This is a genomic window from Winogradskyella sp. (assembly GCF_025210595.1).
Taxonomy (GTDB): Bacteria; Bacteroidota; Bacteroidia; order Flavobacteriales; family Flavobacteriaceae; genus Winogradskyella.
On sequence record NZ_JAOARH010000035.1, the window covers coordinates 1 to 41,716 of the forward strand.

Below are 41,716 nucleotides of genomic sequence, written 5' to 3' on the forward strand. Positions count from 1 at the left end.
TCTTCAGCTTCTTTTCTAATAGCTTCAGAACTATTTGGTCTAAACGACTTTCTTATCATAAATATTTCTACTGCCTTCATAAATTATTCTTAAAGATCGTATTGCTTAATTTTTCTGTACAATGTGCGCTCACTTATACCTAGTTCGGCTGCCGCTAGCTTTCGTTTACCATTATGACGTTCTAGGGATTTTTTAATAAGCTCTAGCTCTTTATCATGTAAAGATAGGGTTTCTTCTTCTTCAATTTCTTCTGCAAAATGATATTTATCTTCAATTTCTAGAGTTACAGTTTCGTTAGTTTCTGTATGTTGAGGAATGGATAATACTTCTAGATTTTCTACCTCAGATGTGGTTTCAAAATTATCATTATCGTCATCACCATAAATCTTTTGTATAAGGTGCTCGTTCTCTTTTTTAACATCAGAGGTGCTACCAGATTTCATTAACTCCATGGTAAGCTTTTTAAGGTCATTGAGATCGCTCTTCATATCGAATAAAACCTTATAGAGAATTTCTCTTTCGCTACTAAAATCACTTTCAGATTTAGATGTATTGACTACAGCTGGTAAGTTGCTGCCAGTGTTTGGTAAATAATTTTGAAGGGTAATAGCACTAATTGTACGATTATGCTCTAAAACAGAAACCTGTTCTGCTACATTTCTTAATTGACGAATATTACCGTTCCAGCGATATTTTAAAAGTAGCGCTACAGCATCTTCTGTAAGTTTTACCGTAGGCATCTTATATTTTAGAGCAAAATCACTGGCAAATTTTCTAAACAATAAATGAATGTCATCTTTGCGTTCTCGTAAAGCCGGTAGATTAATTTCTATGGTGCTTAAGCGGTAGTAAAGATCTTCTCTAAATTTTTCTTTTTTAATAGCTTCAAACATATTAACGTTTGTTGCTGCAACTATTCTAACATTTGTTTTTTGAACTTTACTAGAACCTACTTTTATAAACTCGCCGTTTTCTAAAACACGAAGTAAACGTACTTGAGTAGTTAGAGGCAGTTCTCCAACTTCGTCTAAAAATATGGTTCCTCCGTCTGCAACTTCAAAATAACCAGATCGTGTTGAGGTAGCACCTGTAAAGGCACCTTTTTCGTGTCCAAATAATTCACTATCTATTGTGCCTTCTGGTATAGCTCCACAGTTAACAGCGATATATTTACCGTGTTTTCTATGCGATAATTGGTGTATGATTTTTGGAATACTCTCTTTACCAACACCACTTTCTCCTGTAACTAAAACAGAAATGTCTGTTGCCGCAACCTGAATGGCTTTCTCTATGGCACGATTGAGTTTAGGATCATTTCCTATAATACCAAAACGTTGTTTTATGGCTTGTATGGATTCCATAAGTTTTTAGTTAACGTAGTTGAAAACTTCAGATATGGCAACACTTACTGACCCTGAAACACCATTTTGAGAATCTGAAGCAGAAAAAGAGATTTCTCTTGTGTTAATTCTACCAGAAGAATTGTATTCTAAATCAAAATCAAATGATTCTCCATTTATAATATAAGAATTCCAGTTGTTGGTAGAATGAAATTGAGCAATATTAGGACCTATTTCATCTGAATATTCATCGTTTAAGAAGCTTAATAAATATTCACTATTATATACAATCTGTAGAGGGTTTGTGTTACTGTCAAAACCAAAAGACGAATTTCTTTCAAGTTCACCAGTAGCAATACTATTGTTAATGTTGCCTAAGCCATTGTAGGTTACGGTTTCAATTTGTATTGAGACACCATCATCGAAAGATTCTTTTTTTATAACTCGATCAAAACCATCTAAGGTAAATTCAGTTGTAATACTAGAGCCTACTTGAGTTCTTGTTATAACATTGTTCTCGTAGGTGAAATTGTAAATATAGTCATCTGCATCTCCTTCATAATAGTCATAAGAGATTTGTGAAATGTTACCGTTTGTGTAAGTGACTATTGTTTCGTTAGTGGTAATATTTCCTGATCCCGTAGAAATAATACTTACAACTTGGTCAGAATCATTATGGGTAATAGCTAATTCCTCAGGAACAAAAGGCGAACCGCTTACTGAAATTGCGTTTGTGCCAGAAGTAATAAGGTTGTTTGTAATATTAAAAGTACTATTTGTACTAGTTTGAATTGGTAAACCAAAAAGACTTAAATTAACATCTGTGTCTAGTTGATAGGTAGCAAGAGTTAAATCTCCACTTTCACTACCGTTACCACCTCCATTGTTGTTACCACCAGTAAAATCTGGATCTAATGGTTCGTTTTCGCAAGCAGTTACTAGGGTAAAAGCGCAAAAGATTAATAGAATTTTTTTCATAGATAAAATTATTTTATTCATTGTTTTTAGAATAGCCAATAGCTTCTCCAATAAGTGTCGCACTAGTGCAGTCTAAGATTTTAACATTCACAAAATCACCAGGTTTGTAGTGTTCTTTAGGGAAAACGGCAACCATATTGTGGCTGTTTCTTCCTGCCCAATGTTGGTCAGATTTTTTTGAAGGTTTTTCAATTAAAATTTCTTCAATTTTACCAACATGCTGTTGTGTTCTATATAAACTATGCCTGCGTTGCAAGGCTTGTATTTCGTTTAATCGTCTTTGTTTTACGTCTGCCGGAACATCATCTTCCATTTTTTTACCTGCAAGTGTTCCTGGGCGTTCAGAATAAGCAAACATAAATCCGTAATCATATTTTACGTAATCCATAAGACTCAATGTGTCTTGATGGTCTTCTTCTGTCTCTGTTGGAAACCCTGAAATCATATCTTGACTAATAGCTACATCTGGAATAATACGACGAATGTTGTCAATAAGTTCAAAATATTCTTGACGAGTATGTAAACGATTCATTTCTTTTAAAATACGATCACTTCCGCTTTGTACAGGTAAGTGAATGTAATTACAAATGTTTTCGTAAGCAGCCATAGTTTCAATAACATCTAAGGTCATGTCTTGTGGATTAGATGTAGAGAAGCGAAAACGCATTTTTGGTTGTGCTTTAGCGCAGAGTTCTAAAAGTTTTGCAAAATTTACTGCAGTTGCTTTTTGTAAATCAGAAGCTTTTTTAAAATCTTTTTTTAATCCACCTCCATACCATAGATAACTGTCTACATTTTGTCCTAAGAGCGTTACTTCTTTATAGCCTTTTGTCCATAAATCGTTTACCTCTTCAATAATGCTTTGTGGTTCTCTACTACGTTCTCTACCTCTTGTAAAAGGGACTACGCAAAACGTACACATATTGTCACAGCCACGAGTAATAGATACAAAAGCACTAACTCCATTACTGTTTAATCTTACTGGCGAAATGTCTCCATAAGTTTCTTCTTTAGAAAGAATAACATTAATGGCATCTCTACCATCTTCTACTTCATTTAATAGATTAGGTAAATCCTTATAGGCATCTGGGCCAACAACTAAATCAACAATTTTTTCTTCATCTAAAAATTTGGTTTTTAGACGCTCTGCCATACAGCCAAGAACACCTACTTTCATCCTAGGATTTTTATTCTTGATTTTGTCGTAATATTTTAAACGTTTTCTAACAGTTTGTTCTGCTTTATCTCTAATAGAACATGTGTTTACCAAAACTAAATCTGCATCTTCAAGGTTTTGAGTAGTGTTGTAGCCTTCGTTAGATAATATAGAGGCTACAATTTCACTGTCACTAAAATTCATTTGGCAGCCATAACTTTCAATAAAAAGCTTTTTTTTATTGCCTTCTTTCTGATTTAAAATTAAGGATTCTCCCTGTTTGTTTTCGTCTATTATCTTTTCCATTCCTTATGTTCCGTAAAAACGGAATAACTTTTTGTTACTTACTTGATGATTTAGGTTTAAAGTCTTTTAAAGCTAACTTTTATTGCTTATAAATACCGTATAAACCATTATGATTGGTAATTATTTGGGCTTCAATAAGCATGCAAAGATAGTATTATTTTATTGATTGTGACAAAGTGGCAGTTGTTATTTGGTTTGATAAATTGCTTAAAAAAGAATTACTTTTGGGTTACTAATCAATTCAATAGCTTATGAATGTTTCAGACATTAAGAATCGTATCCTAAATGCCAAAGATTTAGATTTTGGCAATGTGTTTAATAATTCTATTGAGTTGTTTAAAAAAACTTGGGTGCAAGGTTTAGTTACTGTGTTGTTAAATATGGTGTTAGCAATACCTGTTGTAATGGTGGTTTATATTCCTATGTTTTTTCTTGGTTTATTTGATGTGTTTTCGTCAGGGTTTGATTCTTACGGTTATTATGATTCTTATAATGAGCCAGAAGTAAGTCTATCGTTTTTGTTACTTGTGATACCAATGTATTTGTTTTTGTTGGTGGTTATGAGCACAATTTCTTTTGGTCTTAGAGCGGCATTTTACAGAATTTGTAAAATGAAAGACTTTAATGAAATGGGACGTGAGGATTATTTTTATTTTTTAAAAAAAGGTTATTTAGGTAAGACTGTAAAGCTTAGTCTTGTTTCTGTTGGTATTGCTGTTGTAGCCTCATTGTTGTGTGTCTTGCCTATTTTTTACGTCATGATACCTCTATATTATATGTATATTGTTTATGCGTTTAATCCTGAAAAATCAGTTTCTGAAATTGTTAACTTAAGCTTTGCTATAGGTAATAAAAAATGGTTGCTTTCTTTTGGGCTTCTTTTAATTACTGGTTTTTTAGCAACAATAGTAGGTTTTTTTATGTGTGTAGTGGGTGTTTATATTACCCAATCGTTTATTATGTTGCCTACATATCTTATTTATAAAGATGTTGTTGGGTTTGAGGATGGAGATGGAGAATTACAAATTCAAGATATTAAGTTTTGACGCAACCATTTGGTTTTTTATTTAATTATTAAAAAACAGTAACCATTAAGATTTTAAAAATTATAATGTCATTATTAAGTGTCATGTAATTTTTAGATTATTAGTGATAATAAATTATTTTTAAGTCTTGTGTTAAGCAAGACTTTTTTGTTTTTAATAAAGGTTTTGTCTGTTGTGAATTATATACAAATTAATATCAAATTAGGATTGTAAATTAAATTTCATATACATTTGTAACCTCAAAAAAATAAAGAATGCCGAAGAATCTAGTTATAGTTGAGTCACCTGCAAAGGCAAAAACCATTGAAAAATTTTTAGGAAAGGATTACAAAGTTGAATCTAGTTTTGGACATATTTCAGATTTGCCTTCAAAAGAATTAGGTGTTGATGTAGAAGGGGATTTTGATCCAAAATATAGTGTCTCTAAAGACAAGAAAGATGTTGTAAAAAAACTAAAGGATTTAGCAAAAAAAGCCGAAATGGTTTGGTTAGCAAGTGATGAGGATCGAGAAGGGGAGGCTATTGCTTGGCATTTGGCAGAAGCTTTAGGTTTAGATAAAGAAAAGACTAAGCGTATTGTTTTTCATGAAATTACTAAGAAGGCAATAAGTAAAGCTATAGAAAATCCACGCGGTATAGATTATAATTTAGTTGATGCGCAACAGGCAAGACGTGTTTTAGACCGTATTGTTGGTTATGAGTTATCACCTGTATTATGGAGAAAGGTAAAAGGTGGTTTGTCTGCAGGACGTGTACAATCTGTTTCTGTAAGATTAATTGTGGAACGAGAGCGCGATATTCAAGGTTTTTCAGCTGTAGCTTCATATAGAATAGATGCAGAGTTTACATCAGAAGATGGTAAATCATTCAAAGCTAAACTTCCAAAGAATTTTAGTTCAGAAGAAGAAGCTCTTAATTTTTTAAACAATAACATAGGTGCAACTTATCAAGTTTCAGATTTACAAAAGAAACCAGCAAAGAAGTCGCCAGCTGCGCCATTTACAACTTCTACATTACAGCAAGAAGCATCTAGGAAGTTAGGTTTTTCAGTAAGTAGAACTATGAGTAATGCTCAACGCTTGTATGAAGCAGGTCTTATAACATATATGAGAACTGATAGTGTTAATTTATCTGATGAAGCTAGGCAAGGAGCTGAGCAAGAAATTATTTCAGCATACGGTTCAGAATATAGTAACCCAAGAAATTACAAAGGAAAATCAAAAGGAGCTCAAGAAGCACATGAGGCAATTAGACCAACAAATTTCGCAAACCATACCGTAAATGTAGAACGAGACCAAGCGAGATTGTATGATTTGATTTGGAAACGTGCAATTGCTTCGCAAATGAGTGATGCTAAGTTAGAGCGAACTAATCTTAAAATTAAGGTAAACGCATCTAATAAGGTTAATGAACAATTTACAGCTAATGGGGAAATTATAACTTTTGATGGATTCTTAAAAGTTTATTTAGAAGGTACGGATGAGGAAGATACAGAGCAAGAAGGTATTTTGCCAGCTTTGGCAATAGGAGAGAAATTAGATAATAAGTACATAACGGCAACACAACGTTTTACAAGACCTCCTTCTAGATTTACTGAAGCATCTTTAGTAAAGCAATTAGAAGAATTAGGTATTGGTCGTCCATCTACTTATGCACCAACAATATCTACTATTCAGAATAGAAACTACATAGAAAAAGGAACAAATGAAGGTGAGGAGAGAAAATATAAACAATTAGTTTTAGCTGATGCTGTCATAAAAGATAATACCCTCTCAGAAAAAGTAGGATCTAATAAGGGCAAGTTGGTGCCAACAGATGTCGGTTTTATAGTTACTGATTTTCTTGTTAATCATTTTGAAAGTATCCTCGATTATAATTTTACAGCCAAAGTAGAAGAAAGCTTTGATGATATTGCCGAAGGTAAAGAAGACTGGAAAGCAATGATGAAAGATTTCTACAAAGGTTTTCATCCGCAAGTTGAAGATGTGCAAGAAAATGCCGAGCGAGAATCGGGTGAGCGTATTTTAGGAACAGACCCTAAAACAGGTAGGCAAGTTAGTGTTCGCTTAGGGAAATTTGGACCTATGGTGCAAATAGGTACTGTAGACGATGAAGAAAAACCTAAGTTTGCGAGTCTTTCTCCAGACCAGCAGTTAAACTCTATAACTTTTGAGGAGGCTATGGATCTGTTTAAGCTTCCAAAAACTTTAGGTCATTATAAAGAAGAAGAGGTAGAGGTTAATAATGGTCGTTTTGGGCCTTATGTAAGATTTGGTAAAAAGTTTGTGTCATTACCTAAGGGAGTTGATCCTCTAGGAGTAGAATTAGATGAAGCAATTATATATATTAAGGAGAAGGAAAAAGCAGATGCTCCTATATATATGTATAAAGATTTAGAAGTTACAAAAGGAAAAGGACGTTTTGGGCCATTTATAAAATGGAACAGTATGTTTATAAATGTGAATAAAAAATACGATTGGGATAATTTATCTGAAGAAGACATTGTAACTTTGATCGAAGAAAAAATCCAAAAGGAAAAAGATAAGCTTATTCATGTTTGGGAAGATGAGGGGATTAGAGTAGAGAAAGCAAGATGGGGAAGGCATAATGTGATAAAAGGTAAGCAGAAAGTTGAATTAGCAAAAACTGTTGATGTTTCTGAAATGACCTTAGAAGAAGCAAAAGCTATTTTAGAGAAAAACGCTCCAAAAAAGAAGACAAGAAAAACTACTAAGAAAAAAGCAACGACTAAAAAGAAGTAATACATTATGAATTTTAATTTTCTTACGCCTGTTTCAGATGCGGTTTTAGCACATAACGAACTAATAGCGCAACAAGGATTAGGAAAAAAAATTAGAATTCATTCCAGACAAAACGGAATTCCAGATTTAGATGATGTGCAAATTGCTATCATTGGAGTTCTGGAAAATCGAAATGATGTTAATTATATAGGAGCAACTATTGATTTCGATTCTGTTAGAAAAACACTTTATACTTTATTTCCAGGAAACTGGAATACTACAATAGCAGATCTTGGTGATATTGCACCAGGTGAATCTGTAGACGACACCTATTTTGCTATAAGAACAGCAATTACTGTTTTGGTTGAAAAAAATATTATACCAATTATATTGGGAGGAAGTCAAGATTTAACTTATGCAAATTATCGTGCTTACGATAATTTAATGCCAATGGTTAATGTTGTTAATGTAGATACTAATTTTGATTTAGGTGATGCAAACCTTCCAATAAAGAATAATAGTTATGTTGGTAAAATTATTGTAGAAGAACCTTATAACCTTTTTAATTATTCAACCATAGGATATCAAACCTATTTTAATTCGCAAGAAGAAATAGATCTTATGGAGAAATTATACTTTGAAGCTTATCGTTTAGGTGAGGTTTCAGGTGATATTAATAAGGTAGAGCCGTTTTTGCGAGATGCACATATAGTTTCTGTAGATTTAAAATCTATTAGAGCAGCAGAAGTAAGTGATAACCTAAAGTATTCTCCAAATGGATTTTCTGGAAAAGAAATTTGTGCTATAGCACGTTATGCTGGTATAAGCAATAAGGTGTCTTCTTTTGGTATCTATGAGTATAAAAGCTCTAAAAATGATAATGCTTCTTCAATGTTATTAGCACAAATGATTTGGTATTTTATAGAAGGGGTTAATTGTAGAGTTAAAGATGATGATTTTGCTAACCCAAGCCACTATCAAAAATTTAATGTGCTTGTAGAAGATGATGAGCTCATTTTTTATAAAAGTTTAAAAACTGGACGTTGGTGGATAGAAATTCCTTTTTTGCCAAATGTTAATAATAAATTAAAAAAGCATACGTTATTACCATGCATGCATGCCGATTATGTGCTTGCTACACAGGGTGAAATACCTGAAAGATGGTATAAGGCATATAGGAAGAATAGCTTTTAAAATTAACAATTGGTCGATATTTTAACATTTTCCTTATCGATGAAATGCACTTTTAAAGGATTAAGTGCGAAAAAAAATTAAAAAAAGTTGTTTTTTAAAAAATATATAAATATGTTTACGACCTTAAAATTAAGGACGACTAATTTAACCTCGAGTTACTATGAATATTAAGAGATTTATTTTACTAACCGCTGTATTGGTTTTGGTAGCCAGTTGTAATTCTGGAGACCGTGGACAACTGGTAGGTGTTAAAGGTAAAAAATGGCATCCGGAAAAGCCTTATGGCATGACTTTAGTACCTGGTGGTGCTTTTATTATGGGTAAATCAGACGATGATATCGCTGGTGTACAAGACGCTCCAACTAAAACAGCTACTGTACGTGCGTTTTATATGGATGAAACTGAGATCACAAACAGCGAGTACAGACAGTTTGTGTTTGCGGTAAGAGATTCTATCTTAAGATTAAATTTAGCTGAAATGGCAGATTTAGAAGGTAAAACTCCTGGTAATGGCGATATAGGTGAATTTGCTTACTTAGATGCTAACCCAGAAGAATTAAACGCTTACGAAAGCTATATGCAAAACACCTATGGTAATGAGCAAAGAAAAATTAATCGCGATGTTGAGCTGTATTTCGATACAGATGATTACCCAGATGAATTATACGCTGAGGTAATGGATGGTATGTATTTACCATTAGAAGAATCGTATAACGGTCAACGTACTTGGGATGTAAAGCAATTTAAGTTTCAGTATACTTACATGGATATTGAAAAAGCGGCTAAAGATAGAAGTCTTAAGCGTTCTGAAGTAATTCAACAAGAAGAGGTTGAAGTATATCCAGATACAACAGCTTGGATTAGAGATTTCGCTTATTCATATAATGAGCCAATGCACAATGATTATTTCTGGCACGATGCTTATGGAAACTATCCTGTTGTAGGTGTGTCTTGGAAACAAGCACAAGCTTTTTGCCAATGGAGAACAATTCATCATAATGGATACCAAAAGAGTAAAGGTAAGCAACCTGTAAATAAATATAGATTACCATCTGAGGCAGAATGGGAATATGCTGCTCGTGGTGGACTTCAAGGCGCTTCTTATCCTTGGGGAGGACCTTACACTAAAAACGATAGAGGATGCTTTATGGCTAACTTTAAGCCGTTGCGTGGGGATTATGCAGCAGATCAAGCTTTATACACTGTAGAGGCAGATGCATATGATCCTAACGATTTTAACTTATATAATATGGCAGGAAACGTTTCAGAGTGGGTACACGGCTCTTACGATCCTGGATCATACGAATATTCTTCAACAATCAATCCTAATGTAAACGATCCTAGCAACACACGTAAAGTTGTAAGAGGTGGTTCTTGGAAAGATGTTGCTTACTACTTACAAGTAAGTTCAAGAGACTACGAATATGCAGATTCTGCAAGAAGTTACATCGGGTTTAGAACAGTTCAAGACTATATGGGAACTGAAGTGACTAAAAACGCTGCAACCAATTAAAATTATTAAACAAACAAATTAAACCAAACTCAATTAACCTGCTTAAGTTACATCCATTAACTTAAACTAATAAACTAAAAACAAATTATGGCACAGAAAGGTAAAATCACAATCACTAACATGGTCTACGGATTAGGAGCAGCAATCGTAATCGTTGGAGCATTATTTAAAATTCAGCACTGGCCTTTTGGTTCTCTTATCTTAACCATTGGTATGGTTGTAGAAGCCTTAGTATTTACTTACTCAGCTTTTGAAAGACAACAAGCGGATTTAGATTGGTCTTTAGTGTATCCTGAATTAGCAGGTGGACAATCTTTAGGTAAAAAGGCTAAGAAAGAAGAGCCAAAAGATGCAGAAGGATTATTATCTAAGAAATTAGACAACTTATTAAAAGAGGCTAAAATAGACGGTGAGCTTATGGCAAGTCTTGGTGATAGCATCAAAAACTTTGAAGGTGCAGCTAAAGGTATTAGCCCAACAGTAGATTCTATGGCAGCTCAGAAAAAATACAGCGAAGAAATGTCTTTAGCAGCTGCACAAATGGAGTCTTTAAATAGTCTTTACAAAGTACAGATGGAAAGCGCTAACCGCCAAGCTGCAATTAATGAAGAAGCAGTAGAAAATGCTACTAAGTTAAAAGAGCAAATGCAATCATTAGCATCTAACCTTTCATCATTAAATGGTGTATATGGTGGAATGTTATCTGCAATGAACAAAAACTAATTAGTTTTTATAATCAATTTTATTTTAACATTTAAAAACTAATTACACAATGGCAGGAGGAAAATTATCTGCAAGGCAGAAAATGATTAACTTAATGTACTTGGTATTTATTGCAATGATTGCAATGACTACAAGTAAAGAGATATTGTCAGCGTTTAGTCTTTTTAACAAAAAGTTTGAAAGCGCAAACGAATTGGCAGTAGCTTCTAACACCAATCTGTTGAAAGGTTTAAAAACACAAGCTGAAGAAAAACCTTCAGAGTTTGGAGTTGCCTATAACAACGCACAACAGATTAGCACTATTGCTAACGAATTTTTTACGTATTTAGAAAGTCAGAAGAAGATGATTCTAGATAAAGGTAAATTCGCAGCAGCATATGCAGAAGAAGGTAGCTTACCAGCTGAAGAAATGGATAAAGGAGATGCTTTAGACGAGTTTTGGTTTACTGGAGATCGTTTAACTAAAAACGGACAAGCTTTTGTTGATAGAATAAACAAATTCAAATCAGACGTTAACGCTGTTTTAGGTGATGATGTAGCTTACAATCCAGCTAAAGAAACTTTAGAACGTCGTTTTAGTACTGCAGATGTACCTAACAAAGATGGAAAAAAACAAACTTGGTTAGATTATAACTTCAAAGGATTTCCAGCAGTAGCATCATATACTAAATTAACAGCGATGCAAAATGATATTAAGGCTACCGAAGCTAACCTTTACAATGTTTTCTTAGGAAATACTGTGGATGAGGCTACGTCTTTAAAAAATTATGAGGCAATAGTAATTCCAGACAAGAATGCATTCTTTGCTGGTGAGAAATTTACTGGTCGTGTAGTTTTAGGAAAATATGCTAACGTAACACCAACAAAATTAGTTGTAGGTAGTGATGAGTTAGATTTAGATAGAGAAGGTGCTATAGATTCTACTGGTGCAGCTCGTATTGAGTTTACTGTAGGAAATGTAGGTGAGCACGAAATAGATGGTCAATTTACATTTTTAGAAAAAGGTGAGCAATTACCTATTGATTTTAAGGGTAACTATGTTGTTGTACCAAGACCAAAAACTGCTACAATATCTGCTGACAAAATGAATGTAGTATATCGTGGTGTTGCTAACCCAATGACTATTTCTTTTGCAGGTGTAACTGACGATAAAGTTAAAGCATCTGGTAATGGCTTGTCGCCAAAAGGTGGTGGTCAATATGTTATGAATCCAGGATCTGGTAAAGAAGTTACTATTAACGTAACTGCAACTTTAGATGATGGATCTACAGCAAGAGACAGTAAAACATTTAGAATTAAGGATATTCCTGCACCAACAGGGACAATTTCTAAGCAATCAGGTGTTGTGAAATTACCAAAGCGTAATGTAGAAGTAGGAACAGTAGGAGCAGAGCTTAATGATTTTGTGTTTGATTTACCAATACAAACAACGTCGTTTAAAGTTAAAGTACCTGGACAGCCAACTATTAATGTTGCTGGTACAAAAATGAATGCTCAAGCTAAAGCAGCAATTAGGAGAGCAAGACGTGGAGATCAAATCACAATTTTTGAAATTAAAGCAAAAATTCAAGGTAACAACAAGTACAGACTTAAAAATGTATCACCTGTTATCGTAGAGGTAACTAACTAATCTATTGTATAAAAGATTAACAACCCAAATTATTTAATAAGATGAAATTAAAAAGTTTTATATATGTAGGATTAATAGGTTTAGCTAGCCAAACAGTGTTAGCACAATCTAATATTCTAAACGCTAAGATACCAGAAGAGATTGGTATGAAAACTGAAGCTGAGTTACTTTTAGACAACGACAAACCATTAGAATATGGTTATGTTGGAGACAGAGACATCTTATTTTCTAAAATGACTTGGGAGAAAGTTGTATTAGATGAGCGTGTTAATTTTCCTTTATATTTTCCTGTAGAAGATAATATTGGAGATGACCGTAAGTCTTTATATAGAGTGATTAAAGAAAATTTAGATAGTGGTATGATTTCTAAAGTTTATGCTGATTCTTATTTTACAGAAGAGCGTACACTAAAAGATTTAGAAGCATCTCTATCTATGACTAGAATTACTGATGCAGGTATTGATTACATGAACGAAAATGGTGTTGGTGAAGATGAATTACCAGAAGAATATGTAATTAAGAGAGATATAGGTCCTGCTGATATTAACTCGTATTTAATTAAAGGTTTATGGTATTTTGATAAGCGTCAAGGTGAGTTAAAGTATCGTATCATAGGTATTGCACCAGCAGCACCAGATGTTAACTTTATTGATGATGAAAACTCTGAAAACAGTGAGCCAATCCCTATGTTTTGGATATTTTTCCCTGAAGTAAGAGACATTTTACATGAAGCTAAAGCTTTTAATAATAAAAATAGTGCTTCACCTATTTCATTCGATCACTTATTAAATAGCCGTCGTTTTCACGGAGTTATTTATAAAGAAGAGAATGTATATGGAGACAGAGAAGTTAAAGAGTATATTGCAGAAAACGCATTAATGCAACTTTTAGAATCTGAACGTATCAAAGATAAGATTAGAGACTTTGAACAGGATATGTGGAGTTACTAATAACTCTAAATATATAATACTTAAAACGCCTGTAATTTGCAGGCGTTTTTTTATGTAATATTATTTTAAAAGTCTTGCTGAGCTTGTCTTAGCATCTCGTATTTTTACAAAATGAAAAAAGTAAATTATATCATAGTTGGTTGTGGTTTGGCTGGTATAGCTTTTTGTGAGCAATTAAGAGCCAATAGTAAGTCGTTTATAGTATTTGATGATAACTCACAAAAATCTTCTATAGTAGCTGCTGCATTATATAATCCTGTTATTCTAAAACGATTTTCTGAAGTTTGGAAAGCGCAAGAACAATTAGAAGCTGCAATACCTTTTTATAATAAGATAGAAAAAACACTTAATATTCAGATTGATTATAAACTTCAATTGTTAAGACGATTTACTTCTATTGAAGAGCAAAACCTTTGGTTTAATGCTTCCGATAAACCTAAGTTAGAACCTTTCCTTTCTACACAGTTAGTAAAAAATACCAATGAAGCTGTAGATGCACCTTTTGGTTATGGCGAAGTATTGCATGCAGGTCGTTTAGATACCAAAACTCTTATAAGCGCTTACAAAGCAGATTTGCTGAATAAGGGGTTTTTAGAGACTTCAAAATTTGAATATGATAATCTTATTGTTTCACCTAATAAAGTTCAGTATAATGCAATAGAAGCAAAGCAGATTGTATTTGCAGATGGTTTTGGGCTTAAGAAAAACCCTTTCTTTAATCATTTACCTTTAAACGGAACCAAAGGAGAGGTTTTAATTATAAAATCTTCTAACTTAAAAATAGATTTTGGAATTAAATCGTCTGTATTTATAATTCCTGTTAAAGACGATTTGTATGCAGTTGGTGCTACCTATAACTGGACAGATAAAACTAATGTGCAAACAGAAGAAGGTAAACAAGAACTTATTAATAAATTAAAAACCTTTATAAAGTGTGATTTTGAAGTTGTAAATCATCTTGCTGGAATTCGACCTACAGTAAAGGATAGAAGACCTTTAGTAGGGAGACATTCTCAGCATCAAAATTTGTATGTTCTAAATGGTTTGGGAACAAGAGGTGTAATGATAGCGCCTTATGTTGCAGATAAGTTATATCGCTTTGTTGAGAATTATGAATCTTTAGATTCTGAAATAGATATTAATCGTTTCAATTAAATAGTTCTACTGATAGAAGTGAAACTTATTTTTTAACTAGGGATTTGTCATATTTCATAAATATGTTAATCCAAATGTTTCTAGATAAACGCATTATAATTGGAAAGAAGCCAACTAAAGTTAATACAATACTTATAAAAGCCGTAGTAATTGAAGATTCAATGATTACATAGCTAATAATAAAAGCAGCTACAGCAAAGGCAATACCAACAGCATAACTTACATACATAGAACCATAAAAAAATGAAGGCTCAATTCTGTATTTAGTACCACAATGAGAACAGTTTTCGTTAATTTTTAGAGTATCAGTAAGTATATATGGGTTTTTTACACTGTACATGGATTCTTGATGACATTTAGGACATGCACCAAAAAGAATACTGTATAATTTCATTCCTTTTCTAATCATAACTAAAACCTTTATTTTTGCGTTTCTTGTAGCAGTACAAAGGTATATTATTATAATCTTTGCATTGTAACAATTGTAACTTTATTACAATCGTATTATAAATAAAAGCTATGCTCAATATCCATAATTTGTCTATTTCGTTTCAGGGAGAATACCTTTTTGAAGATATAACTTTTAAGCTCGGATTGGGTGATAGAATAGGTCTAATAGGTAAAAATGGCGCAGGTAAATCTACCATGTTAAGAATCTTGTCTAAAGAGCAAGAGGCAGATACAGGTCAGATTGCCGCAGATAAAGACTTAAAGGTTGGTTTTTTAAAACAAGACATTGATTTTGATTTTGGTAAGACGGTTTTAGAAGAATCTTACGAAGCTTTTAAAGAGATTAAGCAATGTGAGACCAAGCTAGAGGCTATTAACTCTCAGTTAGCAGAACGTACAGACTATGAAACCGAATCTTATAATCAGTTGATGGTAGATCTTAATGATATTCAGCATCAATACGAAATTTTAGGTGGTTATAATTATCAAGGTGATACAGAGAAAATACTTCAAGGTTTAGGTTTTAAACGAGAAGATTTTAACAAGCTTACAGATACCTTTTCAGGTGGTTGGAGAATGCGTATAGAATTGGCAAAGCTATTACTTCAAAATAATGATTTATTGCTGTTAGATGAGCCTACAAACCACTTAGATATAGAATCTATTATTTGGTTAGAGAATTTCTTAAAGAATTATAGCGGAGCAGTAGTTATTGTATCTCACGATAAAATGTTTTTAGATAATGTTACCAACAGAACTATAGAAATATCTCTAGGTAGAATTTATGACTATAATAAGCCATACACTAAGTTTTTAGAACTTAGAAAAGAGATGAAAATTCAGCAATTAGCAGCTCAAAAAAATCAAGAAAAGCAAATACAGCAGACAGAGAAACTAATCGAAAAATTTAGAGCAAAAGCATCAAAAGCTACCATGGCTCAATCTTTAATTAAGAAGTTAGACCGAATGGATAGAATTGAGGTAGATGAAGACGATAATAGTGTAATGTCTTTAAATTTTCCCGTTTCTATTGCACCAGGCAAAGTTGTTGTAGAAATAGAAGAAGTCTCTAAAAACTATGGCGATTTAGAAGTGCTTAAAAATGTAAATCTAAGCATAGCCAGAGATACTAAAACAGCTTTTGTAGGGCAAAATGGGCAAGGAAAATCAACTTTAGCAAAAATTATTGTTGGAGAAATAGCTCATGAAGGCAACATGAAACTAGGTCATAATGTACAGATTGGTTACTTTGCTCAAAATCAAGCAGAGTATTTAGACGGAAATAAAACTGTTTTAGACACCATGATAGATGCTGCAAATGAAAGTAATAGAAGCAAAGTACGCGATATTTTAGGCTCTTTTTTATTTAGAGGTGAAGAAGTAGAAAAGTATGTAAAAGTCTTATCTGGAGGTGAGCGCAATCGTTTAGCATTAGCCAAATTGTTACTGCAACCACTTAATGTTTTAATTATGGATGAGCCTACCAATCATCTCGATATTAAATCTAAAAACGTCTTAAAAGAAGCATTAAAAAAGTTTGAAGGCACTCTGTTACTAGTATCTCACGATAGGGATTTTCTTCAAGGCTTGGTAAATACTACTTATGAGTTTAAAGATCGAAGTATTAAGGAATATTTAGGCGGTATAGATTTTTATTTAGAACAAAGAAATCTCGAAAATTTAAGAGAGGCTGAAAAAAGAACAATCGTTAAAGAACAGCCAAAAGAGAATAATAAAAAAAGTTACGAGGAGCAGAAAAAATTAAAGTCTTTAAACAACAAGTTAAGCAACATAGAATCTAAAATCAATCAGCTTGAAAAGGACATTAAAAATGATGATGTTGCCTTAGCAACAAACTACGACGAAACTGTTGCTGATCCTAGTTTTTTTGACACCTACCAATCCAAAAAACATAATTTAGAACAATTAATGGAAGATTGGGGGCTTTTACAGGAACAAATAGATTCGCTCAGTTAAATTAGAACTACTTTTTAGTTATAAATATTAAGATTTTATAGAAGATTTCATTAGCCATAAAAACCTTAGTATTTATTAAATAACATTTCCATATTCAATTTTTCTTTAAGATAAAACACCAAAAAAAGTAATGTTTTTTTGATGAAAATACATAAAAAGACTTAGGTATTAAGTGGTTGTTTGTCAGCTTGTTGTGTTTTTTAGTCGTGCAGTTCGTCGAAAAAATTTGCTTTTTATGGTGTTAGCGTCTATCTTCGATAACTATTATGTGCCCCTCCACAAATCTAGCTATTATGAAAACTTTAAAATTAACCCTATTATTTTGTTTAATTTCTGCCTTGACGTTTGCCAACGTATCTCAAAAGGAAAAAGATGCTCTTATAGCAATTTACGAAGCAAATGGTGGAACAACTTGGAAAACATCTTGGGATTTAGAACAACCCGTTTCTAGTTGGTATGGCTTAACGATTGAAAATGATAAAGTTGTTGAAATTAACTTAAGCTTTAATAATCTTACAGGTCAATTGCCTAGTGAAATTTCAGAATTAACAGCTCTAAGAACATTGAATTTGTCATTCAATAAGTTAGAAGGTGAGTTGCCAAAGACACTTACAAAAATGACCAATTTAGAAACATTACAATTATTTTCTAATAATTTTAGTGGGTCTATTCCTTCAGACATTGGAAGTTTAACAAATCTAAAAACGTTAGAGCTTTACAACAATAATTTTTTTGGGAATATACCAAACTCAATAGGTGAGCTTAAAAATTTAGAAGTTTTAATATTAAGTAGCAACCAATTAATGGGTAAACTACCCAACAGTATTACAAATCTTAAATCTTTAAAAGTATTAAGTTTATTTGACAATAGCTTGTTAGGTAATATTCCATCTTCTATAGGTGATATGGCTTCGTTAGAAGAGTTAGTATTATCTAATAATGCGTTTTACGGAAACTTACCAGGTGAGTTAGCACAATTATCTAATCTTAAGACTTTGCTGTTAAGTAATAATGGTTTTAAAGGGAATTATGCGGCTTTAAAAGATAAACTACCAAACATAGTAGACTTTGATTTAGATGAAGCAAATTTAAAAGGTGCTTTAGCAACTTTAGATGCTGAAGACGACGATGAAGATTAATTTTTTGATTTTAATTATATATTAAACTTTAAAGTGTTCAAATAAAAAATGAGCACTTTTTTTTATTAAAAACTTGCCAAAAATAAAAAGGGTTGTATATTTGCAGTCCTAAAATGATTGTGGCGGCATTATGAACCGTAAGTTAAAAGCTAAGAACAACATTTTTAAGATTATAAATCGCGGGATAGAGCAGTAGGTAGCTCGTCGGGCTCATAACCCGAAGGTCACTGGTTCGAGTCCAGTTCCCGCTACTAAAACAAAAAGACTGAAGTTAACACTTCGGTCTTTTTGTTTTTAAAATGTTCCATTTAAAAATGAATTGCCCCAATTCACTAAAATCCTCATTATTGAGAAGTCTTTAACTCATTATTGATTATAAATAAACAACTTGTTAAATCTATATTTAGGTCATTATTGATTTGTAAACAACGTTGTAATAATCAAAATTATGGCTATAACTTTTTTTAGATGCCCAAATTGTGATTCTGCTAAAGCATATCAGGTAAATCAATGTAATGATTGTGATAGTTTTTTATGTAGCCACTGTGTTTATGGCAAAGGGATTTTTTCTAGAAAAAAATGTCCATTATGCCAATCTAAAAGTATAAAACCTGTTGGAAGAATCATTAATAAGCCAAAACAACACTGTTGTGTTTAATAAAACAGGGGTTAGAGTTATTGTAAAAGCACATAAAAAATAAAAGCTATTTTCTTTCTGTACAGGGCAGACAAATCTTCATTGTCTTTAAATTCAAAATATTTTACCATATAATTATAATGATTAAAATCATAACAATTTTCAAAATTGATTACTAAATTTAGAGCATGAATAATATACTTTTACTTACAGATTTTTCAGATAGTTCGATTAATGCAATCCATTATGCACTTAATTTATTTAAAGACAATACTTGTGATTTTTTTGTTTTAAATGTAGAATCTTCCATTACCTATTTAGGAGATGATTTAATGACAGTAGGTAATAAAAGTATATACGAATCCTTAATAAAAAAGCCTAAAGGCAAATTAGAGACCTTAGTTTTAGATTTAGAAAAAGCCTATAACAATGAAAACTTTAGTTTTGAGGCACTTATAGATCATGATGTGTTTATAGATGCCATTAACCAAGTGGTAAAAGCCAAGTCAATAGATTTAATTGTAATGGGTACTAATGGTGTAACTGGTGCTAAAGAAGTTGTTTTTGGTAGTAATACAATTAATGTTATTAGAAAAGTAAATTGTTCTACATTGGTGATTCCTGAAACTTTTAAATACAGAGCACCAAAAGAATTAGTTTTACCATTAGGTATCAATGATTCAATTAGCAGTAAAGCCTTTGCTAGCTTGTTGACCTTTGCTAAGCAGTATTCTAAAAAAGTGCATATTATACGCGTTAAGCCTAACGATGAAGTTTCGTTAGAGGAAAAACACGATAGTGCATACATAGAAAAAAACTTAAACGATATTAATTACGAATATCATGTGGTAAACCATGTGCCAATAAATTATGTAGTAAACTCTTATATACAAACTAATCCAATTGACTTAATAGCTTTGTTAGTGCATAAAGAGAGCTTTTTTGAACGCTTTTTTATTGGCTCTTCTACTGCACAGATAAGTAATAAGCTAAAATTGCCTTTAATGGTTTACCATGTTTAATAAAGGCTTAAGATTTCTTTAGTTAAACTTATAAAGCAATAAATTATTCTTTATCTAATAATTGGTTTTGTTTGCTTTCTTTCATAACCAATTTTATAAGATTGAATAGTTTTGTTTTTAAAATGCGGTAGCGTTTTTTAAACTCGCCAAATAACTCTGTAAGATTACGATGTTCATTTTTGTAAGCTTTCTCTTTTGCAATTTCATCAATACCATCTACCATAATTGAGAGTTGCTTTTCGTGAGATTTAACAGCATTAATCAAAGTTTCGGTTTGTGTCACAATTTTAGAAAGTTGGTCTATTAATCGTTTGCTTTCTTCAAAATGATCGTTGTCTAATATCTGCAATGTATAAGAACGTATTAGATCTTCAAAGAACCATTGTTCTTCTTTGCAGAATTCTAATTCTGAAAGCCATTTTTTAGACTCAAAATGCATTTCGTCTGCACTTAGCCATTCGGTATGCTTTGCATTAGTGTGAATTGTTTTCATGATGCATAATTTAAAAAGGTAGGGTTATAAATGTTGGTTACATAATGTATTGATTTTCTGTTTGTTTTAAAATGATTTTTGTCAGTCTGCTAAAAAATATGTTATCTTTTTTTATTGGTTAGGTTTTAAAAAAAAGCTACCAAAATTGATTACATTTTGGCAGCTTTACTAACTAATACAATTGCTGATATAATTTCAGCATTTATTTTTATAATGTTATAATCTATGCTGATGACGGAATTACAAAGAATGGTATTTTGGCATGAAATCCTATTTTTTCAATTACAGGTTCGTTGATGATGTTTTCTATAAAACTGTGTTGATAATTTATCATTACCAGTATATCTATATTTAAATCATCAATAAAATCCATGATTGTATGTTCTTTTTTAGAGTAATCTGGCATCCAATGAAACGCGTGTGGATAATCTTCTAAATAAGCTTCTAGCATCGCCAAATTATAGTTTTGATGGTGGCTAAGGTTTTCTTCTTTATTAATGTGTAAGACTCTTATTTTAGAATTATAAAGCTTTGAGAGCTCTTTTAATGGCACTAATTCTTCACCATAAAATCGGTTAAAATCTGTTGGAAATGCAATTTGTTCTGGTTCTTTAAAATCACAATCGTGCGGAATTAATAAAATAGGGCAGGTTTTAATGTGTTTAATAATTTCAACGGTATTACTACCCATAAAAATCTCTTTAGCACCTGTTGCACCTTTGGTACCCATTATTATAAGATCTATGTTGTGCTTTTTTGTAGCAATTTCTATAGCATCTTCCATAGCGTCAATACTCAATACAGCTTCAAATTTGTGCTTTGGGTTTGCATTAGCTTTTTCTGCCATTTCTTTAATCTCTATCAGTTCTTGCTTTGCATTTTCTGCCATAGATCGTAATAGCTTATTAGAGATGTTAGACATGGCAGAAGTTTTCATTTTGTAAGAATGTAAAAAATAAAAGATGCACTCTTCATTGGCATAAAGTTTAAGCGCATACACTGTTGCACACCAGGCGTTATCAGAAAAGTCTGTTGGTAATAGTATTTTTTTCATGGCTTAAGTCTAAAATTATATTGTAAAAGTTACTTTTAATTCTATCAATATGAAATGATATTAATCAGTCTGGTTTATAATTGAGATGGTATTATCATAAAAGGTATTTTTAGATGAAAACCAATTTGTTTTATGTTAGATTTAAAGAAAAGATTTTCAAAAAATGAGTGCTTATTATTAATCATTACCAATAGATTAATAGGTGTTTTCATTTGAAATTGCGAAATAGCTTCTGGTATATTTTTATTTTCAATGTTGTGGAATAAATGTGCAATACCTTTAAACTTTTCTGCAATTTTTTGTCGGTTACCTTCTTGTTGTTCGTTTAATTTTTCGCCATAAAAGACATGCATTATATTAATACGAATACTAAAAAGCTTGGCGATATCTATTATAGGCTGTAAATGTTGGTCTTTAAAGTTGACTTCATAATCTGAAGGAAATAACAAATCATGAGGTTTTTCAAAAGTGAAACCACTAGGTATAGCTAATACAGGACATTTAGCATTGTCAAGAACATGAATAGTGTTAGACCCAAACAGAATTTCTTGTACTCCAGACGCTCCTTTTGTACCCATAATAATTAAGTCTATAGAGTTGTTTTTTACGATATCGCTTATCTCTTCTGTTAGTGTGTTAAAAGAAGATTGGGTGGTAAACTCATGATTTGGATTAGGAAATTCAGTTTCAATTCTTACGACTAATTCATTAAGGTTTTTTTGACTGGTTTCTTTAACAGCCTCCATAACTTGAAACTGAGGTGTGCTAGATTGCATAAACTCTATCTGATATACAACAGGTGTAAAAGTGTGAAGTAGCTTAAACTTGCAAACTTCATTTTTATATAATTGTAAAGCATACTTTATGGCATTCCAGGAATTATCTGAAAAATCTGTAGGTAATAATATGTTTTTCATGACGATAAATTTTAATTGTTAATAACGTCTTATATTTTGTAATGCTAAAAATGGAATATCAATACGAAGACTGATTTCATCTATCTTAGATTTAAAGAAAATGTTTTCAAAAAATGAATGTCTTGTGTTTACCATTACTAGCAGATCTACATCATTTTCTTCAATGTAGTTGCAAATAGCATTGGTAATATTTTCATTTTTAACTGTCTTAATGTTTACTTGGTTTTTGCAGAGTTCGTCTTTTAAAAAGCTTTGGTTGTTTTGTTGCCTAATAGAAAGTTTATCACTGCTAGAAACATAGAGCATATCTATTATTGCTCTATATGGCACTGCAAGCTCGCACAAGAGTTTTAATTCTCTTCTTTTATACGGAATTAGGTAATTGGTAGGGAAAAGAATATGCCTTGGTTGAATACCAACATAGTTTTCTGGGATTGCTAATACTGGGCATTGTACATATCGTAATACTTGTAGCGTATGGCTTCCAAAGGTTAGTTTTCTGTCGTTAGTATTTCCGCGTGTACCCATAACAACAATATCTATGTTTTCTTCATCTACAATTTTATCTGCTTCGTCAACAAGCATATTGTTAGCGGAAATTACTGAAAAGCTATGTCTAGGATTAGGCGATGCTTTTTTTATGTCTTTTAATACTTTTTCTAAGTTTGATTGAGATTTTTTAGACACCTGTTGCGTAACCTTAACTAAAGTTTCTTGTTGTATGAGTTCTTCATCTTTAAATATTTCATCTTGGTAAGCATGCATTATAAAAAAATTGCAGATGTCGTATTTAAATAACTCTGCGGCATATTTTAATGCATTCATAGCATTTGCTGAAAAATCTGTTGGAATAAGAATATTTCTCATAATAAAACCATTTTATAGCTTATTAAAGATAGGGTTTAGGGTAAAATTTAAAAATGATATTTGTCATACAGCTGTTAGGACTGTGACTTATTGTTAAACACTAAAAAACAGAAAGCTCAACTTTCTGTTTTATAATATGATACCAGCTCAAAAATTCTATAATGAATATAGAACTTTCTATAACTGTTAGTTTTTTTCGTGTAATACTAAAAATGGTTTGTCTGTGTGATAACTAATCTTTTCAACTCTGCTATGAAAGAAGATTTGTTGGAAATAATTTAGGTTTTTAGCTACCATACAAATAAGATCTATGTCTCTGCTTTCTACAAAGCATTGTACAGCGTCTTCTACTTTTTTATTTGTTAAATAGTGAAAACTCAGTTGAGTGCTACTAAAGTAGTCTTCAAGTAATGCTTTGTTTTGTTTCAATTCGTTTTTTAAAGCGGACTTGTTTTTATTAATGTGTAAGAGTCTTAAGGACGCCTTAAAATGTTCAATGATTTCATTAATTGGCTGTAAAACATTTAATTTATAACTTAAGTTTAAATCTGTAGGGAAAGCTATCTCTTTTGGAGAAACAAATTCAGCATTTTCTGGTACTGCTAGTGTGTTGCATTTAACTTTAGTAATTACATCTGCTGTATTTGTACCAAGTATTATTTTATTGAAACCAGAAACTCCCTTTGTGCCCATTACAATAAGATCTATCTTTTTTTCTTTTACAGTTTTACGTATGCTTTCTATAAAAAAGCCAACATCTGTTAGTACAAAGAATTTGTGAGTATTGTTATGCGCTTTTAATTTTGAAATGCGTTTTAGAAAACTTTGTAGTTCTAGTTTAGCAGGTTTTGTGTATGTGTTTTCTAGGTAATATGAATCAACAGTTAAAGACTCATTTTGTGGAATGAAACTATTTAAACTATTAACATGTAGTATATAAAAGTTACATGTTTTAGAATTAAAAAAGTGAATAGCATATTTAATTGCATTCCATGAGTTCTCAGAAAAATCAGTAGGTAAAAGCACATTTTTCATAAAATGAGTTTAATATCTTAAATGTATGTGCTTAGAGGTTTTTATAAAATGATTTGTATCATTTTAGGTCATTATTTATTGCATTTGTTTTAGCCCTTCAATGTCTTTAATTACAATGTTTCTTCCTTCAGAAATAATTAACCCTTTGTTTTTAAAACTGGTTAGAGTGCGTATTAAGGTTTCGGTTGCTACACCTGCAACGCTTGCTAAATCATTTCTAGATATTTTAATTGGGTCGTTTGGCTTTTGGTTTATTCTTTCGGCAAATTGAAGTATAGTATTAGCCGTTTTTTTGTTAACTGAACTATATGCCATTTGTAAGAGTTGTTCTTTAACTTCAGATAAATCGTCGGTTAAATGATCTATTAGTGCAACGGCAACTTTATTATTTTTGTCTAAAATTTCTGAAAGCTGAAGAATAGATAATCCTGCTAACTCTGTTTCTTGTATGGCTGTCGCGGTTTCTTTGTGTGGTAGATTATGTGTAAATGAGGTATAACCAAACAAATTATCTTCTTTGTATAAACTAGTTGCTAGCTCTTTGCCTTTATCGTCTAGCTTATGGCATTTTACCACACCCTTTTTTATAAGGTAAATATAGTTAGCGTGGTCGCCTTCTCTATAGATTATTTGGTCTTTGTTAAAGTGGTATTCTTTTCCGTAGTCATCAAAGAAATTTTTTAAATCATTGATGGAGGTTAATTCATCTTTTTCAGAATAATTATTAACATTAACCTGCTGACCTTGGTCTTTTAAAATACTGGCCTTTGCAAGCCTACTTTTAATGGCACTAACTAATTCATCTTCTGTAAAGGGTTTTGTGATGTAATCATCTGCGCCAAGATTCATGCCTTTTCTTACATCTTTATGTTCTGTTTTTGCAGATAAAAAAATAAAAGGAATATGTTTAGTATTATTGCTTTTAGAAACTTCTTTTAGTACTTCGTAGCCGTCTAATTCTGGCATCATAATATCACAAACAATAATGTCTGGCAAATTACTATGAATTGATTTTAAACCTAGCTTACCGTTGGGTGCTGTAATCACTTCAAAGTTTAATATTTCTAACAGCTCAGCAGTGTTTTCTCTTAATATTGTATCGTCTTCTATGAGTAAAACTTTAGTCATGGTTTACGTTATTTGGTATCTTAAGTTTTGCTAGTGTGCCTTTGTTTTCTATACTATTAATTGTTATGCTACCACCTAAATTTTCTATATGAGTTTTTACAATGTTAAGACCAATGCCAGTGCCTTGCATATTTAAAACATTTTCTGCTCTGTAATATCTTGTAAAGATGTTTTCCATCTCTTTTTTTGGTATTCCTATGCCATGATCTTCAATTTCAAAAACAAAGTGGTTTTTATGTTGTTTAACTCTTATGTCAATTTCTGAGTTTTCTCCAGAATACTTGACAGCGTTTTGAAGAACATTAGACAAAATAAGTTCAATTATTCTTTCGTCTTGATATAGCGTAATCTCATCTACATGCTCAGGATAGTTAATGCGTTGTCCTTCTTTTAATAGCATATTGGCATTATAAACAACTTCATTAACAACCTTGCTTAATTTAAAACTTGAGCAGTTATAATTGAATGTTCCAGATTCTAATCTTTCTATTGATAAAAAGTCATTTAATATTGTATTAAGGTAATTTACTTTATCCTTAATAATTGCTAAATGTTTATCGCGTTTAGGTTGTTCTTCTGTGAGTTTGTATTTTTCTAACAACATGATTGATGTTGCTATACCACTTAAAGGTGTTTTAAATTCGTGAGATACAAGGGATAGGAATTTGGTTTTGAGTTCGTTGAGTTCTTTTTCTTTGCTTAGTGCTTTTTGTAATTGTTCGGTTCTTTCCTTAACGGTTTTTTCGAGCTTTATGGTGTAATTCTTTTGCTCTGTTATGTCTACTACTATGGCTACAAAAACCTTTCTGTTTTTTAGATTAGATAGTTGCAGGTGCACCATTACAGGATATTTTGTGCCATCTTTTCTAAAATGTGTGGCTTCAAAATCTATTTGCTCTGCTTCTTGCCTTAGTAATAAATCAATGTACTTTTCTCTAAATACCTTTTCATTTAAATGTAATTTTAAATCTAAAGGAGTCATAGATTTAAGCTCTTCTATAGTATAACCTATATTTTTTAAGGCGCCTCTGTTAACATTTATAAACTTTAGAGTTTCGGCATCAAAAACATAGATTTCATTTAGCGATTCATTAAAAATTGTAGCTAAATGATTTTTTGCCTCTTCGGCTATAACACGTTCTGTTACATCATTTTGTATGCCAATAAAATTTGTAACAATCCCTTTTTTATTAGTTATTGGCGTAATGAATAGGTCGTTCCAAAAAAGGGTGCCGTCTTTTTTATAATTTCTTAGGGTTACAAGGCAGCTATCACCGTTTTTTATTGCTTTTCTTAGCTTTTTAAGCTCTTCTTGTTCCCTGTCTTTACTTTGTAGAATTCGACAATTTTTATTTAATATTTCCTCTTTAGAATACCCAGTTAATTTTTCAAAAGCAGGATTGTTATAAATAACAGGATTTCCAGGTTTTAAAGCATCTGTAATTAAAATTCCATTGCTGGCAGATTCTAAAGCTTTGCTTCTAAGCATAAAATCGAATTCATCTTCTTTTTGCTTTGATATGTCTTTGACTAGTACCATAACATAGTTGCTTTCATAGACAGAAAAAGGATTTAGCTCTAATTTTATAGGTATAGTATCACCATCTTTTTTTAAACCATAAATTTCGGTAATACTATCTGTATGATGTTCTTTGTTTTTTACCTCAGTGTAACTATTAGATATTAGCATTTTTAAAGTTTTGCCAATAATGTCTTTTTTATCATAATTAAAAGTGTGTTCGGCTATACTGTTAATTACCTTGATGTTTTGTTCTTCGTCAATAATAATAACTGCTTCCGAGATGGCTTCTAGCAAGATGTTGAATATTTCTAAATCTTGATTAATCATGGTGAAGTTTACATAAATTGTAAGTAATAAAAGTATAAAATTTAGAGAGATTAATCTACTGTAATGATTAATGTCATTCTTTAATTGTATTGATTTAAATACCTTGTGTGGTTATTAATACAATTTTATAATGTCAGAAGAGCTATTAACACGTTTGGGATGTTTGTTTTATGCAATTGCTAAAGCTGATAACAATCTGTCTTTTCATGAATACTTTAAACTAACTGAAATTTTAGAAAAGCATTGGCAGCATATTGGAGAAACCAACATAGCATATATAAAATCTAAGTTTAATACACTACAGGAAAATAATGCAGCAGCAGCAGCTTGTTTTAATGCTTTTTTAGAATTTTTGCACCAATACCCAAATTTATTTGATGATGAGTTTAAGACACTAATACTTAAAACAGCAAATGAAATTGCTTATGCCTATGCTAAAATCAACAAATCTGAGTTAAACTTTATGGCTAGATTAAGTTTAGAGTTTAAAAAGTAATGAAAATAATACCTGTGGCTTTATTTTTATGTTCTAAGCAGGAATCACAAAAAATGGTGTATGCAAGTGCATAGCAATTTTAGATATGGTTGGCTTAAAGAATAGGTTTTCGAAAAATGTATACTTGTCATTCTAAGAGATAAATGATGTTGGTTTACAGGTGTATAAAAAGTTAGTGTTTAGAATACCTAAGACTAGGGGTTGTTTTGCTGATTAAAAGTTTTGTATAACAGAAGACTTTTTTAGTTTTATAAGATGAATGATAATTTTACGAATGAGTTTTTTGGTATAGGTATTCAGAATGGTAAAACTCCTGAAAATCTTGGTGTACTTTGGCGTTCGGCTCAAAACCTTGGCGCAAGTTTTATCTTTACTATAGGTAATCGTTATGCTAAGCAAGCTTGCGATACACATAATGCTGTAAAGGCAATGCCATATTTTCATTATGATACGTTTGATGATTTTTTCAATAATCTACCAAAGGGTGCGCGACTTGTTGGAGTAGAACTTACAGATGAGGCGGAAGCATTAGAAACATTTCATCATCCAAGACGTTGTGTGTATTTATTGGGAGCAGAAGATCATGGTTTGTCTAAACAAGCCATAGAGAAAAGTCATTTTTTAGTGAAATTTTCATCTCAATTAAGTCTTAATGTTTCTGTAGCAGGTAGTATAGTGATGTACGATAGAGGCATAAATAAGCCTAGATCTTAATTACGCTGTTTTCTTGCAAAAAAGAGTATAATCAACAACAATATAATTCCTAAAACTAACCACAATAAAAAGTTGTTAGATGTATTAATGTCTATTGGTGAAATGTCTCCAATTAATACTAAACCAGCCCAGTATTGAGGTGCAATTGTTCTGCCATCTGCTTGTGAAATGTATTTAAGTTTTGCAGCTTTAAGGGCTTCATCCTTTTTTAAGCCTTTTGAGATATTGTCGTAAAAATATTCTAAAATCTTAGCGCTAGATTGTTCGTCAATTTTCCAAAGACTAGTTAAAATACTTTCGCTGCCAGCATAATTAAAAGCATGCGCTAAAGAGATCATACCTTCACCAGGCTGGTAACTTGGTTTTCCAGTTTCGCAAGCTGTTAAAATAGCTAAATTAGAAGCTAAATTTTGATTGTATATTTCGTAAGTGTATAGAGAATTATTCTCATCATCAGAGTTTTTTGCAAAAATTAATCTTGAAAATTCTGGTGATACATTATCAGACTCTGCATGTGTGCCAATGTGAATGATTTTATGCTCTTTGGCATTTTTAGTAAAGATGCTTTTTGATGCATTTTCATTTAAAAAAGAATTGCCATTAAATAGTTTTGAATAACTCTCAGTTAAACTTTTTGCGAAAGGCTGAGGTAGTAATTTTAAATAAGCATAATCCATATCTACAGAATCTTTAATAGCAATTTTGTAATTGGTTTTCATAGATTCATTAAACTCTGGCGCAAACCCAATAAAGTTTGAATCATAACCTATAGGTTGGCTGTTTTTGTCTATTAAAAAAAGGCTGTAGTTGTATGATATATTATGTTTAGCTAAGAGGCTTTTGGTATTAAGCTCCTTGTAGTTTTTACAGGTGTTTTTAGTTAATAATTCAAAACTTAAGTTAAACAGTGATTTATCTGGTATAATAATAATATTTTCAGTGTTAATATAGCCTTCTAAGGGTTTCCATAGTAGATTATACAAATCAGATTGAGTATCAAAAGAAGGCTTTAAAGCTTCTGTTTTTTTATTGAGTTGAGAGATTAATTCTATAGATGCGTTTGCATCTAACGTAACCATTTGCATAGATGAATCATTAATTACAAAGGCGTAGAGATTATCTTCAATAAACAGATACCTTATAAGTGTAGAAGATTGTGGTATTTTGTTTTTAAGTTCACTTAATGGCTGCGTTATTGAAGCGTACCGAAGCTTATAATAATTAGGATATTCCCTCTTTAAGTGCTCTAAAAAGTTTAGCCATTTTTTTTCGTTTTCTATATAAATATCAATGTTGGTATTACCTCCAAGTTTGTTATTAAGTGCCTCTTTTAATTTTTTTTCTTTTTCTAAAATCTCTTTGGGAAGTTTGGCGGTTAGTTTATTAGATTTTGAATTAAGTCTGCTTCTTATTTTATGATAAATCATAGATTCATGATAACTAAGTAGTGCTTCTAAGTAGCTTTCTTTTTTAGTGAGTTGGTATAGTTCTAAATTCAACATTTTGGCAATTCTAAATACATCTATATTGTCTTGAATTAAAATTGCTGTTGAGCCATCATTCAAAATCATTGATTTCTTGTTTTCTAATAATTTAATGGCATTGTCAATTTCAACGAGTTGAGATTTAAGAAAGGCTTCATTCTTTTTTGTAGCTAATTTTAAATGGGTTTTTACTTTAATTAAAATAGCACTTACCTTATTACTTTCAATGATTAGGCTATTGAGTTTACTGTTTTCTGTAAATTCAATAGAGTTTAAAAGATTTATAGCTTTGTTACCATAAAGTAAAGCGTTTTCGTAGTCTTTATTTTGATAATAAATGTCAGCTAAGTTTAATACTTGAAAGTACTCTAAAAGCGTTTTTTTACCTTGATTAGTTTTAATATATTCTAAGGCTTCATTAGCCATAGATAAGGCTTTGTCTTTGTTTCCTGTTTTTGAATAAAAATTTGAAGCGTTTACAGTAAAATCTAAATATTGTTCATCGTAGTAATTGCCCAATGAGGTTTTAAAGTGTTTTTCACTGTTTTCAAAATATGTTTTTGCTAAGTCCTTATTGTCTAGCTCTACATTCATTAAAGCTTTACTATAATACGCATCAGCTAACCAATACTCATAATCACCATTGGTGGTTTTAAAATTATTAATGCCTTCATTCAAGAGGTGTTCAGCGTTTTTATAATTCTTTAAAGCAACATCTATTTGCCCTAAAAGAATTTTTCCTTTTGCTATTTCTACACTTTCTGTAGTAAGATGTTTGTTTTTTAATTGAAACGCATGGCTTAAGAGTTGTTTCGCTTTTTTATAATCTCCAATGTCTTTATATAAACCAGCATAGTTTTCTATGGCTTGAAATAAAAACTCTTGCGCATAAGTACGTCTTACATCACTAATGTCTTCTTTTAAAAATGCATTGAGATTTTTTACAGTGGTTTGCATGGCAGTAATGGAAGCATCTAAATTGCCTTGTAAGTTGTAAATGCCAGCAATATTATTGTTTAATGAAGCAGATCGGTAATAGGTGTTCCATGGATTTTGCTCTAACGATTTTAAGGTTTTATCTGCTTTTTTGTAGTAATAAATAGCACTATCGAATTTTGAAGCATACCACATCATTCCTCCTAAAGAATTATAGGAAATATAATAGCTGTTTGCCGTTGAGGTAGAATCGCTTTTTAACGAGTTAAGTCCTTTTTTATGATATGCAGTTGCTAAGGGTAAATCTCCTAATCGCGAATAGAAAACACCTAAATTACTTTCTATTAAGGCTAGATCCTTTCCGGTTGTATTAGGCATTGATTTGGTGATTTCTAATGCTTTTAAATTGTAGTTTTTGGCAGTTTCAGAATCACCAACAGACTCATAAAAAGATCCTGTTTCTAAAGCCAATTGTCTTAGCGCTTTTTTGTTATTTGTTAAGGATTTAATTTTAGACTCAAAATCTGAGATTACTTTTTTAGCAGAATCGACACTGTTTATATTAGATTCTATCTGACCTAAGTAGTAAACATAATCTGTAACCTCATAATATTTATTTAGTCCTAAGAGTGAATCTATATTTTTATCTACAAATTGTTTGGCAGTATTAAAGTCTTTGTCTTTTAGAAATTTATCTAGTTTCTTAAGGTTACTTTCGTTTGTGTTTTGAGAATGTAAGATACCAAGAGCACTCACTAATACCAAAAGTAGAAGTGTAATATGTTTAGAATTATACATTTTTTTAATTCAGTTTTTTTAGTAGGTCTTTTGCTTTGGTAAAATCAGATTTTTTTAAAGCGCTTATAGCTTTATCTTTATCGTTGGTCTTTAAATAAGCTAAACCAAGATAATAGAAAGCGTCATTCTTAAAAACAGTATGCTCTTGTTTGGTGACTTCTAATAAATAAGATATGGCTTCGCTTTCTTTCTTGTCGGCTAATAAGGTAGAGCCAATAAAGTAGTTAAGCGTGTCATTACTTGTTTTTGTTTTGAGCTGATCTTGCCATGTGCTTAAGGCCTTTTTGTAATGTCCTTGTTTGTAAGAAACCATAGCTTCATAGAATTCATAATTCTCATTACTACTCATTGTTGTTGGTAAACCAGGATCTGGAGTGAAATAATTGGCATATAAACGCTCGTTAGAGTTTCCTCCAAAAAACCAAAAACTACCAGTCGCAATAATAAGTGCAGCTGCGACAGCTATTCTTTTCCAGTTTAAGAATTTTACTTTTGGCTCAAAAGTTATTGGGTCTTTTTGGTCTGAGAATAATTCTTCATGGAAAACTTCGAACTGTTCTTTTAAGGCTTGGGTTTCTACACCCATTAAAATAGTTTTTATATCCTCAACTTTGGTTGCAAAATCATTGTCAGTTTTAAGTTTTTTTTCAAACTCTGACAAATCATTACCTGAAAGTTTATTGTTTAAATAAGCTTCAATACTTTCAAATTCTTTTTGTGATATGTCATTTAAGTCCATGGCTATTAATTCTTATTTAGGGCTATTTGTCTTAACTTTTGCATACATCTGTATTTTTTATTTCGTGTTGAAGCTGAATCTAATTGCAATTCTTCAGCAATAAGTTTCATAGATTTCTTTTCGAAATAAAACTTACGTAATAAGTTTTTGCAAGGCGAACCTAAGTTTTTAAAGGCAAACATTACATCCTCTAATCGTTTATCTTTTAAAATGTCATCATCCATACCGTTATTTTCTTCATCTTTTATTTCAAAATAGGATAATTGCGATGCTGTAATTGTTTTTTTGTAGCCTTGAGAGCGTAATACGTCCATCCATTTGTTTTTGGCTATAGTGTACAGATAACCATTAATTGAGGATTCGCTTTGTGGAATAAATTTATCTTGTTTTACGTTTTGCCATACAGCCAAAAACGCTTCCTGAAATATATCTTTTGCATGTTCTTTTGTGCCATTATTTTTTAAGACCAGTGTTTCAATTTTAGGGTAATTGCTGGTGTAAATACGTTTTAAGGTAGTAGAATCATTACACTTAATAGCGTTAACGACTTGTAATTTATTGTCGATCTTGTATGTGTTCCTCATGTTAATAGCTAAACATGAGTAAGATACAATTTATTCGTTTTTTCACCAATAGTAACGATTCATAAAACTTTTTTAACGATGAAAAGCTATTGTCTATTTAAGTTTCATCAATAAAAAGAGGTATAGTTATTTTGATAAGACATTATCGTCATCTATCAATTTTCTATTGTTGTTTTTTATAATGTCTTTTCCTAGCCAACCTCCACCAATGATTAATAAAAAAACACCAGACCAACGCATCATATTAAATCCAGATGAAGGTGCGTCCATATCAAATTCAAAAACAGATTTTCCATAAGCATCCTTATCTGTTCTAATATTTTTTGCTTTGTTAGGAAGTTCAACAATAAAAGTTTGTTGTAGATTGCCACCATATTCTGGAGGACTGCTAACTAGCATGTATTTATTGCCGGTTAATTCTGTAAGTTGTGCATTTTTCTGATCTGTATCTACAATCCATTTACCACGTTTATTAATCTCACATACACCATAAGCATTGAGGCTAAGATTAAAAGAACGATTCATGTCGTCTTTTTCTAATTTAAAATTATCGAGAAAATAAGCAGGCATAGAGCGTTCTATATCTCGTTTTAATGCTGAAGGATTATTACCGTAATTACTATTCCAAACTTGCCATTGTTGAGCATTCATAGTCATGGATACTGCAAGTTTAGCATTGCCAATAGAGTCTATTCGCATTTCTATCTTTTGCTGAGATTGTGCATTGATGCTTGTATTGAATAACAATACACATACGATTGTTTTTATTAATGTTTTCATGATGATTTTATTTATCTGATACTGCTATAAACTTGATTTATTACTGAAGAATTTTGATTATACATATAATCTGGTGCGCCAACGGCTACAATTCTAATACCACCTTGTCTTCTTATGGCTTTGCCAATCCAATTAAAAGTTCCGTTGGCAGAATAGGTTTGTCCTGCTATAGAGCTACCATTAATTTGATATTGCATCTGCATACCAAAACTTGATAAATATTGATCTACTGTTGCCATACCTTGTTGAGTGTTAGAAGCGGCAATGTCGTAAATAGTAACCGTTGTCATTTGATCTGGTGCAACTACCTGAGCTGTAACAATTGGCATTTGAGGTACAGGATGCATCATGGTTTGCCAGCCTGCTGGAATTGAGAATGAAAGCGAGTTGCTAGTACGTATACGATTATTAGGAAGTCTAATTTCGTTTTCTCTTCTATTATTTGGGATAACTTGTTGTTCGTTAGACCATGAAGAAACAATATCATCAACCTTTTTTCGCATAAAATCATTGTCTTTTAAATCCATAGAAGTTACTCCTTGTGCATTTACATTATGGATATCTACAATAGTGTATCTAGGGTCACCAGCTTGAGAGCGTTCTATAAATTCTTGCAGTTGTTTTTGACCTTGTTTATAGGCGTCTTCTGCACTCATAATATTGCCTAAGCCTTCTCCGCCAATTCCTGTGGCCTCAATAGCATAATATTGACCATTCATTCTAAAACCAGGATACGCATGGCCAGGAACCATGTAAATTATAGGATCTATACCTGCTGCCGAAAGTACACTGGCATATAAAACGCTCAGTTCTATGCAAAGTCCTGTGTTTCCTGTAATAACTTCGCGTGGTAATCTAACCTGTTGTACTATACTTTGTACATCATCAGTAGATTTTGGTATGCCTTTAGTGCCACTATAAACCATATGAGATTTTCGAGTGGCTTCGTAAATACCTCCTAAAAAGCGAACAGCATCTTCTGGTTTACGAGTTACCGAAGCGGCTTCACCTTTTAATAGTTTTTCTTGTAAATTTTGTGTGTAATATTTTACAACAGGATCATTTGGAGTAACAAAGCATGCTATAAGCGCATCGTTGTCGTACATGTCTGCCCAAGAACTAATTTCTTCAGTTTTTATGCCAGTGTAGACATATTCATTTCTATTAGTAAGTTTAAATGTAAAATCTTCTTCAATAATGTCGTCTTCCTCAGCACCATCCCAAGAGATTTCTATTTCTGCTTTTTCAACAGACTCTGTGGTCTTCTCAGTAATTTCATTATTAAACTTAGGATAACATGGTACAACTAAAGTTTGTCCAGGAAACATCTCGCCAGAAACTGTCAATTCTGTCCAATCTATATAATTGGGTATGCGATATTTTACGGTAACGTCTTCTAAAGTATTTGAAGAATTATTAGTGATTTTTGCTTTAAATAGATAATATTTTCCGTCTAGAGCATCAGCATTAGAGTATACTCTATGAGCTGCAGGCATTATAAATGCACTTTTTTCAATACTTATATCTATATCTTCAGCATTACCTTTTTTTGAACTAAAAAAACTAAAGGCAGTGAGTATGAGTCCTACGGTAGCTAAAGCTAAAGGAATGGCTATTTTTTTCATAACTGAATTGTTTTAGTGTTATTATTGTCTATTTGGGTCGAAAGGAAAATTGTCTTGAGTGTCTGGTGTTCCGTCTAAATCTGAATCTCTTACACCATTGTCTATAATTAGAAGTTGCCAATGTATAGGTAAAAATGTATCCATTATTAAAGTATCGAATTCTTCTGTAGGTCCAGAAGAAATGGATACATTGGCAAAAGTGGAACCTAATGAGGTTTCAAAATAAGAATTGATGGCAACTAAAGCTGTAATATTTCCAAAGCGGATTAATCGTGTACTCGTACTCACAATAAAACTGCCTTGCGATTGCGTTACATTTTGTTCGCAATCTACCGTAAAGTTTCCTGTATGTCCATAAAAAGCAAAAAGCTGATTAACTTCAGAAGCGACGATATCTAAAATATTAACCTGACTTAAAGAGGTTAAGCCAGGTACATATCTCCAAAGTACTTGGTTATCGTTTCTTAATACATTAACACCTAAGCCAATTTGTGCTTCTGAAGCTGTGTAGCCTTGAGGCATAGTAAATCCTAAACCAGGATATTGGCTGTGTATAAATTGTTGTCCAGGATTAGACAATGTAGGTATTTGGGACAATGGTATGGGTAAACCATGAGCATTGTCCCAATATGCAGCTGTTGGTCCAGTTACATTTTCACATAATTGCGATGTAAAGTTTGCAAGCGGATTAGTGTTGTCTTTATTAGAGTCTGAGCTACATGCAGATAGTAAAAGAACAACAACTAAGGTTTTAAAGATATTAATGCGATTCATAAGAAAGAGGTTTTAAGTTCATTTCTTACTTATCGGCACATTATTAAAATGTCATCAAATAAAACATTTTAATTGCAAAAACTTTAATCTGTAAAATGATTAAAATAAACCACTGATTTCACCATCATCACTAATGTCAATACCTTCAGATGCAGGATGAGCAGGTAAACCAGGCATACGCATTATCTCTCCAGTAATAGGAATTAAAAAGCCTGCACCAGAAGCGATTTCTATTTCACGTACAGTAATAATAAAATCTTTTGGTCTACCAAGTAACTTAGGATTATCTGATAATGATTTTTGTGTTTTGGCTATACATACTGGCAATTTGTCTAGTTCAAGCTCCTTAATACGCTTTAGCTGACGTTTTGCACTAGTGTTATAATCTACATGTTCTGCACCATATATTTTTTTGGCAATGGTTTCAATTTTTGCTTCAATATCCATATCCCAACTATAAAGTGGTGTAAATTTAGCTTGGTTTGCTTCTGCAACTTCTATGACGTGTTCTGCAAGTTTTATGGCACCTTTACCACCTTTAGTCCAAACACTAGCTACTGCGACTCTAATGTTCTTTATTTTAGCTAAATCTTTTATAAGTTGAATTTCTTCTTTAGTGTCAGATTTAAATTTATTAATAGCAATTATAGGTGTAACACCAAATTGCATAATATTTTCAAGATGCTTTTCTAAATTAGGAAGTCCTTTTCTCAAAGCTTCAACATTAGGAACGTCTAAAGATTTTAAATCTGCTCCACCATGATATTTAAGCGCACGTATTGTTGTGGTTAAAACAACTGCTTTTGGAGATATACCTGCGCTTTGGCATTTAATATCAAAGAATTTTTCAGCACCTAAGTCAAAACCAAAACCTGCTTCTGTTACTGTATAGTCAGAATAGCTCATTCCCATTAAGGTTCCAATTACAGAGTTAGTACCTTGGGCAATATTAGCAAATGGTCCTCCGTGAATTATGGCTGGATTACCTTCTATGGTTTGTACTAAATTAGGTTTTACAGCATGTTGTAAAAGCGTTGCCATTGCGCCTGCAACTTTTAAATCTCTAGCATATATTGGTTTTTTTGAAAATGTATACCCTATAAATATGTTTCCTAATCGTTCTTTAAGGTCACTAAGACTTTTAGAAATACATAAAATGGCCATTATTTCTGAGGCAGCTGTGATATCAAAACCTGTTTCTCTTGGTATACCAGATGAGGTTCCGCCAAGCCCAACAATAATTCGTCTTAGTGCTCTATCATTCATGTCAACCACACGTTTCCAAGTAATTGTTCTTGGGTCTAATCCTAAGGAATTTGTTCGGCTTTGTATGTTGTTGTCTATAACAGCAGACAAGAGATTATGCGCTTTTTCAATGGCAGAGAAATCACCAGTAAAATGTAAATTAATATCCTCTAAGGGTAATACTTGCGAATAACCACCACCAGTAGCACCACCTTTAATTCCAAAAACAGGACCTAAGGATGGTTCTCTTAAAACTACTGTTGTTTTTTTGTTTAATTGGTTAAGTGCTTCAGATAAACCAATAGAAATGGTTGTTTTACCTTCACCAGCAGGTGTAGGTGATATTGCTGAAACCAGAATGAGGTTACTTTTATCGGCTTTATTTCGGTCTATAAGAGATAAAGGAAGCTTTGCTTTATCCTTACCATACATTTCTAAATTATTTGGGTCAATTCCAAATTTCTCTGCTATTTCTGTTATGGGTTTTAGTTTTACCTGTTTGGCAATTTGAAGATCAGTCATATATGTTTTTTTGATGAATTTATTTTAAATTCAAATTTAAATCCTAAACAGTAATTAAATAGTGATTTTTATCATGTGAGAAAATGTATTTCTGTATTGTAGAGCTTATAGCGCTAAAGATTGTAAATTTGCTAAAAATTAAGAGTATGCATAAAGCAGGTTTTGTAAATATTATTGGTAATCCTAATGTAGGAAAGTCTACATTGATGAACGCTTTTATAGGTGAAAAACTATCCATTATTACTTCTAAGGCGCAAACCACAAGACATCGAATTCTGGGCATTGTTAATGGTGAAGATTTTCAGGTTGTATTAAGTGATACTCCAGGTATCATTAAGCCAGCTTACGAATTGCAAACATCCATGATGGATTTTGTAAAGTCTGCTTTTGAGGATGCAGATGTTTTAATTTACATGGTAGAAATTGGTGAAAAGGAACTAAAGGATGAAGCTTTTTTTAAAAAAATAAAGAATTCTAAAATTCCTGTTCTTTTATTGTTGAATAAGATTGATAATTCTAATCAAGAACAATTAGAAGAACAAGCAGAGTTGTGGCAGAGTAAAGTGCCAAATGCAGAGTTTTACCCTATTTCTGCTTTAAACGGGTTTAATGTTAAAAACGTGTTTCAGAGAATTATAGAATTATTACCAGAGTCACCACCATTTTATCCAAAAGACCAATTAACAGATAAGCCAGAGCGATTTTTTGTTAATGAGGCTATTAGAGAGAAAATACTATTGCATTATAAAAAAGAGATTCCTTATGCTGTTGAGGTAGATACTGAAGAATTTTTTGAAGAAGAAAAAATTATTAAAATCCGTTCGGTAATAATGGTAGAGCGAGAGACTCAAAAAGGCATTATTATTGGGCATAAAGGCTCAGCTTTAAAACGTGTTGGTATTGAGGCTAGAAAAGATTTAGAGAAGTTTTTTGGAAAACAAATCCACCTTGAATTATATGTAAAAGTCAATAAAAACTGGCGAAGTAACCAAAACCAGTTAAGACGTTTTGGTTATAATCAAAAATAGTTGAAATAAGCTAGATAATAAATTCCATCTAAGAATAAAAAAACTCATTAACTAATGAAAAATAATTTTGATGATATGATGTGTTTAGATATTTATTTATCTAATGAGACTAATGAAGAAAACGAAAGCTTAAAGCATAATTTAGAAGCATCAAAATCTAGACCTATGCCATTATTATGTTGGGATATTTTTATGGAGGGTTATCATGAAAGGTTGATTAATGCTAAAAAAGAAATGGAACTAAAAGAAGTGCTTTCTTTTGCGAAGAAATTCAATTGGAAAAATGATTTAAACTTAGCTTTTTCCGAAAATGATTATGAAGCTTTAATTATTACAGACAAACATCAAAATATCATTTGGGTAAATGATGGCTTTACCACAATGACAGGTTATTCTAAAAAGTTTGCCATAAATAAAACTCCAAAATTCTTACAAGGAGAAGGAACATCGTTAGAAATTAAAAGCCGAATAAAAGAAAATATTATAAAGAATAAACCTTTTAAAGAGGTTATTGTAAACTATAAAAAAGATAAAACACCTTATAACTGCGAGGTTAAGATTATTCCTTTGTTTGGTGAAAATACAACTCACTTTATAGCTTTCGAAAAACAAGTTGTTTAAAACTTTTAAGCAACAGCATGTATGTCTTTGCTTCTAAGAGTATCTCTCATAAAATGATGTAGCTCATACATTTGTTCCATACCTGCTTTTTTACCAAGTCTACCACTAAAGTAAAGGGCAAACCAAACCACTACCATTAGTAACGTTATAAATAACTGAACGGCATAACTGCTTTCTAATGTCCAGTTAACATAAGCCCAAATGGCAAAACCAATAAAAAAGCCAGCAACCGCAAAATGCAAAAACATAAACATGGTCCAAACCGTTGGGTTAGGTCCAAATAATCCATAAATGGTACTAAGTTTTTTATCGTCGTAATCTTCATTTATTTCGAGATGAAGTTGAGGTGACCAGAAATGCTGTTTAGCTTTTGGGATTTTAATAAACACATGGTCATCTACTCGTGTCACAATAAAATCAGATTGTTTTTTGCTTTCGTCTTCAAATAAAGAAAGCAAACTTTCATTATTGTGATTAACATTAAATTTAAATCGTGGTCGTAAAACAACTTCGTTAGAGAGTTCCATAGTTAGTATTCTTGACATCAAGTTACATATTTTATTAGTTAAGTTCCAAATTCATAAATCGTAAATCTAAAATTAAACCCTACCTTTGCAGTCGCTTACAGGATATGTAAAGCAGAGTAATTAATCTATTATTGGTTGTTATAGAATTTGTTAAGCTTTAAATTTTGATGGATTCGGTAACTATTAATAGTCAAATCTCGATTGTCGAGTAAATTTATACCTATGGGAAATATTGTTGCAGTTGTCGGAAGACCAAATGTTGGTAAGTCAACTTTTTTTAATCGTCTTATACAAAGACGTGAAGCTATTGTAGATGCTGTTAGCGGAGTTACAAGAGATCGTCATTACGGTAAAACGGATTGGAATGGAAGAGAGTTTTCGCTAATAGATACAGGCGGATATGTGGTTGGTAGTGATGATGTTTTTGAAACAGAAATTGATAAACAAGTAGAACTGGCAATTGATGAGGCAGATGCTATAATATTTATGGTAGATGTAGAAACAGGTGTAACAGGTATGGATGAAGATGTGGCTGAACTTCTTAGAAAAGTAAAAAAACCTGTTTTTTTAGTTGTTAATAAAGTAGATAATAACAAACGAGCTGAAGATGCTGTAGAGTTTTATGCACTTGGTCTAGGTAATTATTTTACTATAGCGAGTATTAATGGTAGTGGAACAGGAGATTTGCTAGATGCAGTTGTAGAAGCATTACCAGAAAAAGAAGAAATTGAAGAAGAACAACTACCAAGATTTGCAGTTGTAGGGAGACCAAATGCTGGTAAATCGTCTTTTATAAATGCATTAATAGGAGAGGATCGTTATATTGTTACAGATATTGCAGGTACTACAAGAGATGCTATAGATACCAAATACAACCGATTTGGTTTTGAGTTTAATTTGGTAGATACAGCAGGTATTCGTCGTAAATCTAAAGTTAAAGAAGATTTAGAGTTTTATTCTGTAATGCGTAGTATTAGAGCAATAGAGCATAGCGATGTATGTTTACTGGTTTTAGATGCAACTCGTGGATTTGATGGTCAGGTACAAAATATCTTCTGGCTAGCAGAACGCAACCGAAAAGGTATTGTTATCCTAGTGAATAAATGGGATTTGGTTGAAAAAGATAATAAAACAGCAAAAGAGTTTGAAAAATATATCAGAAAAGAAATAGCACCATTTACAGATGTGCCAATTGTGTTTATTTCTGTGTTGAATAAACAACGTATTTTTAAAGCTATTGAAACTGCGGTTGAAGTTTATAAAAATAGAACCAAACGTATTAAAACGAGTGTCCTTAATGAAGTTTTACTGCCAATAATAGAGCACAATCCGCCACCAGCTTACAAAGGAAAGTATGTAAAGATTAAGTATATAATGCAGTTGCCAACTCCGCAACCACAATTTGCATTTTTCTGTAATTTACCACAATACGTAAAAGATCCGTATAAACGTTTTCTGGAAAACCAACTGAGAGATCATTTCGATTTTACAGGTGTGCCAGTAAGTGTGTACATGCGTAAAAAGTAGGTAGTGTTTTAGTTAA

The 41,716-nt window shown here is 31.8% G+C and carries 35 protein-coding genes and 1 tRNA gene; 17 read left to right on the forward strand and 19 right to left on the reverse strand.

Going from position 1 to position 41,716, the window contains the following annotated elements; translation table 11 throughout:
- Positions 1 to 89: 89 nt before the first annotated feature.
- From N4A42_RS03285 to miaB, 3 genes are read right to left on the reverse strand one after another with little or no spacing between them, the layout of a single operon-like run.
- On the reverse strand, positions 90 to 1,361 hold the full coding sequence (locus N4A42_RS03285) for a sigma-54-dependent Fis family transcriptional regulator (RefSeq protein WP_294069824.1): 1,272 nt from the start codon (positions 1,359 to 1,361) through the stop codon (positions 90 to 92).
- A 6-nt stretch (positions 1,362 to 1,367) separates the two neighbouring features.
- Complete coding sequence (locus N4A42_RS03290) at positions 1,368 to 2,318, reverse strand: hypothetical protein (protein ID WP_294069826.1); 951 nt, start codon at positions 2,316 to 2,318, stop codon at positions 1,368 to 1,370.
- Positions 2,319 to 2,331: 13 nt separating this feature from the next.
- Positions 2,332 to 3,780 (reverse strand): tRNA (N6-isopentenyl adenosine(37)-C2)-methylthiotransferase MiaB, encoded by a 1,449-nt coding sequence (miaB, locus tag N4A42_RS03295; RefSeq protein ID WP_294069828.1) that lies wholly within the window; start codon positions 3,778 to 3,780, stop codon positions 2,332 to 2,334.
- Positions 3,781 to 4,031: 251 nt separating this feature from the next.
- On the opposite strand from miaB, the gene N4A42_RS03300 reads away from it, so the two are divergent.
- The 8 genes from N4A42_RS03300 to N4A42_RS03335 all read left to right on the forward strand — a co-directional run bounded on the left by N4A42_RS03300 (position 4,032) and on the right by N4A42_RS03335 (position 14,732).
- Positions 4,032 to 4,826 (forward strand): hypothetical protein, encoded by a 795-nt coding sequence (locus N4A42_RS03300; protein ID WP_294069830.1) that lies wholly within the window; start codon positions 4,032 to 4,034, stop codon positions 4,824 to 4,826.
- A gap of 254 nt (positions 4,827 to 5,080) precedes the next feature.
- Positions 5,081 to 7,588, forward strand: coding sequence for a type I DNA topoisomerase (topA, locus tag N4A42_RS03305; protein WP_294069833.1), 2,508 nt, complete (start codon positions 5,081 to 5,083; stop codon positions 7,586 to 7,588).
- 6 nt (positions 7,589 to 7,594) lie between these two features.
- Entirely contained in the window at positions 7,595 to 8,761 is a 1,167-nt protein-coding gene (locus N4A42_RS03310; protein ID WP_294069835.1) for a formimidoylglutamase, read from the forward strand.
- A 160-nt stretch (positions 8,762 to 8,921) separates the two neighbouring features.
- Entirely contained in the window at positions 8,922 to 10,274 is a 1,353-nt protein-coding gene (gene gldK, locus N4A42_RS03315) for a gliding motility lipoprotein GldK (protein ID WP_294069838.1), read from the forward strand.
- Between the two features lie 87 nt (positions 10,275 to 10,361).
- Positions 10,362 to 10,997, forward strand: a complete 636-nt coding sequence (gene gldL, locus N4A42_RS03320; protein WP_294069841.1) for a gliding motility protein GldL — start codon at positions 10,362 to 10,364, stop codon at positions 10,995 to 10,997.
- Positions 10,998 to 11,046: 49 nt separating this feature from the next.
- Positions 11,047 to 12,627 carry a gliding motility protein GldM gene (gldM, locus tag N4A42_RS03325; RefSeq protein WP_294069843.1) on the forward strand — a complete coding sequence of 527 codons (1,581 nt, stop codon included), beginning with the start codon at positions 11,047 to 11,049 and terminating at the stop codon, positions 12,625 to 12,627.
- A gap of 41 nt (positions 12,628 to 12,668) precedes the next feature.
- The gene (gene gldN, locus N4A42_RS03330) at positions 12,669 to 13,577 is read left to right on the forward strand and encodes a gliding motility protein GldN (protein ID WP_294069846.1); all 909 of its coding nucleotides are present in this window, start codon (positions 12,669 to 12,671) and stop codon (positions 13,575 to 13,577) included.
- Between the two features lie 111 nt (positions 13,578 to 13,688).
- Positions 13,689 to 14,732, forward strand: a complete 1,044-nt coding sequence (locus N4A42_RS03335; protein WP_294069849.1) for an FAD-binding oxidoreductase — start codon at positions 13,689 to 13,691, stop codon at positions 14,730 to 14,732.
- A gap of 25 nt (positions 14,733 to 14,757) precedes the next feature.
- Here N4A42_RS03335 and N4A42_RS03340 read toward each other — a convergent pair whose 3' ends face one another.
- On the reverse strand, positions 14,758 to 15,141 hold the full coding sequence (locus N4A42_RS03340) for a DUF983 domain-containing protein (protein ID WP_294069851.1): 384 nt from the start codon (positions 15,139 to 15,141) through the stop codon (positions 14,758 to 14,760).
- A 110-nt stretch (positions 15,142 to 15,251) separates the two neighbouring features.
- Between N4A42_RS03340 and N4A42_RS03345 the strand changes: the two genes are divergently transcribed.
- The 4 genes from N4A42_RS03345 (at position 15,252) to N4A42_RS03360 (ending at position 19,957) form a co-directional block, all read left to right on the forward strand.
- Positions 15,252 to 17,159, forward strand: a complete 1,908-nt coding sequence (locus N4A42_RS03345) for an ABC-F family ATP-binding cassette domain-containing protein (RefSeq protein ID WP_294069854.1) — start codon at positions 15,252 to 15,254, stop codon at positions 17,157 to 17,159.
- 293 nt (positions 17,160 to 17,452) lie between these two features.
- Positions 17,453 to 18,298, forward strand: a complete 846-nt coding sequence (locus N4A42_RS03350) for a leucine-rich repeat domain-containing protein (protein WP_294069856.1) — start codon at positions 17,453 to 17,455, stop codon at positions 18,296 to 18,298.
- 178 nt (positions 18,299 to 18,476) lie between these two features.
- A tRNA-Met gene (locus N4A42_RS03355) sits at positions 18,477 to 18,549 on the forward strand.
- A 574-nt stretch (positions 18,550 to 19,123) separates the two neighbouring features.
- Complete coding sequence (locus N4A42_RS03360) at positions 19,124 to 19,957, forward strand: universal stress protein (RefSeq protein WP_294069859.1); 834 nt, start codon at positions 19,124 to 19,126, stop codon at positions 19,955 to 19,957.
- 43 nt (positions 19,958 to 20,000) lie between these two features.
- Here the strand turns inward: N4A42_RS03360 and N4A42_RS03365 are convergent, their stop codons facing one another.
- The 7 genes from N4A42_RS03365 to N4A42_RS03395 form a co-directional block, all read right to left on the reverse strand.
- Positions 20,001 to 20,450, reverse strand: coding sequence for a hypothetical protein (locus N4A42_RS03365; RefSeq protein WP_294069862.1), 450 nt, complete (start codon positions 20,448 to 20,450; stop codon positions 20,001 to 20,003).
- A 223-nt stretch (positions 20,451 to 20,673) separates the two neighbouring features.
- A complete protein-coding gene (locus N4A42_RS03370) occupies positions 20,674 to 21,504 on the reverse strand; it encodes a universal stress protein (protein ID WP_294069865.1) in 831 nt (276 codons plus the stop codon).
- A gap of 74 nt (positions 21,505 to 21,578) precedes the next feature.
- On the reverse strand, positions 21,579 to 22,421 hold the full coding sequence (locus N4A42_RS03375) for a universal stress protein (protein WP_294069867.1): 843 nt from the start codon (positions 22,419 to 22,421) through the stop codon (positions 21,579 to 21,581).
- A gap of 18 nt (positions 22,422 to 22,439) precedes the next feature.
- Complete coding sequence (locus N4A42_RS03380) at positions 22,440 to 23,288, reverse strand: universal stress protein (RefSeq protein ID WP_294069870.1); 849 nt, start codon at positions 23,286 to 23,288, stop codon at positions 22,440 to 22,442.
- Between the two features lie 186 nt (positions 23,289 to 23,474).
- Entirely contained in the window at positions 23,475 to 24,323 is an 849-nt protein-coding gene (locus N4A42_RS03385; RefSeq protein WP_294069873.1) for a universal stress protein, read from the reverse strand.
- A gap of 75 nt (positions 24,324 to 24,398) precedes the next feature.
- The gene (locus tag N4A42_RS03390) at positions 24,399 to 25,451 is read right to left on the reverse strand and encodes a response regulator (RefSeq protein WP_294069876.1); all 1,053 of its coding nucleotides are present in this window, start codon (positions 25,449 to 25,451) and stop codon (positions 24,399 to 24,401) included.
- Positions 25,444 to 27,300: a PAS domain S-box protein gene (locus N4A42_RS03395; protein WP_294069879.1), complete on the reverse strand. Its 1,857-nt coding sequence runs from the start codon at positions 27,298 to 27,300 to the stop codon at positions 25,444 to 25,446. The genes N4A42_RS03390 and N4A42_RS03395 overlap by 8 nt, the downstream gene beginning before the upstream one ends.
- 130 nt (positions 27,301 to 27,430) lie before the next feature.
- Between N4A42_RS03395 and N4A42_RS03400 the strand changes: the two genes are divergently transcribed.
- Together N4A42_RS03400 and N4A42_RS03405 are read left to right on the forward strand one after the other, a co-directional pair.
- Positions 27,431 to 27,796: a TerB family tellurite resistance protein gene (locus N4A42_RS03400; RefSeq protein WP_294069882.1), complete on the forward strand. Its 366-nt coding sequence runs from the start codon at positions 27,431 to 27,433 to the stop codon at positions 27,794 to 27,796.
- 255 nt (positions 27,797 to 28,051) lie between these two features.
- A complete protein-coding gene (locus N4A42_RS03405; protein WP_294069884.1) occupies positions 28,052 to 28,510 on the forward strand; it encodes an RNA methyltransferase in 459 nt (152 codons plus the stop codon).
- Here the strand turns inward: N4A42_RS03405 and N4A42_RS03410 are convergent.
- The 7 genes from N4A42_RS03410 to N4A42_RS03440 all read right to left on the reverse strand — a co-directional run bounded on the left by N4A42_RS03410 (position 28,507) and on the right by N4A42_RS03440 (position 37,997).
- Complete coding sequence (locus tag N4A42_RS03410) at positions 28,507 to 31,728, reverse strand: CHAT domain-containing protein (RefSeq protein ID WP_294069886.1); 3,222 nt, start codon at positions 31,726 to 31,728, stop codon at positions 28,507 to 28,509. The genes N4A42_RS03405 and N4A42_RS03410 overlap by 4 nt on opposite strands.
- 4 nt (positions 31,729 to 31,732) lie before the next feature.
- Positions 31,733 to 32,467 (reverse strand): hypothetical protein, encoded by a 735-nt coding sequence (locus N4A42_RS03415; protein WP_294069889.1) that lies wholly within the window; start codon positions 32,465 to 32,467, stop codon positions 31,733 to 31,735.
- Positions 32,468 to 32,472: 5 nt separating this feature from the next.
- Positions 32,473 to 33,051, reverse strand: coding sequence for a sigma-70 family RNA polymerase sigma factor (locus N4A42_RS03420; protein WP_294069892.1), 579 nt, complete (start codon positions 33,049 to 33,051; stop codon positions 32,473 to 32,475).
- 126 nt (positions 33,052 to 33,177) lie between these two features.
- Positions 33,178 to 33,831: a hypothetical protein gene (locus N4A42_RS03425; RefSeq protein ID WP_294069895.1), complete on the reverse strand. Its 654-nt coding sequence runs from the start codon at positions 33,829 to 33,831 to the stop codon at positions 33,178 to 33,180.
- 11 nt (positions 33,832 to 33,842) lie between these two features.
- On the reverse strand, positions 33,843 to 35,456 hold the full coding sequence (locus N4A42_RS03430; protein ID WP_294069898.1) for a hypothetical protein: 1,614 nt from the start codon (positions 35,454 to 35,456) through the stop codon (positions 33,843 to 33,845).
- 21 nt (positions 35,457 to 35,477) lie between these two features.
- Entirely contained in the window at positions 35,478 to 36,230 is a 753-nt protein-coding gene (locus tag N4A42_RS03435) for a hypothetical protein (protein ID WP_294069901.1), read from the reverse strand.
- 99 nt (positions 36,231 to 36,329) lie between these two features.
- Complete coding sequence (locus tag N4A42_RS03440) at positions 36,330 to 37,997, reverse strand: formate--tetrahydrofolate ligase (RefSeq protein ID WP_294069905.1); 1,668 nt, start codon at positions 37,995 to 37,997, stop codon at positions 36,330 to 36,332.
- Positions 37,998 to 38,143: 146 nt separating this feature from the next.
- On the opposite strand from N4A42_RS03440, the gene era reads away from it, so the two are divergent.
- Both era and N4A42_RS03450 read left to right on the forward strand, forming a co-directional pair.
- Complete coding sequence (gene era / locus N4A42_RS03445) at positions 38,144 to 39,025, forward strand: GTPase Era (RefSeq protein WP_294069908.1); 882 nt, start codon at positions 38,144 to 38,146, stop codon at positions 39,023 to 39,025.
- A 54-nt stretch (positions 39,026 to 39,079) separates the two neighbouring features.
- The gene (locus tag N4A42_RS03450) at positions 39,080 to 39,646 is read left to right on the forward strand and encodes a PAS domain-containing protein (RefSeq protein ID WP_294069911.1); all 567 of its coding nucleotides are present in this window, start codon (positions 39,080 to 39,082) and stop codon (positions 39,644 to 39,646) included.
- Positions 39,647 to 39,651: 5 nt separating this feature from the next.
- On the opposite strand, the gene N4A42_RS03455 is transcribed toward N4A42_RS03450, so the two are convergent.
- Positions 39,652 to 40,191: a GTP-binding protein gene (locus N4A42_RS03455; RefSeq protein ID WP_294069914.1), complete on the reverse strand. Its 540-nt coding sequence runs from the start codon at positions 40,189 to 40,191 to the stop codon at positions 39,652 to 39,654.
- A 204-nt stretch (positions 40,192 to 40,395) separates the two neighbouring features.
- Here N4A42_RS03455 and der point away from each other — a divergent pair, with 204 nt between their 5' ends.
- Positions 40,396 to 41,700: a ribosome biogenesis GTPase Der gene (gene der / locus N4A42_RS03460; RefSeq protein WP_294069916.1), complete on the forward strand. Its 1,305-nt coding sequence runs from the start codon at positions 40,396 to 40,398 to the stop codon at positions 41,698 to 41,700.
- Positions 41,701 to 41,716: the final 16 nt, after the last annotated feature.

Excerpts from the sequence above, each read along its gene's own strand:
- N4A42_RS03285 (WP_294069824.1), bottom strand. The coding sequence starts at position 1,361 with ATGGAATCCATACAAGCCATAAAACAACGTTTTGGTATTATAGGAAAT.
- N4A42_RS03290 (WP_294069826.1), bottom strand. The coding sequence starts at position 2,318 with ATGAAAAAAATTCTATTAATCTTTTGCGCTTTTACCCTAGTAACTGCT.
- miaB (WP_294069828.1), bottom strand. The coding sequence starts at position 3,780 with ATGGAAAAGATAATAGACGAAAACAAACAGGGAGAATCCTTAATTTTA.
- N4A42_RS03300 (WP_294069830.1), top strand. The coding sequence starts at position 4,032 with ATGAATGTTTCAGACATTAAGAATCGTATCCTAAATGCCAAAGATTTA.
- topA (WP_294069833.1), top strand. The coding sequence starts at position 5,081 with ATGCCGAAGAATCTAGTTATAGTTGAGTCACCTGCAAAGGCAAAAACC.
- N4A42_RS03310 (WP_294069835.1), top strand. The coding sequence starts at position 7,595 with ATGAATTTTAATTTTCTTACGCCTGTTTCAGATGCGGTTTTAGCACAT.
- gldK (WP_294069838.1), top strand. The coding sequence starts at position 8,922 with ATGAATATTAAGAGATTTATTTTACTAACCGCTGTATTGGTTTTGGTA.
- gldL (WP_294069841.1), top strand. The coding sequence starts at position 10,362 with ATGGCACAGAAAGGTAAAATCACAATCACTAACATGGTCTACGGATTA.
- gldM (WP_294069843.1), top strand. The coding sequence starts at position 11,047 with ATGGCAGGAGGAAAATTATCTGCAAGGCAGAAAATGATTAACTTAATG.
- gldN (WP_294069846.1), top strand. The coding sequence starts at position 12,669 with ATGAAATTAAAAAGTTTTATATATGTAGGATTAATAGGTTTAGCTAGC.
- N4A42_RS03335 (WP_294069849.1), top strand. The coding sequence starts at position 13,689 with ATGAAAAAAGTAAATTATATCATAGTTGGTTGTGGTTTGGCTGGTATA.
- N4A42_RS03340 (WP_294069851.1), bottom strand. The coding sequence starts at position 15,141 with ATGATTAGAAAAGGAATGAAATTATACAGTATTCTTTTTGGTGCATGT.
- N4A42_RS03345 (WP_294069854.1), top strand. The coding sequence starts at position 15,252 with ATGCTCAATATCCATAATTTGTCTATTTCGTTTCAGGGAGAATACCTT.
- N4A42_RS03350 (WP_294069856.1), top strand. The coding sequence starts at position 17,453 with ATGAAAACTTTAAAATTAACCCTATTATTTTGTTTAATTTCTGCCTTG.
- N4A42_RS03360 (WP_294069859.1), top strand. The coding sequence starts at position 19,124 with ATGAATAATATACTTTTACTTACAGATTTTTCAGATAGTTCGATTAAT.
- N4A42_RS03365 (WP_294069862.1), bottom strand. The coding sequence starts at position 20,450 with ATGAAAACAATTCACACTAATGCAAAGCATACCGAATGGCTAAGTGCA.
- N4A42_RS03370 (WP_294069865.1), bottom strand. The coding sequence starts at position 21,504 with ATGAAAAAAATACTATTACCAACAGACTTTTCTGATAACGCCTGGTGT.
- N4A42_RS03375 (WP_294069867.1), bottom strand. The coding sequence starts at position 22,421 with ATGAAAAACATATTATTACCTACAGATTTTTCAGATAATTCCTGGAAT.
- N4A42_RS03380 (WP_294069870.1), bottom strand. The coding sequence starts at position 23,288 with ATGAGAAATATTCTTATTCCAACAGATTTTTCAGCAAATGCTATGAAT.
- N4A42_RS03385 (WP_294069873.1), bottom strand. The coding sequence starts at position 24,323 with ATGAAAAATGTGCTTTTACCTACTGATTTTTCTGAGAACTCATGGAAT.
- N4A42_RS03390 (WP_294069876.1), bottom strand. The coding sequence starts at position 25,451 with ATGACTAAAGTTTTACTCATAGAAGACGATACAATATTAAGAGAAAAC.
- N4A42_RS03395 (WP_294069879.1), bottom strand. The coding sequence starts at position 27,300 with ATGATTAATCAAGATTTAGAAATATTCAACATCTTGCTAGAAGCCATC.
- N4A42_RS03400 (WP_294069882.1), top strand. The coding sequence starts at position 27,431 with ATGTCAGAAGAGCTATTAACACGTTTGGGATGTTTGTTTTATGCAATT.
- N4A42_RS03405 (WP_294069884.1), top strand. The coding sequence starts at position 28,052 with ATGAATGATAATTTTACGAATGAGTTTTTTGGTATAGGTATTCAGAAT.
- N4A42_RS03410 (WP_294069886.1), bottom strand. The coding sequence starts at position 31,728 with ATGTATAATTCTAAACATATTACACTTCTACTTTTGGTATTAGTGAGT.
- N4A42_RS03415 (WP_294069889.1), bottom strand. The coding sequence starts at position 32,467 with ATGGACTTAAATGACATATCACAAAAAGAATTTGAAAGTATTGAAGCT.
- N4A42_RS03420 (WP_294069892.1), bottom strand. The coding sequence starts at position 33,051 with ATGAGGAACACATACAAGATCGACAATAAATTACAAGTCGTTAACGCT.
- N4A42_RS03425 (WP_294069895.1), bottom strand. The coding sequence starts at position 33,831 with ATGAAAACATTAATAAAAACAATCGTATGTGTATTGTTATTCAATACA.
- N4A42_RS03430 (WP_294069898.1), bottom strand. The coding sequence starts at position 35,456 with ATGAAAAAAATAGCCATTCCTTTAGCTTTAGCTACCGTAGGACTCATA.
- N4A42_RS03435 (WP_294069901.1), bottom strand. The coding sequence starts at position 36,230 with ATGAATCGCATTAATATCTTTAAAACCTTAGTTGTTGTTCTTTTACTA.
- N4A42_RS03440 (WP_294069905.1), bottom strand. The coding sequence starts at position 37,997 with ATGACTGATCTTCAAATTGCCAAACAGGTAAAACTAAAACCCATAACA.
- era (WP_294069908.1), top strand. The coding sequence starts at position 38,144 with ATGCATAAAGCAGGTTTTGTAAATATTATTGGTAATCCTAATGTAGGA.
- N4A42_RS03450 (WP_294069911.1), top strand. The coding sequence starts at position 39,080 with ATGAAAAATAATTTTGATGATATGATGTGTTTAGATATTTATTTATCT.
- N4A42_RS03455 (WP_294069914.1), bottom strand. The coding sequence starts at position 40,191 with ATGTCAAGAATACTAACTATGGAACTCTCTAACGAAGTTGTTTTACGA.
- der (WP_294069916.1), top strand. The coding sequence starts at position 40,396 with ATGGGAAATATTGTTGCAGTTGTCGGAAGACCAAATGTTGGTAAGTCA.